Annotated in this window: 55 protein-coding genes (2 of these 55 cut by a window edge); 24 read left to right on the top strand and 31 right to left on the bottom strand. The window is 61.8% G+C overall.

Going from position 1 to position 56496, the window contains the following annotated elements; all coding sequences use genetic code 11:
* Together D4Q51_RS09235 and D4Q51_RS09230 are read left to right on the top strand one after the other, a co-directional pair.
* Positions 1-411, top strand: the final stretch of a protein-coding gene (locus D4Q51_RS09235) for a GumC family protein (RefSeq protein WP_162925271.1). The gene continues 1692 nt to the left of window position 1, outside the view; the window shows 411 of its 2103 coding nt (coding positions 1693-2103); its start codon lies beyond the left edge, outside the window; its stop codon occupies positions 409-411.
* Positions 412-473: 62 nt separating this feature from the next.
* Entirely contained in the window at positions 474-1667 is a 1194-nt protein-coding gene (locus tag D4Q51_RS09230) for a glycosyltransferase (RefSeq protein ID WP_162925269.1), read from the top strand.
* Between the two features lies 1 nt (position 1668).
* Here the strand turns inward: D4Q51_RS09230 and D4Q51_RS16040 are convergent, their stop codons facing one another.
* The 6 genes from D4Q51_RS16040 to D4Q51_RS09200 form a co-directional block, all read right to left on the bottom strand.
* On the bottom strand, positions 1669-2253 hold the full coding sequence (locus D4Q51_RS16040) for an acyltransferase (RefSeq protein WP_120077446.1): 585 nt from the start codon (positions 2251-2253) through the stop codon (positions 1669-1671).
* A complete protein-coding gene (locus D4Q51_RS09220; RefSeq protein WP_240624650.1) occupies positions 2253-3245 on the bottom strand; it encodes a glycosyltransferase family 2 protein in 993 nt (330 codons plus the stop codon). Before D4Q51_RS09220 ends, D4Q51_RS16040 begins: the two co-directional genes overlap by 1 nt.
* The gene (locus D4Q51_RS09215) at positions 3242-4588 is read right to left on the bottom strand and encodes an O-antigen ligase family protein (RefSeq protein ID WP_162925267.1); all 1347 of its coding nucleotides are present in this window, start codon (positions 4586-4588) and stop codon (positions 3242-3244) included. The genes D4Q51_RS09220 and D4Q51_RS09215 overlap by 4 nt, the downstream gene beginning before the upstream one ends.
* Before the next feature lie 94 nt (positions 4589-4682).
* A complete protein-coding gene (locus tag D4Q51_RS15715) occupies positions 4683-5687 on the bottom strand; it encodes a glycosyltransferase family A protein (protein WP_162925265.1) in 1005 nt (334 codons plus the stop codon).
* The gene (locus tag D4Q51_RS09205; RefSeq protein WP_120077443.1) at positions 5636-6496 is read right to left on the bottom strand and encodes a sulfotransferase family 2 domain-containing protein; all 861 of its coding nucleotides are present in this window, start codon (positions 6494-6496) and stop codon (positions 5636-5638) included. The genes D4Q51_RS15715 and D4Q51_RS09205 overlap by 52 nt, the downstream gene beginning before the upstream one ends.
* Positions 6493-7287: a glycosyltransferase family 25 protein gene (locus D4Q51_RS09200; protein ID WP_120077442.1), complete on the bottom strand. Its 795-nt coding sequence runs from the start codon at positions 7285-7287 to the stop codon at positions 6493-6495. Before D4Q51_RS09200 ends, D4Q51_RS09205 begins: the two co-directional genes overlap by 4 nt.
* A gap of 176 nt (positions 7288-7463) precedes the next feature.
* Here D4Q51_RS09200 and D4Q51_RS09195 point away from each other — a divergent pair, with 176 nt between their 5' ends.
* Positions 7464-8294: a sulfotransferase family protein gene (locus D4Q51_RS09195; protein WP_120077441.1), complete on the top strand. Its 831-nt coding sequence runs from the start codon at positions 7464-7466 to the stop codon at positions 8292-8294.
* A 14-nt stretch (positions 8295-8308) separates the two neighbouring features.
* Here D4Q51_RS09195 and D4Q51_RS09190 read toward each other — a convergent pair whose 3' ends face one another.
* From D4Q51_RS09190 to D4Q51_RS16035, 5 genes are all read right to left on the bottom strand, one after another.
* Positions 8309-9223 (bottom strand): hypothetical protein, encoded by a 915-nt coding sequence (locus D4Q51_RS09190; RefSeq protein ID WP_120077440.1) that lies wholly within the window; start codon positions 9221-9223, stop codon positions 8309-8311.
* Complete coding sequence (locus D4Q51_RS09185; protein WP_162925263.1) at positions 9220-10707, bottom strand: lipopolysaccharide biosynthesis protein; 1488 nt, start codon at positions 10705-10707, stop codon at positions 9220-9222. The genes D4Q51_RS09190 and D4Q51_RS09185 overlap by 4 nt, the downstream gene beginning before the upstream one ends.
* A 75-nt stretch (positions 10708-10782) precedes the next feature.
* On the bottom strand, positions 10783-11625 hold the full coding sequence (locus D4Q51_RS09180; protein WP_120077438.1) for a capsular polysaccharide synthesis protein: 843 nt from the start codon (positions 11623-11625) through the stop codon (positions 10783-10785).
* A 158-nt stretch (positions 11626-11783) separates the two neighbouring features.
* Positions 11784-12395 carry an SGNH/GDSL hydrolase family protein gene (locus D4Q51_RS09175; RefSeq protein WP_240624656.1) on the bottom strand — a complete coding sequence of 204 codons (612 nt, stop codon included), beginning with the start codon at positions 12393-12395 and terminating at the stop codon, positions 11784-11786.
* A 121-nt stretch (positions 12396-12516) separates the two neighbouring features.
* A complete protein-coding gene (locus D4Q51_RS16035; RefSeq protein ID WP_120077436.1) occupies positions 12517-12972 on the bottom strand; it encodes a DapH/DapD/GlmU-related protein in 456 nt (151 codons plus the stop codon).
* Positions 12973-13022: 50 nt separating this feature from the next.
* On the opposite strand from D4Q51_RS16035, the gene D4Q51_RS09165 reads away from it, so the two are divergent.
* The 3 genes from D4Q51_RS09165 (at position 13023) to D4Q51_RS09155 (ending at position 15866) form a co-directional block, all read left to right on the top strand.
* Positions 13023-13421: an acyltransferase gene (locus tag D4Q51_RS09165; protein WP_120077435.1), complete on the top strand. Its 399-nt coding sequence runs from the start codon at positions 13023-13025 to the stop codon at positions 13419-13421.
* A 94-nt stretch (positions 13422-13515) separates the two neighbouring features.
* Positions 13516-13785: a spike base protein, RCAP_Rcc01079 family gene (locus D4Q51_RS09160; protein WP_120077434.1), complete on the top strand. Its 270-nt coding sequence runs from the start codon at positions 13516-13518 to the stop codon at positions 13783-13785.
* Between the two features lie 86 nt (positions 13786-13871).
* On the top strand, positions 13872-15866 hold the full coding sequence (locus D4Q51_RS09155) for a hypothetical protein (RefSeq protein WP_162925259.1): 1995 nt from the start codon (positions 13872-13874) through the stop codon (positions 15864-15866).
* 39 nt (positions 15867-15905) lie between these two features.
* Here D4Q51_RS09155 and rfbB read toward each other — a convergent pair whose 3' ends face one another.
* From rfbB to rfbA, 4 genes are read right to left on the bottom strand one after another with little or no spacing between them, the layout of a single operon-like run.
* The gene (gene rfbB, locus D4Q51_RS09150; protein ID WP_120077432.1) at positions 15906-16961 is read right to left on the bottom strand and encodes a dTDP-glucose 4,6-dehydratase; all 1056 of its coding nucleotides are present in this window, start codon (positions 16959-16961) and stop codon (positions 15906-15908) included.
* Positions 16954-17802, bottom strand: coding sequence for a dTDP-4-dehydrorhamnose reductase (gene rfbD / locus D4Q51_RS09145; RefSeq protein WP_120077431.1), 849 nt, complete (start codon positions 17800-17802; stop codon positions 16954-16956). The genes rfbB and rfbD overlap by 8 nt, the downstream gene beginning before the upstream one ends.
* Complete coding sequence (rfbC, locus tag D4Q51_RS09140; protein ID WP_205689470.1) at positions 17799-18344, bottom strand: dTDP-4-dehydrorhamnose 3,5-epimerase; 546 nt, start codon at positions 18342-18344, stop codon at positions 17799-17801. Before rfbC ends, rfbD begins: the two co-directional genes overlap by 4 nt.
* Positions 18344-19225 (bottom strand): glucose-1-phosphate thymidylyltransferase RfbA, encoded by an 882-nt coding sequence (rfbA, locus tag D4Q51_RS09135; protein WP_120077429.1) that lies wholly within the window; start codon positions 19223-19225, stop codon positions 18344-18346. Before rfbA ends, rfbC begins: the two co-directional genes overlap by 1 nt.
* Positions 19226-19368: 143 nt before the next feature.
* Here rfbA and D4Q51_RS09130 point away from each other — a divergent pair, with 143 nt between their 5' ends.
* Positions 19369-20556: a nucleotidyltransferase family protein gene (locus D4Q51_RS09130; RefSeq protein ID WP_120077428.1), complete on the top strand. Its 1188-nt coding sequence runs from the start codon at positions 19369-19371 to the stop codon at positions 20554-20556.
* A gap of 9 nt (positions 20557-20565) precedes the next feature.
* Here the strand turns inward: D4Q51_RS09130 and D4Q51_RS09125 are convergent, their stop codons facing one another.
* The 5 genes from D4Q51_RS09125 to D4Q51_RS09105 all read right to left on the bottom strand — a co-directional run bounded on the left by D4Q51_RS09125 (position 20566) and on the right by D4Q51_RS09105 (position 25504).
* Entirely contained in the window at positions 20566-20847 is a 282-nt protein-coding gene (locus tag D4Q51_RS09125) for a PqqD family protein (protein ID WP_120077427.1), read from the bottom strand.
* Entirely contained in the window at positions 20834-21703 is an 870-nt protein-coding gene (locus D4Q51_RS09120) for a hypothetical protein (RefSeq protein ID WP_120077426.1), read from the bottom strand. The genes D4Q51_RS09125 and D4Q51_RS09120 overlap by 14 nt, the downstream gene beginning before the upstream one ends.
* Entirely contained in the window at positions 21700-22824 is a 1125-nt protein-coding gene (locus D4Q51_RS09115) for a 50S ribosomal protein L11 methyltransferase (protein WP_120077425.1), read from the bottom strand. The genes D4Q51_RS09120 and D4Q51_RS09115 overlap by 4 nt, the downstream gene beginning before the upstream one ends.
* A gap of 152 nt (positions 22825-22976) precedes the next feature.
* Entirely contained in the window at positions 22977-23105 is a 129-nt protein-coding gene (locus D4Q51_RS09110) for a lasso RiPP family leader peptide-containing protein (protein WP_120077424.1), read from the bottom strand.
* A gap of 449 nt (positions 23106-23554) precedes the next feature.
* The gene (locus tag D4Q51_RS09105) at positions 23555-25504 is read right to left on the bottom strand and encodes an asparagine synthetase B family protein (RefSeq protein WP_120077423.1); all 1950 of its coding nucleotides are present in this window, start codon (positions 25502-25504) and stop codon (positions 23555-23557) included.
* Between the two features lie 275 nt (positions 25505-25779).
* Between D4Q51_RS09105 and D4Q51_RS09100 the strand changes: the two genes are divergently transcribed.
* The 4 genes from D4Q51_RS09100 (at position 25780) to D4Q51_RS09085 (ending at position 28902) form a co-directional block, all read left to right on the top strand.
* Positions 25780-26277 carry a lasso peptide biosynthesis B2 protein gene (locus D4Q51_RS09100; protein ID WP_205689469.1) on the top strand — a complete coding sequence of 166 codons (498 nt, stop codon included), beginning with the start codon at positions 25780-25782 and terminating at the stop codon, positions 26275-26277.
* A gap of 166 nt (positions 26278-26443) precedes the next feature.
* Positions 26444-26716 carry a hypothetical protein gene (locus D4Q51_RS09095; protein ID WP_120077421.1) on the top strand — a complete coding sequence of 91 codons (273 nt, stop codon included), beginning with the start codon at positions 26444-26446 and terminating at the stop codon, positions 26714-26716.
* 75 nt (positions 26717-26791) lie between these two features.
* Complete coding sequence (locus D4Q51_RS09090) at positions 26792-28195, top strand: O-antigen ligase family protein (protein WP_120077420.1); 1404 nt, start codon at positions 26792-26794, stop codon at positions 28193-28195.
* 53 nt (positions 28196-28248) lie between these two features.
* The gene (locus D4Q51_RS09085) at positions 28249-28902 is read left to right on the top strand and encodes a hypothetical protein (RefSeq protein WP_162925257.1); all 654 of its coding nucleotides are present in this window, start codon (positions 28249-28251) and stop codon (positions 28900-28902) included.
* Positions 28903-28964: 62 nt separating this feature from the next.
* Here D4Q51_RS09085 and D4Q51_RS09080 read toward each other — a convergent pair whose 3' ends face one another.
* Genes D4Q51_RS09080 through D4Q51_RS09070 form a run of 3 tightly spaced genes read right to left on the bottom strand, consistent with a single transcriptional unit; the run spans position 28965 to position 30841 of the window.
* Positions 28965-29528: an LptA/OstA family protein gene (locus tag D4Q51_RS09080; protein WP_240624648.1), complete on the bottom strand. Its 564-nt coding sequence runs from the start codon at positions 29526-29528 to the stop codon at positions 28965-28967.
* 17 nt (positions 29529-29545) lie between these two features.
* Positions 29546-30199 (bottom strand): LPS export ABC transporter periplasmic protein LptC, encoded by a 654-nt coding sequence (locus D4Q51_RS09075; protein WP_120077417.1) that lies wholly within the window; start codon positions 30197-30199, stop codon positions 29546-29548.
* Between the two features lie 24 nt (positions 30200-30223).
* Positions 30224-30841 carry a ribonuclease D gene (locus D4Q51_RS09070; RefSeq protein WP_120077416.1) on the bottom strand — a complete coding sequence of 206 codons (618 nt, stop codon included), beginning with the start codon at positions 30839-30841 and terminating at the stop codon, positions 30224-30226.
* Between the two features lie 114 nt (positions 30842-30955).
* Here D4Q51_RS09070 and D4Q51_RS09065 point away from each other — a divergent pair, with 114 nt between their 5' ends.
* The 7 genes from D4Q51_RS09065 (at position 30956) to D4Q51_RS09040 (ending at position 36903) form a co-directional block, all read left to right on the top strand.
* Complete coding sequence (locus tag D4Q51_RS09065) at positions 30956-32668, top strand: ABC transporter ATP-binding protein (RefSeq protein ID WP_120077415.1); 1713 nt, start codon at positions 30956-30958, stop codon at positions 32666-32668.
* Positions 32665-33354, top strand: a complete 690-nt coding sequence (locus tag D4Q51_RS09060; RefSeq protein ID WP_120077414.1) for a uracil-DNA glycosylase — start codon at positions 32665-32667, stop codon at positions 33352-33354. Before D4Q51_RS09065 ends, D4Q51_RS09060 begins: the two co-directional genes overlap by 4 nt.
* 204 nt (positions 33355-33558) lie before the next feature.
* Positions 33559-34785 carry a UDP-N-acetyl-D-mannosamine dehydrogenase gene (gene wecC / locus D4Q51_RS09055; protein ID WP_240624655.1) on the top strand — a complete coding sequence of 409 codons (1227 nt, stop codon included), beginning with the start codon at positions 33559-33561 and terminating at the stop codon, positions 34783-34785.
* Positions 34782-35930 carry a non-hydrolyzing UDP-N-acetylglucosamine 2-epimerase gene (gene wecB / locus D4Q51_RS09050; protein WP_120077412.1) on the top strand — a complete coding sequence of 383 codons (1149 nt, stop codon included), beginning with the start codon at positions 34782-34784 and terminating at the stop codon, positions 35928-35930. Before wecC ends, wecB begins: the two co-directional genes overlap by 4 nt.
* Before the next feature lie 51 nt (positions 35931-35981).
* A complete protein-coding gene (locus D4Q51_RS15985; RefSeq protein WP_240624647.1) occupies positions 35982-36152 on the top strand; it encodes a hypothetical protein in 171 nt (56 codons plus the stop codon).
* A gap of 21 nt (positions 36153-36173) precedes the next feature.
* The gene (locus tag D4Q51_RS15980) at positions 36174-36311 is read left to right on the top strand and encodes a TraR/DksA C4-type zinc finger protein (protein WP_240624646.1); all 138 of its coding nucleotides are present in this window, start codon (positions 36174-36176) and stop codon (positions 36309-36311) included.
* Between the two features lie 49 nt (positions 36312-36360).
* Entirely contained in the window at positions 36361-36903 is a 543-nt protein-coding gene (locus D4Q51_RS09040; RefSeq protein WP_120077411.1) for an SGNH hydrolase domain-containing protein, read from the top strand.
* On the opposite strand, the gene D4Q51_RS09035 is transcribed toward D4Q51_RS09040, so the two are convergent.
* Entirely contained in the window at positions 36892-37143 is a 252-nt protein-coding gene (locus tag D4Q51_RS09035) for a DUF6894 family protein (RefSeq protein WP_120077410.1), read from the bottom strand. The genes D4Q51_RS09040 and D4Q51_RS09035 overlap by 12 nt on opposite strands.
* Before the next feature lie 112 nt (positions 37144-37255).
* Here D4Q51_RS09035 and D4Q51_RS15710 point away from each other — a divergent pair, with 112 nt between their 5' ends.
* Positions 37256-37432 carry a hypothetical protein gene (locus D4Q51_RS15710; protein ID WP_162925253.1) on the top strand — a complete coding sequence of 59 codons (177 nt, stop codon included), beginning with the start codon at positions 37256-37258 and terminating at the stop codon, positions 37430-37432.
* A 5-nt stretch (positions 37433-37437) separates the two neighbouring features.
* On the opposite strand, the gene D4Q51_RS09030 is transcribed toward D4Q51_RS15710, so the two are convergent.
* The 6 genes from D4Q51_RS09030 to D4Q51_RS09005 all read right to left on the bottom strand — a co-directional run bounded on the left by D4Q51_RS09030 (position 37438) and on the right by D4Q51_RS09005 (position 48776).
* Entirely contained in the window at positions 37438-38049 is a 612-nt protein-coding gene (locus D4Q51_RS09030) for a 2OG-Fe(II) oxygenase (protein WP_120077409.1), read from the bottom strand.
* 88 nt (positions 38050-38137) lie between these two features.
* Complete coding sequence (locus D4Q51_RS09025; protein ID WP_120077408.1) at positions 38138-39226, bottom strand: acyltransferase family protein; 1089 nt, start codon at positions 39224-39226, stop codon at positions 38138-38140.
* Positions 39227-39289: 63 nt separating this feature from the next.
* A complete protein-coding gene (locus tag D4Q51_RS09020; protein WP_120077407.1) occupies positions 39290-40726 on the bottom strand; it encodes a glutamate synthase subunit beta in 1437 nt (478 codons plus the stop codon).
* A 12-nt stretch (positions 40727-40738) separates the two neighbouring features.
* Complete coding sequence (gltB, locus tag D4Q51_RS09015; RefSeq protein ID WP_120077406.1) at positions 40739-45397, bottom strand: glutamate synthase large subunit; 4659 nt, start codon at positions 45395-45397, stop codon at positions 40739-40741.
* A 245-nt stretch (positions 45398-45642) separates the two neighbouring features.
* Positions 45643-47478 (bottom strand): hypothetical protein, encoded by a 1836-nt coding sequence (locus D4Q51_RS09010; protein ID WP_205689468.1) that lies wholly within the window; start codon positions 47476-47478, stop codon positions 45643-45645.
* Positions 47479-47546: 68 nt separating this feature from the next.
* Entirely contained in the window at positions 47547-48776 is a 1230-nt protein-coding gene (locus tag D4Q51_RS09005) for a TIGR04063 family PEP-CTERM/XrtA system glycosyltransferase (protein WP_120077404.1), read from the bottom strand.
* A gap of 88 nt (positions 48777-48864) precedes the next feature.
* On the opposite strand from D4Q51_RS09005, the gene D4Q51_RS15705 reads away from it, so the two are divergent.
* The 3 genes from D4Q51_RS15705 to D4Q51_RS08995 are packed head-to-tail and all read left to right on the top strand — an operon-like array spanning position 48865 to position 51483.
* Positions 48865-49020 (top strand): hypothetical protein, encoded by a 156-nt coding sequence (locus D4Q51_RS15705; RefSeq protein ID WP_162925249.1) that lies wholly within the window; start codon positions 48865-48867, stop codon positions 49018-49020.
* Positions 49013-50380, top strand: coding sequence for a putative O-glycosylation ligase, exosortase A system-associated (locus tag D4Q51_RS09000; RefSeq protein ID WP_120077403.1), 1368 nt, complete (start codon positions 49013-49015; stop codon positions 50378-50380). The genes D4Q51_RS15705 and D4Q51_RS09000 overlap by 8 nt, the downstream gene beginning before the upstream one ends.
* Positions 50377-51483, top strand: a complete 1107-nt coding sequence (locus D4Q51_RS08995; protein WP_240624645.1) for an acyltransferase family protein — start codon at positions 50377-50379, stop codon at positions 51481-51483. Before D4Q51_RS09000 ends, D4Q51_RS08995 begins: the two co-directional genes overlap by 4 nt.
* A 135-nt stretch (positions 51484-51618) precedes the next feature.
* Here D4Q51_RS08995 and D4Q51_RS08990 read toward each other — a convergent pair whose 3' ends face one another.
* Positions 51619-52848: a polyhydroxyalkanoate depolymerase gene (locus tag D4Q51_RS08990; protein WP_205689467.1), complete on the bottom strand. Its 1230-nt coding sequence runs from the start codon at positions 52846-52848 to the stop codon at positions 51619-51621.
* Between the two features lie 210 nt (positions 52849-53058).
* On the opposite strand from D4Q51_RS08990, the gene D4Q51_RS08985 reads away from it, so the two are divergent.
* Both D4Q51_RS08985 and D4Q51_RS08980 read left to right on the top strand, forming a co-directional pair.
* On the top strand, positions 53059-54867 hold the full coding sequence (locus D4Q51_RS08985; RefSeq protein WP_120077401.1) for an ABC transporter transmembrane domain-containing protein: 1809 nt from the start codon (positions 53059-53061) through the stop codon (positions 54865-54867).
* A gap of 156 nt (positions 54868-55023) precedes the next feature.
* A protein-coding gene (locus tag D4Q51_RS08980; RefSeq protein ID WP_120077495.1) for a M13 family metallopeptidase crosses the window boundary here: on the top strand, positions 55024-56496 show its 5' portion. It continues 657 nt past the right edge of the window; the window shows 1473 of its 2130 coding nt (coding positions 1-1473); the start codon lies at positions 55024-55026; its stop codon lies beyond the right edge, outside the window.

Genomic DNA, 56496 nt, shown 5'->3' with positions numbered 1-56496 from the left:
GACGTACTTTACGAGCGTGTCCCGCTGGAAAGGGCTGTCGCAAGGAACGAGGCCACCGGCGTTCACATTCTCGGTGTCTCGAAAATTCCTGAAAACCCGGTCGAGATCCTCTCGTCGGGCCTCGTGCGGGAATCCATCGCGCGCTGGCGTCAGGAATTTGACGTGATCTTGATCGACTGTTCGCCTGTGTTGGGTATTGCGGATGCTCCGCTTGTCAGCCGTTACTGCGATGCTACCGTCTTCGTTGTCGAAGCGAACCGCACGAGCGGTCGTCAGGCACGGCAGGCGATCCGCAGGATGCGCGAAATGGGCGGCAACGTCGTGGCCTCGATCCTTACCAAGTATCAGGCCATGAGCGCAGGCGAGAGCTACAATTATCAGTACCAGTACTACAGTTACGGCGACAAGTGATTCGTGTTCGCGCTCGCTAGCGCACGGCGCATTCAGCGGACTTCCGGGCAGGAGAAAGCGTCTTGCGAGTTCTGCACCTATCCGCTGACTTCCCCGACCCGGTAGAGGCTGCAAAAACCAAGGCTGTGAAAGCCTTGGTCGATCGGACAGCAGAGCAGTTCGACCATCGCGTCATCTCGCTGAACAGGCGTTTTCCCGGCGTTGCCTCGTTTGCATCAAAGATTCTGCGCAATCCAGGCCAGCCCCTGCCCGAAACTCAGTTCGGTGAGTTTCCGTATGGTACGACGGCAATCTATCCAGCGCCGCCGCGCGGCATATTGCACCGCACGATGCTGGAGCGACTGGCCGACGAAATCGCCCACACCGTTCTGCGGGAGGAGAAGCCTGATCTGATCGTCGGCCATAAACTGACGGTAGAGGGGTTCTGCGCCTATCGCATCGCACGCAGGCTGGGAGTTCCCTACGCGCTCGTGCTGCAGGGCGACACAGACCAGAAAATCCTTTCAGCCCGGCCCGACTTGCGCGCTCATCTTGGCAAGGTGTTCCACGAGGCGGCTTGGGTCTTCCCGTTTTCGCCCTGGTCGCTCATCAGCGTGGAATCGTATTTGGGTAAGCGTAGCGGTCCGACCACGATGCTGCCCTGCATCCCTGCGATCGAAGACATCACACCTCCGCAGGTGAACGATTCATACCTGCTAAGCGTCTTTCACCTCAAGAGTGCCAGCAGGAAGAACCTGAAAGCGATCATGGAGGCGCAGCGCATCAATCGGACAGAAGGCAGACACTATGACCTGCGCATCATCGGTGGAGGCTCAGAAGAAGACTGGGCCAATGCTCGCGCGCTGACCGCCTCGGACACGCACACCACCCTCGCGGGAGAGCGCGATGCAGCCGATGTGCGCAGCGAAATGGCTGGTGCCACGGGGTTCGTTCTTCCTTCGAAGCGCGAGACGTTTGGCATGGTGTTCATCGAGGCGCTGTTTTGCGGCCTACCGATAATCTATCCGTCGGGGACAGCTGTTGATGGTTTGTTCGATTACGCGCCCTTCGCGATAGGTGTCGATCCGGAGGATTACTCAGCGCTTGCAAAGGCCATGACCAAGCTTGTCGAAAACGAGGCTGAATTGAAAGCTACGCTCGCGGACTGGCAGCTCAGCGAGGATGCCTTGCGGTTCAACGGAACAGCCATCGGCGATGCTTTTGCTGAAGGCCTGAGGGGCGCAGTCGGACAGGGTGCGTCAGGCGCACTCAGCTAGGTCAGTTTCGGGAAGGTGGGTCCATGCTGCGCTGGCTGACGATCTTCGCCGGTGAACCTGCTACAATCGCTCCGGGCGGTACGTCGCCCTTCACCACTGCGCCTGCTGCCACGATCGCCCCATCGCCGATCGTAGAGCCAGGCAGGACAATGGCGCGCGTCGCGAGCCAGACGTCGTTACCGATAATCACGTCCGCTTCGTCCATGGTCTGATCGGTTACAGGCGATCCGTCGTTGTAGCGATAGCTGGCAGCGGTCAGCATTACTTCCGGCCCGAACAGCACATCGTTGCCGATGACAATGCGGCCGTTACTCGACCCCGGCCAGATATGGCAACGCGAGCCGATGCGGACACGGTCGCCAATTTCGATGCGTTCGGGATGATCGAAACAAACATCAGGACTGATGCTCGGCTGCGATCCGATCGCTATGGCTCGCAAGGGCCGGACGTGCGTGTAATTGTAGTAGTTCACCAACTTCAGCAGGTGGGCCCATGCGCGGGGGTCGAGAACTGAGCGCAGCAGGCGATTGCGCCGTGCCTTGCGGTCAAGCGAGCGCTTGCGAACGGGCATCGCTTCGTCTGCCATCAGTAGCTCTTCAGCCACTCGCGCCGGCGCTGCCACATGTTGCGCCACATATCGCGGGTCTCGCGGCTGGTACGACCCAGCTTCCACAGAGCGAGCGATCCGAGCCGCCTGTTGGCGACCCAAAGCCACATGAGGGCGATACCGAATGGCTGGGAAAACTTGCCCCAGTGATCACGGATCAGAGTTGCTCGCGAGCGCATCAATCGAACCAGCTTATCCTCGCGCACCTTCGACGCTGCGCCAACGAGGTGCATGATCTGCGCATCGGGTGTGATCATGGGAGAGTAACCGAGTCGCGCTGCGCGCAGACACATATCCGCCTCTTCCCCATACATGAAATACCGCGAATTGAAGCCGCCGAGCTCGTGCCAAAGGGCGGTTCTGATCATCAGGAAGCAGCCGACAACGATATCCACCTCGCGTACACTGTCGCGCTTCCATCCACCGATCCCTTCCGGATTGAAAAACTCGGAGTCCGGGAACGCGCGCGAAAGTCCTGTCGTGCTGCAAAACAGGCTCCAGATGCTCATCCGGTTCCAACAGGAAGCGCGGTTTAGCGATCCATCGGGAAAGACGGTACGCCCACCGACGATGCCGGCCTGCGGATTGGCCTGCGCGAATCTCAGAAGGTTCTCGATCGCATTCGGGTGAGTCTCCGTGTCGGGATTGAGGAGCAGCAGCCACTCGGTAGTCGCCGTCTTGGCCACTTCGTTGTTGGCCCTGGCGAAGCCGACGTTTTCCTCACACTCGATGAGTTCGACATCGGGAAACGCCTCGGCGATTGCCTGGGCAGAACCGTCGGCGGAATCGTTGTCCCATACGACAAGCCGGAAGCTTACATCTCCGGCGTTCTCGAAAAGGGTTTCGATCGCGCGAAGCGTCAATTCACGTGTGTTGTAACTCACCATGATGACGGTGACCTGCGGGCCACCGGCAACCGGCTGGAAAACTGCCTCATCTGCGTTCAACGGATCGGAGGAAATCTCGTTCAACGGCTCTGCCCCTTCCAGCCGTTGACCCATTTTTCGAACGGAACGGCAGAAGCGGAAACGCAGATGCCGAACAGCATGTGGAACCAGGTCTGCACGCCGCCGAAAAAGGCCACGGTCGCGCCGCACAGCAAGAATGTGAAGAAGCAGATATTGAGGCCGATTTGCAGCTGCCGGTCAGCCTTTGTCAGCAATGCGGCACGCCGTCCGCACCGGACCATGGTGAGAATTGCGGCAAACAGGATCGTGACGGGAACGAGGACGCCGGAGCGGATGCCCCAAAGGATCCAGTGGTTGTCGACGCTCGCGACCATCCAGCTGGGCCTCTCGAAATTCTCGAAGCCGATACCGAACACAGGATAATTCGCTATCGACGCCAAGCCGTATTCGATGATCCTGATGCGGTTGTATGCAGACCCGGAACTGATGCTAAAACGCGCTGACAATTCCAGCAGGTTCGCCTCGGTGATGACTTCCAGTACGACCAATCCAAGAATCGCGCCCCAGATGAACAGCGGCCAGCTCAGCGTTGCGAAGTAGCGGCGGAAATGCTCATAGCCGAGCAGCCCGATCACGATCATCAGCGCAAGAAATGAAGCCGAACTGAGCGAGAAGAACGCGCACAGACCCGCGACGATCGCGAGAAGACGGGGCCAGGACTTGATCTGAGATGGCCAGTACAGGGCGATCATGCCGCTGAGAAAGAGGCCCGCGAGGATCGGGTGAGGGAACGGCCCGTAGGCGCGCATGAGGCCAAGCCTGAACTCCTGCCTGATGGTATTGCGCACGCCGGTACTGGCACCTTCGTTATAGACACCCAGCGGTGAGAATATCTGCCCGGCGAAGGGTTTGACGAGGAAGCGCTGGCTCAGCGATTCCAGCGCCATTATGAAGCCTGAGAAAATTACGCCCGGTGCAATGAGAACGAGGAAGCGCCGCAAATCCTGCAGCGACTTGATCGACGCTCTGGCAATCAGGTACGGCAGCGCAAGGTCGAGCGATAGCGCCACACCGCGGCCGAAGCCTTCGGCGAAGCCATAGTATGCCGCGAATGAAACCGTGATCCACGCCGCGGCGAGCAGAATGAGCCAGTCGATCGCAGTCAGTACCAGCCTGCCCGTTACCAGGCGGCTTGTCAGCCAGGGAAGCAAGAGCAGCCCGATGATCCTGTAGGAGAACAGGTTCTGGCCCGCGATGTCGAGCCGGACTTCCTGCGGCGCCATTGCGGCATAGGCTAGCAGAACGGCTGGCAATATCGCCTTCACTTCGGGTGTGAGGAGCTTGCCTCGACTTTGGCCGACCATCTGTCTTCGAGGGAATGTCGTTGCCATCAGATAATCTGCCAAATGCTCTCAGGGCGCTGTCCCGCCGAAATCGCGCAGCCGGTAGACAGCACCGTCTCGCCATGAGGCGCGCGCACCTGGGACTTTAGCGGCAAAGTCATTTGATAACACCCCCGGTCCTGTCCACTCCCCTGTTCGACCTGTTGTAGCCGAGTGCGCTGCGGGCAATTTTCGCCGCGCCGACCATCTTGTTGGGGTGGATCGCCAGTGCCTTGAGCAGGATCATGGTCTTGCTTCCGGAAATTCGCCCGGCCTTGGCCAGTTGTGCGCGGTCCAGCTGGTTGTCGAGCAAGGCCTTGCGCGCAAGATCGTGCGAACCTGCAATATCCGGTCGCGCAAGGATGCCGCGAAACTGTCGCTCTTTCAGGGTGCAGGCTTGTGCCGGGTCCTTGCCGCGCAGCAGCGACAAGGCTTCTTCGTCACCCTCGGTACGGATTACCTCTGCCGCGATAGAGCCTCGTACGACAAAGGGACCGAGAGCGGCAATGCGATGCGCCAGTTCGGTGTCTTCGTCGATCTGGAAGCTTGTATCGAACCCACCGACCATGCGAAATGCATCGGCTCTGATGGCGGCCGTCTGCAAATAGAACGAATGCAGGAACCGTGTGAGCGGCTGCTCCACGGCCCGCACGGTGCCGGCGGCCAGTTCCAGCCCGATCGCGTCAAAGAAGGTGCGGGACGGATCCCTCAGGCCGCGGAAGCGCAGGTCGCTTACGTGAGCGACAACCTGCGCATCGGCCGCGGCGATGTCGCGGCGCAAGGTGGTCATGCGTTCAGGCAGCCAGATGTCGTCGCTGTCGAGAAACGTGATCCAGTCGCTGTTGGCTGAAAAACATCCTTCATTGCGCGCCGAAGCCACGCCGCCGTTGTCCTTGCGGATGACTGTAATGGCATCTGAGAATCCGGCAAGAACCGCTGGAGTGTCGTCTGTACTGCCATCGTCGACGACGATGATTTCCTCGGGCTTTTCGTCTTGCGCCAGCACGCTCTCGATCGCCGTGCCGACGGTTTCGGCACGGTTGAAAGTGGGGATGACGACGGCAAATGATGTCACTGGGCAGCGCTTTCGGCTTGCAAGGCGGGCGCGCTGACGGACTGCCACAACGCCATGTCCTTCGCGTAATGCCGGGCAAGGAACTGTTCGACCTGCATCTTGTCGAAAGTGGACGCCAGGGCGTCGCCCCGGTCTCGATAAAGCGCCCGCTTGAGACCCGGCTTCAAGCCCTCGGGAAGGCTGCGCTTGATGCCTTTCGCGAGGCCGCCATGCTTCGTGACCATATCCTGCAGCCAGCCGAACCTGTGAACCTTCGATGCATTGGCCCGCTTGCCGGAAAAGGATTCGAACGCGATCTCTTCGGGACCGAAGTGTTCTACCAGATCGGCCTCGAGAGCGGCCAGATCGTGCGTTGGATAGAGGTTCTGAACGATACGCTCGTCGCCCAGATCGATAAAGTCGACCTGCGGCTGGAAATGGATGTAATCGGGCGGGAGGTTCGGCGATCTCGCGAACAGAGCGTCGAGCTCGTCGAAAGCTTTCGACAGCGCATCGGCGAGCGCTTGCGGCGGCAGGTCCTGAACGGGAATGGCGTGAAATTGCTTCAGCCGCTGGGTCACGGCGGAAACGAGGCGCCCGGCGGGATCGCGGACCAGCGCAAATGCTGAATAGGCGCGGATTTTCGCCATCACTTCGGGGAAAAACTGCTGCAACTGGCCGAGAGTGATGTGGTGGATATCGATGTACGTCTCGCCGCCATCGGGCGAATAGGTCAGCTCCAGCACCGGATGCGGCGTCATACCGGCAACCAGATCCGCTTCGTGATCGTCGTGCTGCTCCAGCGCCAACCGAACCGTGGTGCCCGCGCATTTGGGAATGTGGATGAAAGCTGTTCGCGTGGCGTCGTTTATGATCATGACGCCGATCCCCGGGACCTGAACCGGCGGTCGATAAATGACTTCGCCTTCTCGCGCAGATACATCGCGCGTATCTTGCTTTCTTCGTCCCTGCGGAAACGGTTCACGCCGGCCATCCCCGACTTGCTCGCATAACGGTCGTCGCCGATCTGGGACGGCAGGGTCTGCTCGATCAGCGGTGCGGGGAAAATCGTCATGTTCGGCAGGCCATGGACCCACGACCGGTCCATCTGGTCGTCGATGGGCATCTGCAACCGTGCGCAGGCTTCGTGCAGTATCTCGGCACCGCGCCGGGTGACGATGTAGCCTTGTGTTCCCTTGGACCAGCCGAATAGCTCCACAAGCTGGTGGCGGTCGGAAACGAAGTCGCGCTGCCTCACCATGTGACGCACGGGATACTTGTAGAACAAACGCAAGTAGTGAAGCCCGCGTGTTCCCAGGTCCGTCGCGCAAAGGGCGTCAACCATCGCCCAGTCGACAAGCACGTCATCTTCGAGGATCAGGTACTGATCCGCATCGCTTCGCAGCAATTCCTCCCACAGGGCGTAATGGCTGGAATAGCAGCCGATCTCGCCCTTCGAGAGTTCGCGCCCGTAAGTGCTCCGCACCTCGGCTGCGTCATAGCGCAGTGTCGAATGCAGCGACGTGCATGCATCGAAGAAGGACCAGCTGGCGGAAATACCTTCGGTTCGCTGTGCGAATGCCTCCCGACGTTCCGCGGCATCGGACATGCTGATCACGCGGATTCCCGTAGTCGGCCGAGATGCTGCTGCGGGAGTTTCTGAACTCATGGGTGCAAAATGCCTCGAGGTGTTCAGTGCTGGTTGCCCGTCCGCAAAAACCGGCGGCGTCGGTGCCAATCGTATTGACCGGGCTGGTATATATTGCAATGCACAATTTTCAACGAAAATGGATCGATCCAGTGTGAGAACGCGTAGCTCACGCGCTATCGGGGGACGAAAACCAGATGACAAATTCTCTCCTGCCCCGATTGCTCCGTCGCTTCTCTCCCAATCCTGCCGCCGGCCAGGATCTGGTAGCCGAAAAAGACTTGCCGTTGATCCGGGTTTCGCCGCAACGGCCTCAGTTCAAACACTATGTCTTCATTTGTGGTTTGCATCGCAGCGGTACGACGCTGTTGGAGCGGCATATCCGGGCGCAATTTGCTGTCAGCGCGCTAGAGGCGCCGGTCTATGAAAGCGAAGGCCAGCATCTGCAGGATGTCTATCCGGCGGGGCTGAAGCATGGCGGTGCAGGCCGCTTCGCGTTCGCGCCGGAAATGTACCCGGACATTCCCGATGAACAGACCGCCACTGCCAGCAGGGAGCGACTTCTCGACTGCTGGGGGAGCTGGCTGACCGAACCGTCCGATACGCTGCTGGAGAAGAGCCCGCCGAACCTGACCAAGGTCCCATGGTTGCGCCGCGTGTTTCCGGGCGCGCGCTTCATTGTCATGACCCGGGACCCAAGGGCGGTGGCGGCAGCGACGGAAAAGTGGTCTGGCACTTCGTTCGAGGAACTCGTCTTCCATTGGCACGTCGCACATTCCGCCGCGCTCGCCGACGAAGCTGAGGATTGCGTCCGCATTCGCTATGAAGACTTTTGTGACGATCCGGTCGGCGAAATCAAGCGCGTAGCGAGCTCCGCAGGACTGAAACGCAAGCCGGCCGAGACTGTGGAGGATGAACGCTTCACGAAGCTGGCGAACAGCAATGCCAAGTATCTCGACACTCTCGCCGCGCGACGTTTTGGCAAAGGGGCTTGGACCGAATATGGATACGATCTCGAAGGTGCTTGAGAAAGCTCTCGCAGTCAGGCCTTGCCCGGTCTGAGCATCATGACTGACTGCATTTCTGCAATCTCGTCCAAGTCCGCTTCATAGGCCTCGTGCATGGCGCGGCGCTGGGCATCAGACCATGGCGAAAATTTGTCCGCCTTGCTCTGCGGCGGGTAACGCTGTTCGAGGGCGGCTGCCAGCAGCACGCGTTCGACACGCGAGAACGATGCGCCCTGCTTGCAGATTTCCCTTACGGCCCGGTCGGAAGCGCTGGGACGCGTCGGACCTCCCTGCGGGTCGGCTAAAGCGATGTCTTCGATTCCTGCGAGACCTTTGAGGATATCCCTGCCCAGGCCTGCGAAATCCTCGTATCTCCAGATCACCAATCGACATCGGGGCAGGGAGTGCCGGATGGATGCGACAAGCTCTATCCAGCCGCCTTGCGGTTCCGCATTGGCTTCGAGAAATTCGCCGATTTCCATATGCGAGCCGTGGCGCAGCGATTCTGCGAATACGGATGACAGAAAATCAGGGTAGTTGCGCAGGCATAGCCACACTTCGACGGGCCTTTGTCCGAAAGCGGGTGCTAGCGCATCGAGCCGTCGTGATGCGTGAGGGTAGATTTCTCCGCCGATGCAATCGGCTGGATTGCCGATGATGTTCTCCTCGGAAAGGACCACCGGCATCTGCGGTTCCAACAGCGAAGCGACCTTTCCCGCACCACCGTAGAAAGGGCCGCGCCTGAACTTGCGCAATCGTTCGAGCAAGCTGGCCTGCCGGCTCTGTTCAGCGATTGCCTGGGCGATCTGCGGGCGGCACTGTTCCAGTGTCCAGTACGCCCGCCCGCCGCTGTAGATTGCGCCCTGATTGTGCGCCAGCGTGTGCTGGATGAACGTGGTCGCGCTCTTGTGGACGCCCAGATGCAGTATCAGCGGCTCGTGGTTGTTCATTTTTCCGCGTTCACCTGTGGCTGGGGCCTGATTCCGATCATGGCGCCTATCCGCCTGAGCGCTCCTGAAGCGAGGGCGAGTATCTCGACCTCTGCCCCGTTCGGACGCTTGCCAATGTGCCAGAGCCCGAAGAGCGTGGCCGGGTAGATTGCGCCACCGACTGCGCAAAGGAAGAGCAGTTCGACGATCCTGAGCAAGAGAGTGTCCATTTCCGGCAGCAGCAGCCCCGTTCCGATGACAGCTGCGCTCATTACAAGACAGGCGAGGATGCTTCGCCAGTTCGCCTTGAAATGGTCCACGAGTCCGAACCCGATCAGGCGGGAGACTACATTCGTATCGAGAGCGATGCCAAGCACGGAGACTATCGAGAGAGACCACAACAGTCCTTCAAGACCGCCCAGGGCCAGACCAGCGATCACCAGTGGCAGGCGGTAGACCAAAGCCTGCAGGCTGCGGTTGAAAAGCAGCCGCGTGTCACCGGTGGCAAGAGCAAGGGCCTGTGAAGGCGCGGCGATCGAGCGAGCGGCGGCGATGACGGCCAGCACCTGAACGAGCGGGGTTGCTGCGTACCATGCTTCTCCCAGTGCAACCTCGATCAGGGGGCGGGCGACCAGAGACAGCAGTACGCCAGCGGGCAGCGCCAGCGTGAAGAGCAGGGTCTGCGCGCGGTAATAGGCTTGGGTCAGCCGTTTCTTGTCGTGCGTCAGCTTGCTGAATGCCGGGAAAAGCGATGTCGTCAGCGGAACGGTAAGTTCGCGAGTCGGGATTTTGGACAGGTTCAGGGAAACCGTGAACAAGCCGAGCTGAGAGGATCCCACGAACCGCCCGACGATCAGCGGGTCCATCCTGAAATTGATGGTCCGGACGATCTGGTCCAGCGAGAGCCAGCCCGAGAAGCTGAGGAATTCGCGAAACTCCTTCAGGCGCAGCCTCGGCCGGTACGGCGCGCAGGCGTAGGAGGCTATGAGCCCTACGACTTCCGCGGCTACCATCCCGCCCAGCAATGCCCAGTAGGAATCGTAGATGATGGCAAGGACGATTGATGATACGACCATCGTCAGCTTGGCGCCAACGAGCAGCACGAATTCCTGCCAGAACTGCAAATCCCGCTTCAACAGGTTCAGCTTCGGGTTCTGGAGGCCCGCAAGAAATACGCAGATGCCGACGATCCACACGACTTCCGTCAGCCGATCATCGCCGTAGAATGCCGAGACAAGGGGCGCTCCGAAAAAGAAGATCAGTCCAACGACGAAGCTTCTTATGAGGTTCAGCGTAAAAACGGTGTCGACGTGTCTCCGCTCCGGGTCGGCATGCTGGATCAGGGCCTGGCCGAGCGAAAGCTCGGTCAGCGACTTCGAAAGGATAGCCAGCGTGGTGCCGATTGCCACGAGACCGAAATCTTCGGGCATCAACAGGCGAGCGAGGACGAACAGCGACACCACGCCCAGCGCGTTCACCAGCAGGCGCGATCCCCCGATCCACATCGAGGCCGTTCCGACGCTTGAGCGCAGCCCGGGCATGTCAGCGCCGGCCACGTTTCGGAGGAGGAAACGGTGCGCTCAATCCGTTTGCCTCAGGGCATCGTTCATGAGAGTTTCGACCTGCTCGAATGGCGCTGCCATCTTCCAGCTCAATTTCTGGAGCGGATAGGCGCCGCTGCAGATAGCCTTCTTTGCAGCCTCCAGATCGCCTCCGCGTTCGAGGGCATACCACAACATGTGCGGGCCTGCCGCGCCAAGCTTCGGCATACGCTCCCAGGTCAATGCGGCATCCCGGTCTTTCCGTATGGCATATTCTACCGCATCGGCGTGCCAGTGATAGACGTCGGTTGCGACCCTGCCTTGCCAGTAGTCCAGCGTTATCCTGTCCCAGGCATCGATCATGGCGTTGCCCGGTGCGGCTGCGATGAACCAGTTTGCCAGGGAACGTTGCGGCGCGAGGGCAATCATTCCCCTGTCGCTTCGCGTCCAGCAAAACACGAAGAACCCCGCCTGACCCACTACCGGCAACCATTCGCTCAGCGGCCTGAGGCACCAGGCCGTTGCGTCGGCCCAGACTCCGCCGTGTTCGTTCAGCAACCGCGTTCGCAGCACGTCGGCCCGGTGTGCTTTCGAAATGGTATCGGGCAGGGGCGGGAGCGAAACGTGGGCGCCTACATTGCCCGCGTCGAGCAATTCGACCGTCCACTCGGGATTACAGTCCTGCCAGCTTCTCACGCAGCGCTTCACGAGCGCCGGTGCGGCATCGAAGCCCTGATCCCAGTAAATCCAGATCCGTTTCGGGATAGCCTCGGGCATAGGCGGCTCGAACTTTGACGGCCTTTTGAATGGGCGCGCTGCCTTGCGGACGATCCGGTCCTTCAGAAATCGCAACCGGTTTATCTGGACGAAGGACGAGAACATAGAACTGCCGGTCAAATCAGAAGAACGGGGCGGCCATCGGGAGGCGCGGTTCGATGTCGCATCTGCCTGGCGTCATTGCGTCCGATGTAAGGACGAGATAGGTACTGTTTGCAAGAACGTTTTGCATTGCACAATGAAATTGCCACGCAAGCCAAGTTCTACCGATCCACGATCGAAAGATGTTCGGAGAGGAGCAGAGCCAGCTGGCGTTGCCCTGAATTCGTCAGGTGAATCCCGTCATACGTCAGCGGCACATTCGTCTCGCCCTCGAAGGCCGTAACGGGATCGAGGAAGCGCGCCCCGCTCCGCTGTGCAGCCTCGCGGGCCTTCTCCCGATAGGGCGCGATCCTCTCGTCCATTGCACGGGAGCCAGCGGGTAGCGGCGCCAGGATCAGCACTTCGGCCCCGCGCGCCAGATAGTGCTCTGCCAGCGACGCGAGATCGTCAGCGTACCGTTGCGGATCCACTGCCGTCTTGTCGGAAAGCCAGGCACGCGGCGCGGCATCGTTCGTGCCGAACATGACGATAACAAGATCGCCGCTACGGGCCTCGATCCACGGGCGGGACAGAGTGCCGCTCACTGTTTCTCCGCCTGTGCTTGCATTCCTGACTGGCGACATTCCGACGAGTTTGCCTAGGATAGCTGGATAGGCAGCCTGCGGTCCTCCTGACAGGGATCCGCGGGTATTGCTATCGCCAACGGCGATAATCTGCTGCGCGGCGTCCAGTACCACCGGGAACTCCCCGAGCGGGCGCAGCGGCTCGTGCATCACGGTGTCTGAGCCGCCCGGGCGCCATTTCGGCACTTCACCACTCACCCATGCCAGAAGGGCCAGCCCGACAAGGACCGCCGCTGAAGCTTGCAGCGCTCGTTGCCGCCCGGGACGCCGATTAGATTTCATTCTTGCGCTGGTTTTCATCCGCGTAGGATAGTCGACCGTAGGGACCGACTTCGATATCGCGCTTCAGGATACGCGCGGGATTGCCGCCCACGGCGCAGCGGGCAGGCACATCCTGCGTCACGACGCTGCCTGCACCGACGATGACCTCGTCTGCGATGGTCACACCGGGAAGGATGATCGCACCGCCGCCGATGAAGCAGCGCTTGCCGATCCTGATCGGACGCAGGCCTTCGATCGGATCTATCGCAAGCAGCAGGCTCTTGAAAGCCACGAGGGTGTATTCGCCGATCTCGATAGCGCCGGGAGCTCCTCCGACGATGGTGGCCGAAAGAGACACCGTACTGGTGGGATGGATGTGTGCCCCGGTGCGGTGTTCCAGCCACCGACGGCGAGCGCCGAGCACGACCTGCCTGATCTTGCGAAATTTGTTGAGGTCCCTGCTCATGCCTGCAAATTGGATTGTCGCATAACCACTGGCGGTTATACAGTTCGCCCATGTCCATGCCTACCGAATTATCCGTGCCCAAGCGCGGCTTGCGCCAACGCCTGCGGTACGCTTTCCAGAAGCGATTCTGGGGCCTCGACATCGACCCCAGCGCCTACATTGCGCTGGATGCCTATATCGACAGGACGAACCCGCGGGGCATTCACATCGCGAGCGACTGTTACATCGCTATGGGCGCGATCGTACTTTCACACGACATGACGCGCGGCATTCGCCCGCATACGCGAATTGGCAAGGGCGCTGTCATTGGTGCGCGGGCCGTTATCATGCCGGGCGTGACCGTCGGCGAATATGCTCACGTGATGCCTGGCGCGGTGGTACTGCGGGATGTGCCTGAGGGGGGGCGCGTGGCCGGCAATCCCGCGAAAATCCTTGCCGAAGACAGCTAGGCGCCGAGCTCTGACCTCAGAGGCGAAAAAACTTTCCTACAGAAAATCAGTTACCTAGCGCGGCGTTCCTTCTACAACCAAGAGGAGAGTGCCGATGACTTTTGACCGTTTCGAGAATTCAGGTTCGAGCCTGATTGCGCCGTCCGATCGTTGCCACGCGATTACTCCCGACGACTCCGGTGAATTGGCGCAGGTTACCAAGGCCATCTACGTCGGTTTCGGTGGCGATCTTGTAGTGCGACCGATCAGATCGGAGCAGGACGTTACTTTTCAGAACCTGCCATCGGGTTGCATCCTCGACATTCGCGTGGAAGCAGTGCGGGCAACAGGTACGACGGCATCCGGCCTGGTGGCGCTGGCCTGATGCCCGGTTACGGATTTGGACCATCGCGCGTGGCAGGGGGGCGCCGCCTCAATGCGATCGCCATAAGGGGTGCAGGAACCGGAAGATTGGAAATTCGCCCATCAGATGCCTGGACAGGTGTCACCGGCAGCGGCTTTTCGCAACTGCCCGTCGACCCTGTTCGCCAGACTGCCAAGCCGGCAATGCGATTGCTTGTGCCCGACAGGCAGGCATTTACCGATGAGCTCACTATCGGCGTGGATGCCTGGGCCAACGACAATGGCAGCCTGCTCAACACCTGCGGGCTGCAGAAGGTTGTGTGCCATTACGAGGGTGCGAGTGAAGAAATTACCGCGCCGAACTTTCACAGCTTCAACGATGCGAATGGCAACCCTGTAACCTACTTCGGATGGTGGATCACACTGAAGCGCACCGGCGTTGGTGCCGGGCACGTCTATTTCGAGGCGGTGCCGCGTGATCCGACAATGCAAAGCCGGGTGATTGGGCCCTGTCACGTTTTCCCGTCGGACAGCTTGCATGACATCGAATTGACCATCGATCCCGATGCACCGGCACAGCATCTTGCAAACTATCAGACGCTGCAAGCTGCACTGACAGCCATCAGGGACCGTGCCGCCGTCACGGCCCGCATTCGGATCATGAAAGCAGGGACCTATTCCTGCGAAACGCTCTCCGGTCCGACGCGTGCAGGTGACGGTCTTGGTTACATCACGGTGGAGGCAGCGGTGCCCGGTGTGGTGATCGGCCGGCCCACGCTCGATTTCTCGCAGCAGCAGATGCGCCCGAAAGTGAACGGACTGCACTTCAAGGGCGAGAACATCACGCTCGATTTCGCCAACTTCACCGAACTCTACAAGGAAAGCGGCGCGCCCAATCACTGGCTCGACGGATGCCAGATAGCGAACAGCCGGGGTGGCCGCGACGCCAAGTGGCGTTTGTCAGCCTATCCCGGCGGCTGGCGCGTGAGGGGCAAGCCGTGGTTCACAGAATGTGCGATAACGGGCGTTGCCAATGCATGCAGCAACGCCTCCCTTGTGCGCGGAGTGAATGCGAGCGGCGGCGTCGGAGACACTGTGAAAAATGCCGATGCCGTGATCGACAGCCAGTTTAGCGACTGGGACAGCCGCGCTTTCAGGCAGCAGGTGGACGCGCTGACTGTCGAATACACGGGTGCGGGAAATTCCGCCTCCATCTCGGTCTCCGGCAACGAGACGGAGAATCGCACGATAACAGCCAAGGTGGATGGCATTCCGGTGAGCCGGTACACCATAACCTCCTACTGGTCGGATGCGCTGGCAGACCGGAAGTTCTACATCCGCAATGTGGCTGACTGGCTCAATGGCGTAACGCCGGATGATAGCGGCTCGATCCTGTCCGATTTCAGTGCGGTGGTCCTTGACGACGAGACTTGGCGGGCGACCCAGCTCTACAAGCGCGGCGATGTAGGCGGCGATGTGGTCGATGTGGATGTTACTGTGCCATACACCTTCATCACGGCATCGGATCAGCACGCGGATTTCGTGCAATACATTGGCGCGCAGGAGAACATGATCGTGCGCGGGAACACGGTGTTCGGCTTCTACGGCCAGTTGTTCTTCATAACCTCTTCGGGAACGGGCGGCGTTCTGGCAGACATCATGGTGCTGAACAACGCCGCGACAGACATAGCTTCAGAGAACAACCAGTCGCAGATGGCGCAGCCCCATCGCCACGTCGTCGTGGCGCATAACTCGCTGGCGCGGCAGCGCTTCAGCTTCCGTACCGACAATTCATACAGCGGCGATGACTATTGCCTGTTTGCGAACAACGTGGCGCCCGGCATCGTGTTCAATGCAGGCATTTCGCCCGGCATCCCGGTTGTCAGCAACCACGTGCAGACGGGTGCCGCGATGATAGAAGCTCTGGGCGCGGTCGATACGACCCAAGGCGGAACTGACGAGAGCCTGTTTGCCGACAGCGTGAATGGCGATTTCCGGCCGCAGGGCGCATTGCTTGCAAACCCGGCAGCTGCAGTCGTGTCCTTTGGTCAGGCTAATGCGGCACGTGGCCAGGTTGCTGCGAAAGGCGCGATAGCCGGCTGACGCCGCGTCAGGCGGGTCGTGCCGCTGGCGAGGCCTGTGTCAGGATTTCGCCAGCGGCAGCCACCACTCTTCGTTTCCGAGATACCAGCGCAGGGTGTTCGCCAGCCCGGTCTCGAAACTGTGGGCGGGCGCGTAACCCAGTTCGCTGCGCGCCTTGGTTTCGTCGATGGCATACCGCCGGTCGTGGCCCTTGCGGTCGGTCACGAAAGTCTTGAGCTCGCTGGTAGGCTTGCCCTTGGCCGCCGGTGCGTCGGGATAGCGTTCGGCGAGGCCGTCTATCTCTGCAAAGGCGTTGTCCACTTCGGCGCAGATGCGGTCGATCACGGCCATGTTGGGCAGTTCCGCCCCGCCGCCGATATTGTAGGTTTCGCCCGGGGTGCCCTTGGCAAGGCAGGCTTCGACGCCGCGGCAATGGTCTTCCACGTGCAGCCAGTCGCGCACGTTCATGCCGTCGCCGTAGATCGGCAGGTCCCGTCCATATAGCGAGTTCAGGAGGAACAGTGGAATCAGCTTTTCGGGATACTGGTACGGCCCGTAGTTGTTCGAACAGTTGCTGGTCGTCACTTCCAGCCCGAAGGTGTGGTGATAAGCACGCACGAGATGATCGGACGATGCCTTGGATGCCGAGTAGGGCGAGTTCGGCTGGTACTGCGTCGTCTCGCTGAAAGCAGGATCTTCCGGACCGAGCGAGCCATAGACCTCGTCGGTCGAAATGTGATGGAACCTGTGCGGCTTGCCGGCGCCCTCATCAAGCCAGACGGTGCGGGCAGCTTTCAGCAGCGAATTGGTGCCAAGAATGTTGGTCTCTATGAATGCATCGGGACCGCTGATGGAACGATCGACGTGACTTTCGGCTGCAAAGTGCACGATCGTGGAAATATCGCATTCGCGCAGCAGCTTCTCGACCAGACCACTGTCCAGAATATTGCCAACCACCAGTTCGGCCTGCTCGACGCCGGCAATGGTCGACTCGTTGCCGGCATAGGTGAGGCAGTCGAGCACGATCATCGTGTCGTCCGGATGCTTGTCCGCCCAGTAATGGACGAAATTGCCGCCGATGAAGCCGGCACCGCCGGTGATGAGAAGGTTAGCCAAGAGCAGCTTCCTCTTTCAGCATTGTGCGCAGGTTCACGCGCCAGTGGGTGTGACCGTCGCCAAGCAATTCGCGCGTCTTGCTGCAATCGAGCAGGGAGAATGCCGGACGCACTGCCGGGGTGGGGTAGGCGCTGGCTGGAATGGGAGTGACCGGAATTGCCTTGTCGAGCAGGCCGAGAGCCAACGCCTCTTCCTGAATGGCGACAGCGAAATCGTACCAGCTGGCAACGCCTGCATCGCTGTGATGGAAAGTGCCGCTGGCGTCCTTGGCGACGAGGCCCCAGATGGTCGCCGCGAGACCGGGCGCCCATGTGGGTGCGCCAATCTGGTCTACCACGACATTCAGTGCGGGCTTTTCTGCCATCAGACGCAGCATCGTGCGCACGAAATTGACGCCGCCGGCGGTGTAGACCCACGCGGTGCGAACCAGAAGATCGGCTTCGCGCAGCGCATCTTCGCCTGCTGCCTTGGTGCGGCCATAAGCAGATAGCGGATTGCGGGGATCATCGGGACGGTAAGCCCGGCTGGAAGTCCCATCGAAGACGAAATCCGTTGAGACGTGCACAACCTTGCCGGGATGGGCTCTGACTAGCGCTTCCACTGCGCCAGAGTTGATGACGCGCGCCGTTACCTCATCGCTTTCAGCCTTGTCGACTGCGGTATAGGCCGCGGCATTTAGGACAAGATCGGGCGACACATCGCGCACCAGCGCAGCAATGGCATCAGCATCTGACAGGTCACAATCATCGATGTCGACCGGGTGCAGTTCGGTCCCTTCCGGAGCGGTCGAAATCAATCCGCGTCCCAGCTGACCCTTGGCACCGGTTATAAGGACTTTCATGCGAAGGCTTCCACCTCGCCCAGCAGCTTGCCTTCACGATCCTTGGCGGAAAGCTGCACTTCCAGTCCCTCTGTCGGCCATTCGATCCCGACATCGGGATCGTACCAAGCAAGCGAATGTTCGTTCGAAGGCGCATAGGGCGCATCGCACTTGTAGAGGAAGTCGGTGCCGTCCTCGAGAGTGAGGAAGCCGTGTGCGAACCCCTGCGGAACCCAGAACATACGCTTGTTCTCGGCCGAAAGCTCGACGCCGACCCACTTGCCGAAAGTGGGCGAGGAACGCCGCAGATCGACGGCCACGTCGAACACCGCACCGCTGACCACGCGCACCAGCTTGCCTTGCGGACCCGGGTTCTGGAAATGCATCCCGCGAAGTACGCCTTTCTGGGAGCGGGAATGGTTATCCTGCGCGAAAGCGATATCTAGGCCCGCCTCTGCGAACTTCTGTGCGTTCCAGCTTTCCATGAAGAAGCCGCGCTCGTCTCCGAAAACCTGCGGCTCCAGAATCACGGGGCCATCAATCGCGCATTCGATGATCTTCATCAGTCGGCGCCTTCGGCCAGCAGCGCCATCAGGTAATCGCCATAGCCGGATTTCTTCAGCGGCGAGGCGATTGCTTCAAGTTTTGCATCGTCGATGAAGCCCTGTCGCCAGGCGATCTCTTCGGGACAGCAGATCTTCAGGCCTTGACGCTCTTCGGTGATGCGCACGTAGCTGGCGGCATCGAGCAGTGAACCATGCGTACCGGTGTCGAGCCAGGCATAGCCGCGTCCCATGATCTCGACCGAGAGCTCGCCATCATCGAGATACAGCTGGTTCAGATCGGTAATCTCAAGCTCGCCGCGCGGCGAAGGTTTCACGTCCCGTGCGCGATCCACCACCGTCTTGTCGTAGAAATAGAGGCCGGTAACGGCATAGTTCGATTTAGGCTTCGCAGGTTTCTCTTCCAGCGAGGAGGCCACGCCCCTCGCATCGAAATCCACGACGCCGTAGGCTTTCGGATTGTTCACACGGTAGGCGAAAACACTTGCTCCGTTTTCGCGGCTCGCCGCGCTGCCAAGCAGTTCGGGGAGGCCGTGACCGTAGAAGATGTTGTCCCCCAGCACGAGAGCGCTGGAATCGCCGCCGATGAAATCCGCCCCGATATGGAATGCCTGGGCGAGCCCATCGGGGCTGGGCTGGACGGCATAGCTGAGTGCAATGCCAAGGTCCGAACCGTCCCCCAGAACGCGCTGGAACTGAGCTTGGTCTTCGGGAGTGGTGATGATAAGGATATCGCGAATGCCAGCCATCATCAGCGTCGAAAGCGGATAATAGATCATCGGCTTGTCGAAGACGGGCATCAGCTGTTTCGAAACGCCGCTGGTGAGCGGATACAGCCTGGTTCCGGACCCTCCGGCAAGGATGATTCCCTTGCGTGCCATGAGATCGTGTTATCTCTCGCTACCGACTGAATAAACGGAAATGCTGCTTTGCAGCATGAGCTTTCGGCGTCAAACAGAATCGGACAATCTCAGCATCTGCGACTGTCGTTTGACTTTTGCGTGCGGCAGCGCAACATCGTTTGATGCCGGCTCGCCCTTCTCACCAGTCAGCCGTTTCCCAAAACGGGTCCGACGTCGAGCTCAGGCTGCTCCCCTTCCTTCTAAGGACGCTCAAAGGCGGGCAGGAAACCTGGCCGTTCAGCCTGGAAGAGGAAATCTCGTTCGATGCCTTGTGGCCGGTCATATCCTATCACGGCATCTGCCTCTCTCTGGCGGACGCGGACAGCTTTGAAAGCTGGCCTGCCGAACTTGCCGAGCGTGTGCGCGAGGAAGCGAGATTGCAGGTGCTCTGGGAGGCGTCGCATCGCGACCTACTGGCAAGAACGCTCGAACTGTTCGCCACGGCCGGCGTCGACGTGCTTGTCACGAAGGGGACCGCGCTTGCCTATACCGTCTATCCGGATCCGGCAGATCGCAGGCGTGGTGATACCGATCTCCTGATCCGTCCCGAACAACGGCAGGCCGCGCGCCACCTCCTTGCAGCTGCCGGCTTCACGCGCGCGCAATCCAGCGCGATGCAGGAGGACTGGATTTTCGACACGAAGAGCGGTTTCGTTCACTCGATCGACCTTCACTGGCAGCCAACTTCGTCCAACGCCTTGCGCCAGATATTCAGCGTCGAGGAGGCTTTCGTGCGCAGCGTGCCTCTGGATCGCCTCGCAAAAGGGGCGAAGGCGCTCGATCCAGTGCTGTTATTCTTCAACGACATCCTGAATCACCAGTTGCACCGCATCTCGGGTTACATCGTCGATGACGATTACATGATCGCCGACGACAGGCTCGTGTGGGTCTATGGCACCAACCTCCAGGCGCGGGGCTTCTCGGCACAGGAGTGGGAAGACCTTACGACACTGGCCAGCACCAGAGGCATGTCGGAACTTTCTCTGCGGGCGCTGGAGCGGGCGCAGGCGCTTTTTGACACACCGGTCCCTTCGGAGGTCATGGCGACCCTCGCGAAACAAGGTGGGCAGGGTGCAATCGACCGTTTCTTGTTCCACGATGACACGTTCGAGCGTTTCAAGAGCAGCTGGGAACGCGCTTATAACTGGCGGGCCCGGGCCACGATGCTGCGGGAGAATCTTTTCCCGTCAGCAGAGTTCATGCATCGAAGATACCCTGAGGCACAAGGCAAACCACTGTCGCTGTTTTACGCCCGTCGGCTGGCGAATGGCGTGATCAAGCTGTGTCAGCGAAGGCTGCGGGGCGATTAGCGCCGCGTTTCAGCCGTCTTTCTGAACTGCCAAACCATTTGCGATCAGGTCTTTCATGAGTGCGGCAACATCGCTTTCGACTGCTTCTGCAGGGGCATCATACTCGGCCAGAACATGGGAGCAGATGTCGGAGAACTTGCGCGGCTCGTCGCCCAGATACTGCCAGATCAGGCCGCCCGTTTCGTTCAGCCCGAAGTAGGTGCCTGCCTGCAAGTCGAGAAGCACGGTCTCACCGCCAACTTCGCGGGCGACGACTTCGTCGGACCTGATGAAACTGTCATTTGCTTCCATTTGTACGGTTTCCTCGTTCCGCGACATCGTCGACAATCGCCTGGACGACACCTGACAACTCGGAAAAGAGACGCGGATAGTCAAGCATTACGAAAGGGATATTGAGCGCAAGGTCGGAAAGCCGCTCGAAATGCGCTTGCAGCCGCGGCTTGTCTTCGACGTCGAGCACGAATGCGTGCTGCATGACTTCGGGAAGCGCATGCTGCGGGTCGATCGGCACGAAAGAAGGTGCAGGCGCATTGCCGGGGCCCAGAACATAGATCACCCTCAGCGGCGAGACCGTGTCGGCAAACGGCAGATGCTCGGAAGCCGCGAGTGAAGTCTTGATTGTCTCCGCCCCGGGTTCGACTGATTCATTTCTCAAATATGCCGCGCTATCGCCGAAAAGGCGCAAGCAGGGCCGTACCGGAACGACGTCGTAAGCGAGCGCATTCGGCCCGAGACGGATGACGTCTTCTGTAAGAAAAGGATAGCCCGCGCGGGCGCATGCACCTGCCAGCGTGGTCTTGCCGCGCCGCGACTGCCCGATGAAGGCTGCGGCGCCGCCTGGCAGAGCGCAGGCGCTGCCATGGAGGTTCAATTGCCCGCTGTGATTGCCGATCACGGGCAAGACCGAGTTGACGAACAGCGTCTCGATCACGTCCCTTTCCGCACCCGGAACGGGTTGGCACCTGACAGCAAGGCTCTCGCCATCAATGCGGAAATCCGCATCGCCGGGAAAGCGTATGCGGTAGCCTTCGGGCTCGCGGTGGAATTCCGCCGCGACCTCGCCAGCCGGGGTGATCCACTTGTCGTAGGGCTTGCCCGGCAGTTCGGCCTGCTCCTGGGCTTTCCAGATTTCGAGTTGATCGATCATGAGGCGTTGCGCGCCAGTTCCTCGCGCACGAAGCGGCGCAGGGCGGCACGGGACGGAAACAGAGGCGGGCTGATGGCGGCGAGCGCTTCTTCGATCTGGGAAACGGTGCGCTTGCCATCGATCAGCGGCAGAAGTGCGAGGCGCGCATTCCCCGTGGCGTTGCGAGCCGGTGGTAGCCCGGTTTCCTGCGCAAGATCGGCCTGGGACATGATCGTGCTGTGCCAGGTCGACATGCTCAGCTTCTCTTCTCCACCGGGCGGAGTGACAGTCCAGGAGATGAGCACGGGGTCGTGACGGATGGTGAGGCTGACGCGCACGCGATCACCGGCTTGCACTGGGAATGGCTGCCTGCAGGGAAGAAATGCGCGGGCGCGCTGCACGCAGTCAGGCGATAGCGGGGAATTGGTCAATTCGACCCCTTCTGCCAGCCGGGCCGAGAAGCAGCCCATGAGACCGTCAAAGATACCCTTGCGAGAGATTTCCAGTTCTGCCTCGAACTTCAGGACTTCGGGCGCGTCCTCCGCTAAATCGATGTGGGCGACGGTGTACAAATCGGTGAGCAAGTCTTCGGCGTCGAAATAATGCTCGATCTTGGTGTTCCTGCCATAGCTGTCGAGCCAGCGGAATTCCTCGGGAATGGCTTCTTGCGTCCAGCAAGCCGCTTTCGCCCGCGCATCTTCGGATTCCACACCGGCCAGCAGGAACGATATGGCGGAGGGGACCAGTCTCCCGTCCGGCTTCAGCATCCTATCGCGCGCGTCCTGCATCATGGCGATGATGCCGTAGTCGAAACCGAAGTAGCCGATGTGGTCGCAAACCAGCAGGTCAGCCTTCTCGGGAAGGGCGGTGCGGAATGTGGAGCTGCGAATCGGGCTATATCGATCTGCCAGACCCGCGCGCCTGGTTGCCTCGCGCGCGATCTCGATCGCATCCGAGTGGTCTATTCCATAGCACCGGGCTGCGCCTGCCTGCAGGGCCATGATCCCCAACACGCCAAATCCACAGCCAAGGTCCGCAACGACATCCCCTTCACGCACTGTCGCCTCGAGCGCCTTGCGAAAGGCGCGATTGCGATTGTCGCGCGACAGGTAGCAATAATGTTCGTCGAGTATTACGTTCATCTACCAATCGCCGGGAAGCCGGTGCCTTGCTGCAGAGCTACATGCGCCGAACCCTCTAACGCCACCTGCAGACAAGAGAAAAGCGTCCGGTCAGGGACGCTTCTCTGGCTACTCACGTAGCGTTCTAGATCACTGAAGCTGAGCGATACCGCTCAGAACTTCATGATGCCAGCGTCACCGTTGGCCGGACCAGCACTGCCGCCCGTAAGGTTGCGCACGCTGCCAAAGACTTTCAGCTTCGGGCTTTCGTATTTCTTCGTCTTCTGATCCTGCATCGTCATTAACCCTTGTGTTTCCCGGTCTGCGCCAAGCACGCCCGCAATGCTGCACTTGCGAGCAAACCTTTAATCTCCGATTGTGCGCCGTGTCAAACGATTCCGTTGCTTGGACAACCCCAGCAGCGGAACGAGATTTTGTCCGGTTACTTCAAATCGTAAAGCATCAGCTGTTCGACACTGTTGAAAGTATTGCAAAGTCTCGCTGCATGTAGGCGTACGAAGAGTGGCATGGACCAGTTCTGTTCGCGATCGGCAGTGCTCCAGCCACGCATCATTGCCAAAAGGAAAAGCGCCGGTCCGACAGCGCTTTTTTAACTACTTAAGTCGAAAACCGTTTGAGGCTATCATGAGGGCAAGTTTAGAACTTCATGATGCCGGCGTCACCATTGTGAGGGCCGGCGCTGCCGCCCGTCAAATTGTGAACGCTGCCGAACGCACGCAGTTTCGGGCTTTCATACTTCTTCGCCTTCTTGGTCTCCTGACCCTTCATTGTTGCCTCTCCCTCGGTTTGATCGGTCCAATCCAGGCGCATCAAAAAATGCTGCGCCAGCGAATAGACCCCATAATTCCCATATTGGCACAACTTCGCTCCCGCCCCTTTGATCGGAAACAAATATCAAGGGCAGGTGGCTGTCCACAACGTAGTCCGCGAAAGGAGAATTCGCAATTTCCTGGCGGCAATACTCATTTATTTCATCGTAAAGGCAGTAGAATGGGCTGTTGAAGGTCGCATCGTCAGGCCGTGTTCTTACTTTTTCCGGCAGGATATCTTTCATTGCGAGGCGATGTACATGGCGCCGAGTCGTGCCGCGCCTGCGAATATGTTCCGGAGTTCCCGTGCTGAATTCAACGAAGCGGCGGGAGAGCATGGGGTGGCGGTATTCCAATTGCCGGTGTGCCGCCTGCAAGTTCATCATTTCATTTACGAGACCTGTGAACGGTGCGTCCCACTTTCCCAGCTTGTAACGGCTTTCCGGAGGAACAGCGGTCAGTCGGGATTCGTAGGCGCGCCGCTTTTCCTTCAGGACCTCGCGCAATTCCGGAGCGATCCACTCGTTCTTCTCATACCAATGCGCCTTTCTCGGACGAATGGTACGGAATGACCTCTTGATGGATGGAGGAATGAAGGACTTCAAACCGTAGCGCCAGAAATGGCGAGCGGCCGAGATGGCGCCCGCATCCCGCCGATGTGCGGCCAGCGAGTTCGCCAGTGCCGGCCAGTCACGCGCAGCCAGCGACTCGCGATAATGCTGGTAAACTCCATCGAGCCACTGGTCGCCGCCCTGTCCGGTAAGGCTGATGCGGCATCCGGCAGCGGAAACCTTTTCCTGCAGCGTCGCCAGCATCACCGTATTGGGAGGGAAAGGCAGAGTGGCATCTCGAATGCCCTGCTCAATATACCAGTCGATGTCGGGTTCAAACAGAGGCACTTCGGCGATGTCGCGACCCGTGTGCTTCGCCACGGCGCGGATATAGGCGATCTCGTCGGACTCGTCTCCGGGGTGGCCGCGCAGGCCGAATCCCTTGATGTCCGGCGCGTCCAGTCTGCCTGCCTTCAGCGCCCTGTCTGCCAAGCAGAAGACCGAGGAGGAATCGAGCCCTCCGCTTACTTCGAAGCCGACCGGACTATGGCTGCGGGCAGCGCGCGTGACCGCCCAGTCGAACATTTCGAGGTAATGCTCCGCATACTCTTCATCACTGTTGTAGCGGATCGTGACCTCCTGCGGCACGGTCCAGTATTGAGAAATGCGCGGTTCTGCCTGTCCGCGCTCCAGTTCGAGGATATGCGCGCCGGGTAGCTTCATCACCCCGTGCCACGGCGTCTCGTCATGGGTGTACCATTCATTGGCCAGGTGTTCGGCAATGTATTCCGCATTAGGCGCGGGGCGTTCGCCAAGTCCCGCGATCACACCGGCAATGTCTGAAGCGACGAGCAGCCTTTTGCCATCCCAGTGCCACGTCAGCGGACGCATGCCGAAATGATCGCGTATGCAGGTGATCCGGTGCTCGCGCGCATCCCAAACGGCAAAGGCGAATTCACCTTCCAACTGCCGGGCACAATCCTTTCCCTGCAGGGCAAACAGTTCCAGAACCAACTCTGCATTGGTGCCCTGTCGCAGTTGCAATCCGCGCTGGCCAAGGTCTGTTCTGAGCTCTTTGTCGTTCAGAAGATAGCCATCGAATGAAATCGTGAAGCGACCGTCATGGCTGATGAGAGGCTGAGAGCCGCCTTGATCATCTGCGTTCGAATGCAAGGCCAAGTGCGCCAGCCCGATTTCACCGGCAACCCACGTGTCGATCCCGTCGGCTCCGCGATAGGCCATCGCCTGCGCCATCGAATCAAGAACTGCGGATTTCGCCGGAGCACCGTCCGCCTGGAATGTCGCCGCGATGCCACTCATGATGGGTGCCTCAACTGGCGGAACGGATAGCCGACTCGCGTCGATCGGGATGTGCGGGCCGGTAGGCAATCTGGTCAATGCGGCGATAGAGCATTGTCATCGGCAGTATTCGATCCGGATGCGGAGGGCTTGGAATAGCGTTACCGTAATGCTTGGTATCCAGACCGTAAAGGAGGAGCAACCCGCAATTTGTCGCCGCTAATCAGTGAACCTGAGCGGGCCTTAGGCCTGGTGTTTTTCCACTTGCTCTTGCGCGATGTCGCCAAATGATGGGCTTGGCTACCGCTGCCTGGCGTGCGAGCACACCTGATATGACGATTCGAGGTCGCTCCCTGCTTCCCGGCACCGAAAAGCGGTCTTTACCGGTGAGGGTCTTGTTGACGACTGCCGCTTGCCTGCACGCCGTAAAGGCGCTTGCGACCGGGCGGATCGACTTTGCTCGCCAGGCTCCTGCTGATATTCTGGCCAACAACCGCCGTATTGCCGGCCATGCGCGCTCTGCGAGCCATGCCAGACAGGAAGATCCGGTGCGAGTGGCGCAGGTCAAATATGCCGTAATGCGCATGGCTCGCTTCGTGCCGTGGAGATCGGATTGTCTCGTCCAGGCGCTCGCGGCCCAGAAATGGCTCGAATCATATGGCATTGCAGCAAATCTGGTAATCGGCGTCGATCCGTTGCGTCCGCAGGGGTTTCACGCCCATGCATGGCTGACTTATGGCGAAGAACTTGTTACAGGCAGCAATAACGAAGGCTACGAGCCGCTAAGCTCGTGAATACTGGGGAAATGCGAGCTTTTCACATCGACGGCTCTATTTGCTGGGGCGGGAACTCAATCGGCGATTAAGAATTTCCACGTATCAAGCGTTGCATGGATTTGTGCAGTGCGGTATAGCCCAGTCGAAACCACGGTAATCAGGCCACCATTTAGGAGCCCACACCATGATGAAGAATATCCTCGCCGCAACCGCAGCCGCCTCGCTCACGCTGGCGCCCGTTGCTGCCCAGGCAAACACTCGTGCGGCTGACGCTGGCGTATCGATCGACATTTCGGATCGCCTTGGCGCTCCGGTCGGTGAAGCTGAAGAAGCTGGCTTGAAGGTTCCGCTGGCTCTGATCATCCTGCTCTTCGGTGCCGGTGCAGCCGCGATCATCGCGTTGATCGAATCGAACGGTGGTGAAGTGGTTGGCCCGCCGGCGTCGCCCGGCGTCTGATCATCAGCCGATACCTCGAAATTTGAAGTGATCCGCCCGCATCTTGCGGGCGGTTTGCTTTCTGGAAGGTTTTAGGTGGACCCCGCGAGCGAAAATCGATCGGCACAGGCACAGGCACAGGCTAAAGGCCCGAAGGCCGATCGCAAGTTCGTCGCTATTCTTGCATCCCCCGTTCTCCACCTCCAGTTGCTGATCGTTCTCGCCATCTGGCTCGGCGGCGGGGGCGTAGCCTATGGTTTTCGCAATCTCGCCATACAGCTGACCGCACTGGCAGTCCTGGCCCTGAATGCGCCGCTAGTGATGCGCTTCCTGCGGGAAGGCCCGCGTCCGCTGCAGCTTCTGGCAGGGCTGACGCTCCTCCTTCCGCTGATGCAGCTCGTCCCTCTGCCTCCGCAAGTGTGGCAGGGCCTCCCCGGACGCGAACTGCTGGGAGAAAGCTATGCCATCGCCGGTATCGCCGGCGAGCGGTGGGTGCCCGTCAGCGTAAATCCGATGCGCACGCTCGTAGCATTTTGCGCGAGCCTTGTGCCCGCTACCGTCATCGCTGTCGGTTCTCTTCTGCGAATCGAACAGAAGCTTCTCCTCGTATGGGCTCTAATTGCCGCCACCTTCGCCGCCCTTTGTCTCGGCGTCGCGCAAGTTGGCTCTGCCAACAGCTTTGGCCTCCTGTTCGAAGAGCGGACCGTTTCGGATGTCCTTTACGCCACTTTCGCGAATCGCAATTCGACGGCACTTCTTTTCGTTATCACGCTCTGCCTCATGGCCGGTTTCTCGATGCCCCGTCAGCAAGCCGTGATGTTCGCGCTCGTTCCAGTGTCCATTCTCCTGTTCATCGGAACGATCCTCACACAGTCGCGCACCGGCATGGTGCTGCTCGTCCTGCCAGTTGGAATCCTGGCCCTTCGCGGCGTCGGTGCACTGCTCGGTCGCAGGCCCGGGCCCCGTGGAAGGGTCGGGCAGCCGGCGATCTGGCTGAGCGCTGCGGCGGTTACTCTCGTCGTTGTCGCGGTGGGCGCCTCTGCCACGATGGGTGGACGAGCGGCTGACAGCTTCGCCCGCTTCAACGATACGCAGACCGACCGTCCCGAAATGTGGGAAGACGGGCTTTATGCCGCCGGTCAATACTGGCCGCTCGGGTCTGGCACCGGTTCCTTTGACGATGTCTTCCAGCTTCACGAATCGCTGGAGTATGTCTCTCCTCGCCGGGCCGGCCGTGCCCACAATGATTACGTGGAACTCTCTATCGAGAGCGGACTGATTGGTATTGCTCTGGCAGCAGCCTGGCTGGCGTGGTGCGGATTTGCAGCCTTGCGCCCCGCCCCCGATTCTACACGCTGGTTGCGGCTTGGCGCTGGTGCCGGAGTGGCAGCCATCGCCCTCCAATCGTTGCTCGACTACCCGTTGCGCAGTCAGACGCTGCTTTGCGTCGCCGGAGTGCTCGTCATTCTACTGGTCCGGACGCGGGAGTACGCCAGATGATGAGCCGGTTGGTGATTGGAATCGTGGCGCTGGCTCTCGGGGGGGTGGCAACCATGGCTCAGCTTGACCAGCAATCCCGCCTCTCCCCGGGTTACGCTCTGCTCGTTCCCGACGCATTCAGCGGGAATGCCGCGCGCGAACGAAGCAAGCTGGCACTGCAACTGGGCCAGCCGGAGGTGGCGTTGGCCGAGGCGCGCGAACAGATCGCTTTGCGTCCCATGCCTGCGGAGAGCCTTTCCCTGTTGGCCTTGGCTGCTATCGAAACCGGCAACTCCGATATTGCCCAAGAAGCGCTCGGTGCCGCCAGCCGACGGGGATGGCGCGAGCCCCTTGCGCAGTACGCCAGTGGAGAAGCTGCTTTGAACCAGGGCCTCGAAGCTGTGGCGGCTCAACGTATCGCCGCGCTATTTGCGACCGGCAACCTGAGGAAACCGGCCTATACCTTGCTGGCAAGGCTTGTCGAAACGAGTGAAGGGCGCGAAGCCTTCGCGGAACGGCTCGCGGCATTTGGCAGATGGCAGTCACAAATTGTATTAGGCGCAGCGGACTATGCGACTGCCGAGAACTGGTCTTCCACTATCGCTATGGCCCTTGATCAAGGTGCGAAATTGAACTGCGACCAAGTTCACCGCCTGGCTGAACGGTATCGCCGAGCGAACAGGCTTGATGCCGTTGCACGCCTGCAAACGGGCGCATGCAGATCCTGAAGGCGAGCAAGTCAGAAAACTTTGCGAATCAATGTGAAAGCTAATGTGCACTAGGCTTGAGTCTAGTCAGTCTCGGGCACCGCGAAAGTCCCCGATACGCGCCCCGATTCCCCGCTTGACTGCGCGCCCGCGCCGTCGACGCTCGAAAGACCCGAATTCAGGTCGATCACCAGACGCCCGCCGTTCAACGTATCGCTCCCCCGGCGCAGGGCCACATTGCCCGACATGACGATGACCCGGCGATTGAAATCATAGACAGCAGCACTACCGCTGGCGCGTTCATTGCCGCGGGTGACGGTCACCCCGCCCGTGGCATCGATGCGCTGGATTCGCAGGCTGCCGGAATCGGTATAGGCTACCGTCGTCCGCGCCGCGGTCAGTTGCAGGTCGCCCTGCCGGATCTGGACATCGCCAGACAGGACAACCCGGTTCTGCCGATCCTGCAACTCGATACGATCGGCAGCATAGTTGACCGGCTGGTTCGAGTTGAACCCGGCAATCGTCTGCGCTCCGGCAACCGAACCGAACGACAGCGCCGCGATCCCGCCAGCGAAGAGACCGCCAGCCAGACCCCGCAGAACAAGGTAACGAAGCGAAGGACGCGAGGATGGGGTTTTGGTATTCACGCTGTCAGGCTCCATCATCACATTTCCTCGGGCAGTCGCAATCGGCCGGGCACCATGCGCAGCCTGGCATTACCGTTGAGAGAGAAAGTACGCTCTTCCATGTCCGCGCGCATGGCATCGGCCGAGAAGGTACCAGCCGGGATCGCCCCGCTTACCTGCCCATCGCCGATAAGGGTGCGGGAGGGAAGGTCGATCGTCACGTTGCGAGCGATGAAATTGTAACCGTCGGCAGCGTCGAAGCGAACCGTGCCGGGAATGCGCACCTGCTCATCGTCGATGTCATAGACGCCGCGCGGGGCGGTAAGGATAGCCGGACCTTCGGCGAGCGCGAGCCGCGCTGTCATATCCTGCATCTCTACTAGCGGTACGGAATTGCTTCGCTGGACCGCTTCGCCCGCGACGAGGCTGAACGGACGCGCCCTGTTATCCTGACCGCGGTACATCGCGTTGTCGACGCGTAGCCGGTCGTCTGCAATGGCGACCTTGTTGCGGTCAAGCAGGAAGCTGATCTCCCCGCGCGGCGACAGCGGCGTAATCAGCATCATCGCCGCGACCACGCCCACCAGGGCGGGAAGCGCCACGGCCAGCACGCGCACGATCCGATCGAGCGAACCGCCCGGTGTCGCGAACTGCTGGCGCCTGTTGCGCATCCTGTCTGCGGCTCTGGTCATGCCATGCTCTAACGCCCGAGATCATTACTCGTGGCTGAAAATATCCTTGTCCGCCCAGCCTGCGATATCGAGCCGAGCGCGTGCAGGAAGGAAATCGTAGCAGGCTTGCGCGAGTTCAAGGCGGTCTTCCCGCGCGAGACGCTCGATCAGGATGTCGCGAAGACGGTGGAGATAGCGCACGTCCGAAGCGGCATATTCGCGCTGTGCATCATTCAGTTCAGGCGCGCCCCAATCGCTCGACTGCTGCTGCTTGGAGATATTCTCGCCCAGCAGCTCCTCGATCAGGTTTTTCAGCCCGTGGCGATCGGTATAGGTGCGCGTCATCTTGCTGGCGATCTTCGTGCAGAACACCGGAGCGGCCACTACACCTAGGTAATACTCGATGGCAGCGAGATCGAACCGGGCGAAGTGGTAAATTTTCACGCGGCTGGGATCAGCAAGGACCGCCTTCAGATTGGGCGCGTCGTAGTTACTGCCCTTGGCAAACCGAACAAGGTGCTCGTCACCATTGCCATCGCTGATCTGGACAACGCAAAGGCGGTCGCGCGGGGTGATGAGGCCCATGGTTTCGGTATCGACGGCAACCGGGCCATCGGCGAGAACGTCGGCGGGCAGATCTTCTTCATGGAAATGTATTGTCATGGCGGCTGTCCTTAGAGCGATAAGCACCGCTGGGGAAGGGCGGATACCCGATTTCGAATGTCGGCTGCGGGTACTTGCGCGGCGCCGTTTTCGCAGCCACACCGCCCCCAGCCCATGACCCTTCGTAACCTCATCAAGCGGGCGGCGCGCTACCGTGGCCAGCTTTTCGCGATCAGCGTGCTCGCGCTGCTGAGTTCGGTCAGCATGCTCGCCATTCCCGCCCTTGCCGGGATGCTGCTGGGCGATGCCATCACCGGCTCTGCCATGCAGGGCGGAGTGATCGCTGTCTTGCTGGTGGGTGCATTGCTACTGACGACCATATTTACGCTGGCGTCGAACGTGGTGACGGCAACGGCCTCCGCCCGGATCCTCGCCGATTTCCGCTGCGAGGTGTTCGATCATCTTTCGCACCTGCCGCTGGAATTCCATGATAACAGCCGACAGGGTGACCTGATTGCGCTGGCGACCTACGAGGCAAGCCGCCTGAGCGGCTTCCTTACAACTACGCTCGCCAATGTGCCGGCCATGCTGGCCACATCGCTCGGCGCAACCATCGCGCTGTTCCTTATCGATCCGATGCTGGCTTTCGTCGTGCCGGTGCTGGTGCCCGTCTTCTATCTGGCCCTGAAACTGCTTTCCCGCCGTCTTCGCAAGCTTGCCATGCGCGCACGTGCGGCAGAGGCGGAGGTCTATGCGGTGGCCGAAAGCCACCTGCAGATGCTGATGGCGACCAAGACCTTCGCCACCGAGCAAGAACAGGGCGCGCGATACTCCGAGGTGGTGGAGGAATCGCGCAGACGCGCGCTGGCCGCGCAGCATGCCAGTGCGGCTATCGGTCCCATTTCGGGGTTTATTGCAGGCTGCGCCGCAATCTTCATTATTGCCGCCGCCGGCACCCAGCTTTCGGGCGCGCAGGGAAATCCCGCAGAACTGTTCGCCTTCCTCTTCTACGCCGCATTGCTGACCCGTCCCATCGGTTCGTTATCCAGTGTCTATGGCCAGTGGCAGGTCGCGAAGGGCACCTTAACCCGGCTGGAGCAGGTCCTGCAGTTGCCGGAGGAGCCGGGCTATGGCGAAAGCGGCATGATTACCGAGCCGCGCGGGGCAATAGCGTTCGAGAACGTGCGCTTTTCGTATCCGGGCCGCAACGGCCCTATCCGCGATGCCAGCCTTACCATCGCGCCGGGCGAGGTGGTGGCCCTGATCGGGGAAAACGGCTGCGGCAAAACCACCCTGCTCAAGCTGATGCTGCGCCTGTACGATATCGAAAGCGGTCGCATCACTTTCGACGGGCGCGATATCACCACGCTCGACGTACGTAGCCTGCGTAGACAGGTGGGATATGTTCCGCAACTTGCGCTCCTGTTCAACGGCACGGTGCGCGAGAACCTGGCCTTTGGCTATCACGGCAGCGAAGCGCCCGATTTCGAACGGGCCCTGTTGCTGGCGCAGGCGAGCGCCTTCGTTTCCGCCCTTCCGGACGGGCTCGAGACCGTGATCGGAGACAACGGCGTGCGCCTTTCCGGCGGACAACGCCAGCGCATCGCACTGGCGCGGGCGATCATCGCCGATCCGCCAGTGCTGGTGTTCGACGAGGCAACATCAATGTGGGATCTGGAAGGCGAAGCGGCCTTCGTGGAATCGTGCCGCGAGGCTCTCGTGGGGCGGACGGTCCTGCTCATCACCCACCGGCCCGCCAGTCTTGCTCTGGCGGACCGTATCGTGACGATCGAGGGCGGGGAGTGCCGTGAGATCGAACCGGGACCGGAACTGGACGAACTTCTGGCCAAGCGTTCCGGGCCGCCGGGCGGGATCGCTTTACGATGACCGGGCCTGCGGACCTGCCGCCCAGTTGGGCACCTGTCCTCGCTCCCGTGCTCGCAAGCGACCAAGCGCGCAGCCTTGGGGGCTGGTTGCAGGCTGAAGAGGAGGCCGGAAAGGTCGTATATCCGCCACGTGGCTGTCGTCTGCGAGCGCTGGAGCTCACCCCGCTCGATACAGTGCGCGTGGTGATCCTGGGGCAGGACCCCTATCACGGGCCGGGCCAGGCGCATGGTCTGTGCTTTTCCGTGCCGCAGGGCGTGCCGCCGCCGCCGTCGCTGAAGAATATCTTCAAGGAAATGGAAAGCGATCTCGGTCTTCCCCGCCCCGATCATGGATCGCTGGAGAAATGGGCGCAGCAGGGCGTGCTGCTGCTCAACAACACGTTGACCGTGCAGCAGGGTATGGCAGGCAGCCACGCCGGGAAGGGCTGGGAGGCGATCACCGACGCCTGCGTCGCCGCTGTTGCCGAACGCGCCGAACCCACGGTCTTCATTCTCTGGGGTAGCCACGCGCAGGGTAAGGCGTCTCGCATCGCGGCGCTGCGCGATAGCGACCGGCATCTTTCCCTCAAGAGCCCGCATCCAAGCCCGCTTTCGGCGCATCGGGGGTTCTTCGGCTCGAGGCCGTTCTCGCAAACCAATGCGTTTCTTGAGAAAAACGGACGCGGTAGCATCGAATGGCGTCTTTGAACGTCGTTTTGCGACCAGTCTCTCCAAAGGAACGCTTCCTAAACGATTGCCCGCTTATGGTTGCCGCGAAATTAGGCAACCTGCGCCGTGCCTCAACGCCGGCGCGCATTGGGGTAATCGATGTACATCAACCAGTCGCAACTGACCGACGAGAAACAGCTTTGCGAGGCCAGCAAAGAGCAGGTCGAGCGTTTCGATGTCGCCATGATCGGGCTCGGCTATATCGGGTTGCCGACTGCAGCGGTCATCGCACGTGCCGGTCTCTCGGTGCGCGGCGTAGATATCTCCCAGCGGATCGTCGACCTCGTCAATCAGGGCAAGGTGCATATCCAGGAAACGGACCTCGACGCGCTGGTGAAGAATGTTGTTACCGACGGGATGCTGACGGCCTCGACAGAACCGCCCGTGGCCGACATCTACCTTATCGCCGTTCCGACGCCTTTTGGCGATGACAAGCAGCCGGACATTTCCATGGTGCTGGACGCCGCTCGCCTGATCGCACCTGTCCTGCCGGTGGGCGGTTGCGTGATCCTCGAAAGCACCTCGCCTGTCGGCACGACGCAGCAGGTGGCAAGCGTTCTGGCCGAGATGCGCCCCGATCTTGCCATTCCCGGCCACTGCGGCGGCCGGTCGCCCGACGTGCACATTGCTTACTGCCCCGAACGCGTGCTGCCCGGCAAGATCATCGAGGAACTGGTCGCGAACGATCGTGTCGTGGGTGGCATGACCAAGGCGTGCGCCTACCATGCGAAGGACTTCTACAACCGATTTGTTCGTGGCGACTGTATCGAGACGAGCGCCGGTGTGGCAGAGATGGTGAAGCTGACGGAGAACAGCTTTCGCGACGTCAACATCGCTTTCGCCAACGAACTTTCGCTGGTGGCAGAACACATGGACATCGACGTATGGGAAGTGATCCGCCTTGCCAACCGCCATCCACGCGTGAATGTCCTGCAACCCGGCCCAGGCGTTGGCGGACATTGCATAGCCGTGGATCCATGGTTCCTCGTATCCAGCGCGCCTGAACAGGCCCGCCTGATCCGCACCGCGCGCGAGGTGAACGATGCCAAGCCCGAACACGTGATTGGCAGGCTGAATGCCATGCTGGCTGCAAGCCCCGACTCAAGAATTGCGCTGCTTGGCCTCGCCTTCAAACCGAACATCGACGACTTTCGCGAAAGCCCCGCACTCGAAATCGCCCAGCGAATTGCCAGCGAGCATGGCGACCGCGTGCTGGTGGTGGAGCCCTTCACCGACGAACTGCCCGCCGCCATGGCAGGCGCTGGCGCTGTGCTGACCACTTACGACCGGGCGATGGCCGAAGCCGACCTCGTCGCCGTGCTCGTGGACCACGATGCCTTCCGCTCTGCCCCGCGATACCTTAGTGCTGGCAAGATCGTGTACGACACCAGGGGCATGTGGGCGCAATGAGCGGAGCAGCGGGAAAGGAACCCCGCATCCTAGTTTGCTTTGGCACCCGGCCAGAGGCAATCAAGATGTTCCCGGTGGTCCACGCCCTGCGAAATCGCGGCGGAATGGACGTGCGCGTCGCCGTAACCGCACAGCACCGCGACCTCCTCGACCAAGTGCTGGAGATCGGCGAGATTGTCCCGGACGTCGACCTCGACCTGATGCGGGCCGGGCAGACGCTGGACGAACTGTCTGCGCGCATCCTCACCAGCTTCGGTAAGGTGCTGGACGATCTGCAGCCCGACCGCGTGCTGGTCCACGGCGACACGCTGACCACGATGATGGTCACGCTCTCCAGCTATTTCCGCAAGATACCTGTCGGGCACGTGGAGGCTGGCCTGCGCAGCGGCAACATCTATTCACCATGGCCGGAGGAAGTGAACCGTAAGGTAGCAGGGTCGGTCTCCGACCTACATTTCGCGCCGACACAAGGCGCGGCAGATGCTCTGCTGGCGGAGAATGTGCCGTCCTCTGCGATATACGTTACCGGCAACACGGTGATCGACGCGCTGTTCGCCACTCGCGCCAAGGTTGAGGCGAACCCGGAACTTGCCTCCGGGCTGGACGAGGTTGCGGTCCGTTTCGCGGACAAGGGCCTCATCGCTGTCACCGCGCATCGCCGAGAGAACTTCGGCGAAGGGATGCAGGCCATCGCCGATGCCATCGCCACCTTGGCAAACCGGCAGGACGTGGCAGTGATCTTCCCCGTCCATCCCAATCCCAACGTGCGCCCGGTAATGGAGGCGACCATGGGCGGTCTCGGCAACGTGGCTTTACTGGAACCGCTTGATTACCCCCATTTCGTTCGCTTGATGGCAATGGCCGACCTGCTGCTGACCGACAGCGGAGGTGTGCAGGAGGAAGGGCCGAGTTTCGGCAAGCCGGTCCTCGTGATGCGCGACACGACGGAACGGCCCGAGGGGATCGAGGCAGGCACGGCCAAGCTCGTCGGCACCGACCGCGATCTGATCGTGCGCGAGGCAACGCGCCTTCTCGATGATGCACAGGCATACGAAGCCATGGCACGCGCGCACAATCCCTATGGCGATGGCAAAGCATCCGCCCGCATTGCCGATGCCGTAGCCGAGGCACACGGCGTCGCCTGACCTTTCTCAAGCCTTTGACGAGTCCCCCGCATATGGGCCAGCGTGCCTGTGATGACCGACAATGAAGCCCGTACTGCCCTGACCGAGCGCCTTGCCGAACTGGATCGGCTCGACGCACTGAGCGAGGAAGGCCGCGCGCCAGTGACCTTGCAGCAGGACAGCGTAGGTCGCCTCTCACGCATGGACGCGATGCAGCAGCAGGCGATGGCGCTGGCCGAGTAGCGCCGCCGCCAGGGCGAGCGTGTGCGGCTCAAGTCGGCACTGGAACGCCTGGATGATGACGAGTGGGGCTGGTGCGTGCAGTGCGGTGGAAAGATCGCCGGGGGAAGGCTGCGCAACGATCCCAGCGTCGCGCTGTGCGTCGGGTGCGCCGCCAAGTGACAGCCGCGGCGGGCGCAGGCATCCGGCGCAATTCAACCAAAACATCCAGATGCTGCGCGTGATGCGCTTGCGGCGCAATGCCCGCAGTGTCACCAGCGAAATAGAACGCATCATCAGGGCCGTGCGAGCGGCGGGCGCGACGCGCGTCTACATCGCCTATCGCTGGTACGAGGAAGATACAGACGGCGTCGCGGCACTGGTAAACCATTTGCAGCAGGCCGACTTCGCCGAGGCCGTGTTGGTAAGAGACATACCTGCCTACAACCTCGGCCTTGTCGGCTGCTGGGTGCAGCAGAACGCGATGCTGGTAAGCGGACTGTGCAACCACGACCTGCGCGAACCGTTGCCGGGCTCGCTGATCCAGAATGCCGACAAAGGTGAATGGCTCCAGGTTTCAGTCTCGAACCTGCCCGTAATCGATACACATGCCGCGCTGTGCGAGAACGGCATCTGTCCCGTGCTGCACGGCGACGTGCTGATCTACCAAGACGGCACTCACCTGCACGGCAATCTGCCGTGCGAAGCGCAGCTGTGGCTTTATGAAAGGCTGTTTGCGTCGGACAGGGATAAAGCCGAGGTGTCAGGCCCTTAGCGTGTCGGCTTCGATATGCAGGAAATCGGCCAGCGGATAGCGGGCCACCACGGTGTCGTCATTATCGAGGACCATTACGTCCTGTGCCAGGTGCAGGCTGCCCCGGCCGAGTTCTTCCGCCGCGAGACCGCGCGCAACGTGCTTTGCTACCTTGTCCACCGCCCAGACATCCGGAAGGTCGAACGCGATTTCCCGGCTGCGCGAGTTTTCACGTTCGAGACAGAATCGGTAGTCCGGCATAATCCCCTTCGCACCAAACTCACAGCATGGAGATTACACCTTGATGACAGTTGCCTGAGGCTAACCCGTACGCGCCACTGGCGTACCGGAAGTTACCTGCTAGGGAGCGCGCATGGCCGCCTTGGGGTGCATTCTGTTGCTGGTCTTGCCGATCGCAGGATTGACGATTGGTGGCTGGCTCGCTGGCTCTGCAGGAATGATCTGGGGAGCCGGTATTGGCTTTACAATCGCGCTCGCGATATGCGGCGTTGCCGGCGGCGCGCTTGTGAAAGCGGGCAAACGGAACTGATCCCGTCAACTCTGGTCTTCGGAACCGCTATCTTCGGAACCGCTATCTTCGGAACCGCTATCTTCGGAACCCTTGTCGATAAGGAATATCGCAATGGTCAGTCTGAAGGCCTGAGCCGCCTGTGACTGCGGACGCAGCGCATGGGGTACTCCGCGTTCGAAATAGGCGACCCGTCCTGGTGTGTAGGGCAAGGCCAGCTCGATTTCACTGGCTTGATCGTCATAGAACATAGTCTCGCCAAACCAGTGCAGCTCCCACTTCAGGTTTACGTAGTAGAGCAGCACATCAGCAGTGTTGTGCGAATGCGGGAAATGCACGTCGGTCGGATGCGAGAGGTTGATGACTGCCTTCTTTATGTCTTTCCCCTCGAACACCTCGTGCAGCGGCGAGGCCATGAGGTTGAACAGTAGCGGCGACCGGTTGAGGTCATCATCCGGCATGGCATGGTAGAGATAACGATAATTGCTGAGTTCAAGGATCGGGGTGTCGCTCCAGCCGATCTTGTAAGGGGCTGCGACAGCTTTCTCGTAAATCTCCGCGCGGTCTGCGTAGCTGAAAAGGTCGTCGACGACCCTGATCATCTTCCCGTTCTTCAACGTATATTCGGTTTGCTTCATTCCGCCCTCGTGCCCGCTGGGTTGACCGATATTGTAGCAGCATGCCGATGAAAGGCAGTGAAAAACTGCAAACCTTGTTATCCGCGCCTCATACACCGGTTTCCTGCAGCAGCCTGTCTCTGCGCCATTTGCCGGTCAGTCGTTGGTTGAGCCAGCGCGTCATCGGACGTTCGACGCGGTGGAATGCGAGCAGACTGGCGGCATAGACCAGGATCAGTACCCCGATCAGGAATGGCCAGGCACCGAAACGCAGCGGCAGCAGCGAGATCGCAGCCATCCCCACCGGCACGTGCAGCAGGTATAACGCGTAGCTTGAATCGCCCAGCAGGTTGGCGAGGTTCGCGAAGGGAATCTTCAGCGGACCGCCAAGCACAGCGACAGCCAGCAGCACGGCCGGCATTCCCGCCCAGACTGTATAGGTAATATCCAGCGGAGCCGTCGCCCCCGCGAGAGAGACAGTAAAGAAGCTGAGGATAGAGAGCGCAAGTGCCGCCCATCGGATTACCGGAGACAGTACATTGCCTTGTTGGCGAAAGGCCGCCAGCGCCATTCCGAACAGGAAAACCAGCAGTATCGGACGGGTAAGGCTGCTGAAGAAAGCCTTTTCCGGCGACAGAAAAATGCCTGCCAGCACCAGTGCAACGATACCAACGCTGGCGACGGCAATCGCCGGAGCGCGCCCCCAGCGAAGTCCGAGGCCGAAAAGCAGGTAGAACACCATCTCGTAAAATAATGTCCACCCTGGCCAGAGCAGGAATTCTGGCCTGCCGTAGAAGGCGACCGTATCGGTGGGCAAGAGGATCATCGAACTGGCAAGCCAACTGCCGTTCACTTCGCGCCCGAGGTACAGCGAGACAGTCACCAGTAAAATTGTCGCAAGCCAATAGGGAGGCAGGATGCGGATGCAGCGGCGTGTCCAGAAGACGCGCGTCGCCCCGGCAGAAGCGAACAGCTTCTGTGAGGAGACGACCATGATGTAGCCGGAGATCACGAAGAACAGGGCGACCGCTGACTGCGCAAGGTGTCCGTCCCCGCGTGGCAATCCCAGGCCCGGTCCGATATGATCAGCATAGGCAAAGGCAAGGTGGAGGATTGCCACTACACCTGCCGCCAGCGCGCGCAGAAGCTGCACGGCAGCGACCTTGCCGTCCTGTCGTTCCCCCGTGGATCGATCCATGAAGTGACTATCCGTTCGCGGCGATCCCGCGGCAAGGATTTTCGCCAATTCCTTGAGACGGCGTCAGCGCGGCAGTTCGGTAACGCCCATCAGCGCCTCGTCCACGCTGGCTGCGCACTGGCGACCTTCGCGGATGGCCCAGACGACCAGCGACTGGCCGCGGCGCATGTCGCCGCAGGCGTAGATCGCGGGGTCCGAGGTGCGATAGTCCTTCACGTTCGCCTCCACGTTGCCACGGTCGGTAAGGGTGACGGCGCTCTGCTCGATCATGCCCTGCTGGCGCGGGCCGAGGAAGCCCATGGCAAGGAGGATGAGATCGGCGGGCAGGGTGAACTCGCTGTCGGGCACTTCCTTCAACTGCCCCTCGGACCAGTCGGCGCGCACGCATTTCAGGCCGGTAACCTTGCCGTCCTCGCCCACCACTTCCTTGGTCAGCACGGACCAGTCGCGCTCCACGCCCTCTTCGTGGCTGCTGGAGGTGCGCAGCTTCATCGGCCAGTCTGGCCAGGTCAGCAGCTTGTTTTCCTTCTCGGGCGGCTGCGGCATGATCTCGATCTGGGTAACGCTCTTGGCGCCCTGGCGGTTGCTGGTGCCCACGCAGTCCGAACCGGTGTCGCCGCCGCCGATCACGATCACGTGCTTGCCCGTGGCCGTCAGCGTGCCGCGCGGTGCGGCGCGTGTCTCGTCGTCGCCCGCGTTGCGCTTGTTCTGCTGGGTGAGAAATTCCATCGCGAGGCGAACGCCCGACATTTCCGCACCGGGGATTTCCAGCATGCGCGGATGCTCCGCCCCGCCTGCCAGCACGACCGCGTCGAAATTCTCCTTGAGGTTCTTCATGGAAATATCGACGCCGACTTCGGTGGAGGTTTTGAAGACAACGCCTTCTGCCTCCATCTGCACCGCGCGGCGATTGATCTGGGTCTTTTCCATCTTGAAGTCGGGAATGCCGTAGCGCAGCAGGCCGCCCACGCGGTCAGACTTCTCGAACACGGTGACGGAATGCCCGGCGCGCGCCAGCTGCTGGGCGCAGGCCATGCCGGCGGGACCGGAGCCGACCACGGCTACGCTCTTGCCGGTCTTTGTCTCCGGCACCTGCGGCTTCACCCAGCCTTCCTTCCAGCCGCGATCGATGATCGCGCACTCGATGGACTTGATGGTGACCGGCTCGTCCGTGATGTTCAGCGTACAGCTGGCCTCGCACGGGGCGGGGCACACGCGGCCGGTGAATTCGGGGAAGTTGTTGGTGGAGTGCAAGATCTCCAGCGCGTTCTTCCAGTCGCCCTCATAGACGAGGTGATTCCAGTCCGGGATGATGTTGTTCACCGGACAGCCGTTGTGACAATAGGGAATGCCGCAATTCATGCAGCGGGCGGCCTGGTTCTTCAGGCCTTCCTCGCTGTGCGGAATCATGAATTCCTTGTAGTGCTTCAGCCGCTCTTCAGGCGCATCGTAGGTGCGATCCTTGCGCTCGATTTCGAGGAAGCCGGTTTCCTTGCCCATGATCTTTTATCCTTACTCGGCCGCGACGCTGGCGGCTTCTTCGCGCTCTGCCTCAAGCTGCTTGAGGGCGCGTGCATAATCCTTCGGCATGACCTTCACGAAGGCCTTCACCGCGTTGTCCCAGTCGGCCAGCAGGTCGCTGGCGCGCTTCGAGCCAGTGTGCAGCTTGTGCCGTTCCAGCAGGATCTTAAGGCGCGCGGCATCGTGGTACATCGGGTCGCCCATGCCAAGGTCGTCGACCGTGGAGGGGCGCTGCTGCGGCAGGCCCGTACCTTCGGGATCCCTCGCAGCCGTGTCGATGCCCAGCAGGTCCACCTGCGCCATGTTGCAGCGGCTGGAGAAGGTGCCATCCGGATCATAGACGTAGGCGATGCCGCCGCTCATGCCGGCTGCGAAGTTGCGGCCGGTGGGTCCGAGCACGGCAACGGTGCCGCCGGTCATGTATTCGCAGCCATGGTCGCCCGTGCCCTCGACCACCGCGATGGCGCCCGAGTTTCGCACGGCGAAACGCTCCCCCGCAACGCCGCAGAAATAGGCTTCGCCAGAAATCGCGCCGTAGAGGCAGGTGTTGCCGACAATGATGTTGTTCACCGGATCGCGCGAGACGCCGTCCGGTGCGCGCACGATAACGCGGCCACCCGACAAGCCCTTGCCGACGTAGTCGTTGGCATCGCCCACAAGGTCCAGCGTGACGCCGTGCGCCAACCACGCGGCAAAGCTCTGCCCCGCTGTACCGGTGAAGTTGATGCGAACCGTGTCGACCGGCAGGCCCTTGTGGCCATGCGCCTCCGCAATGCGGCCCGAAAGCATCGTGCCGACAGTGCGGTTGAGGTTGCGGATCAGGTATTCCAGCTGCACCGGAGCGCCGCTTTCGATGGCCTCCTGGCAATCGGCGATCAGCTGGTTGTCGAGCGCGTTCTGCAGGCCGTGGTCCTGTTCCTCGGTGTGGAACAGCTTCTTGCCTTGGGGCAGCTCGACAGTGTGCAGCAGCTTCGACAGGTCCACCCCGTCCGCCTTCCAGTGCCGGATGGCGCGGTTCATGTCGATGCGGTCCACCCGGCCGATCATTTCCTCCACGGTGCGGAAGCCCATTTCGGCCATGATGGCGCGCAGTTCCTCGGCCACGAAGAAGAAGTAGTTGATGACGTGTTCCGGCTGCCCGACGAAGCGCTTGCGCAGTTCGGGGTTCTGAGTCGCCACGCCCACCGGACAGGTGTTGAGGTGGCATTTGCGCATCATGATGCAGCCAGCGGCGATCAGCGGGGCGGTGGCAAAGCCGAACTCGTCCGCGCCCAGCAATGCGCCGATGGCAACGTCGCGCCCGGTGCGAAGGCCGCCGTCCACCTGCACCGCGATGCGGCTGCGCAGATCGTTCAGCAACAGCGTCTGCTGCGTTTCGGCAAGGCCGATTTCCCATGGGGAACCGGCGTGGGTCAGGCTGGTGAGGGGCGATGCACCCGTGCCGCCTTCGTAACCGGAGATGGTCACGTGATCGGCGCGCGCCTTGGATACGCCTGCGGCCACGGTGCCCACGCCCACTTCGGAGACGAGCTTCACCGAAATGCGCGATTTGGGCTGCACGTTCTTCAGATCGTGGATCAGCTGGGCCAGATCCTCGATCGAGTAGATATCGTGGTGCGGCGGCGGCGAAATCAGTCCCACGCCGGGAGTGGAGTGGCGCACCTTGCCGATGCGCTTGTCCACCTTGTGGCCGGGCAGCTGGCCGCCTTCGCCGGGCTTTGCGCCCTGCGCCATCTTGATCTGGATATCGTCCGAATTGGCGAGATACTCGGTCGTCACGCCGAACCGGCCAGAGGCGACCTGCTTGATCCGGCTGCGCATCGAATCGCCGTTTTCCAGCGGCACGAAGCGTTCCGGCTCCTCCCCGCCTTCGCCGGTGTTGGAACGCCCGCCGATGCGGTTCATGGCAATCGCCAGCGTCGAGTGCGCCTCGTGACTGATCGAGCCGAAGCTCATCGCGCCGGTGCTGAAGCGCTTGACGATTTCTTCCGCCGGTTCGACTTCGGAAATGTCGATGGCCTTGTCTGCCTTCTTCAGTTCCATCAGGCCGCGGATCGTCAGCAGGCGTTCGGCCTGCTCGTTCACCGATGCAGCAAAGGCATTGTACTGCTCCTGCGCATTGGCATCGCGATTTTCCGCGCGCACGGCGTGTTGCAGGTTGGCGATGTTGGTGGGCGTCCAGGCATGTTCCTCGCCGCGCAGGCGATACTGGTAGATGCCGCCCACATCCAGCATGGAGCGATAGATGGGGTTGTCGCCGTAGGCCGCCGCGTGACGGCGCACGGTTTCCTGCGCCACTTCCTTCAGGCCAATGCCCTCGATCGTGGTGGCGGTGCGGGTGAAGAACTTCTCCACGAACTCGGTGGAAAGGCCCACCGCGTCGAAGATCTGCGCGCCACAGTAGGATTGATAGGTGCTGATGCCCATCTTGGACATCACCTTGCGGATGCCCTTGCCCACCGCCTTGATGTAGTTCTGCTCCACCTTGGCCGCATCAAGCTCGGGGAATTTGCGCGCGCGGATATCTTCCAGCGTCTCGAACGCGAGGTAGGGATTGATTGCTTCCGCGCCGTAGCCTGCCAGCACGCAGAAGTGATGCACCTCGCGCGCTTCGCCGGTTTCCACGACGATGCCGGTCTGCATTCGCAGGCCCTGGCGCACCAGCTGGTGATGCACGGCAGCCGTTGCCAGCAGGGCGGGCATCGGAATGCGATCCGGCCCCTGCTTGCGGTCGGACAGGATAAGGATGTTCTTGTCCTGCAGCACGGCCTCTGTCGCGGCCCAGCACATTTCCTTGATCGCCATTTCCAGGCCATCGGCCCCGGCCTCGGCGTCCCAGGTGATGTCGATGGTGGCCGTGCGGAATGCGCCGTCCAGGCTCGCTTCGACAGAGCGGATCTTTTCCATGCCGCGGTTGGTGAGGATCGGCTGGCTGATTTCCAGGCGCTTGTGCGTGCCGGCCTCGCGGCCCAGCAGGTTCGGGCGCGGGCCGACCATGGTGAGCAGGCTCATCACCAGCTCCTCGCGGATCGGGTCGATCGGCGGGTTGGTGACCTGGGCGAAGTTCTGCTTGAAATAGTCGTAAAGCAGGCGGCTGCGGTTCGACAGCACGGCAATCGGCGTATCGGTGCCCATGGAGCCGATGGGATCGTCGCCGTTCGCGGCCATCGGCTCGAGGAACTTGGCGATGTCTTCCTGCGTGTAGCCGAAGGCCTGCTGGCGATCGAGCAGGCTCACCTCGTGCTCCTGCACGGCGTCCTGGTCGGTCTCGATCGCTTCGAGATCCTTCAGCTTGTACTGCGCCTTTTCCAGCCACTCCTCGTAAGGATGGGCATTGGCGAGTTCGGCCTTCAGTTCCTCGTCCTCGACGATGCGGCCCTGTTCGAGATCGATCAGCAGCATGCGGCCCGGCTGCAGGCGCCACTTGCGGGTGATCTCTTCCTCGGTGAAGGGCAGCACGCCGCTTTCGGAGGCGAGGCAGACGAGATCGTCCTTGGTCACGCAATAGCGTGCAGGGCGCAGGCCGTTGCGGTCCAGCGTGGCGGCGATCTGGCGGCCATCGGTAAAGGCGACGGCGGCGGGACCGTCCCACGGCTCCATCAGCGCGGCGTGGTATTCGTAAAAGGCACGGCGCTTGGGATCCATCAGGTCGTTGCCGTTCCACGCTTCGGGGATCAGCATCATCATGGCATGGGCCAGCGAGTATCCGCCCAGCAGTAGCAGCTCGAGCGCGTTGTCGAGGCAGGCCGTGTCGGACTGGCCGTGCGGCACGATCGGCCACAGCTTGTCGAGGTCCGCGCCCAGCAGGTCGCTTTCCATCGTGCGGCGGCGCGCGTTCATCCAGTTCACGTTGCCGCGCACCGTGTTGATCTCGCCGTTGTGACAGGCGAGGCGGAACGGCTGGGCAAGGCGCCAGGAGGGGAAGGTGTTGGTAGAGAAGCGCTGGTGCACGAGGCCCAGCGCGCTCTCGCAATCGGGATCGCGCAGGTCGTCGTAGAAGCTGCCCACCTGGTTTGCCAGCAGCAGCCCCTTGTAGACGACGGTGCGGCTGGAGAAGCTGGGCATGTACAGCTTCTCGAGGCCCGGCATCGCGTGCTTCTTCGCCAGTTCCTTGAGCGGGTTCTGGGTCTGCTTGCGGATCACGATCAGCTTGCGCTCGAACGCGTCCTGATCGGCGCAGTTGTCGCCCTTGGCGATGAAGCACTGGCGGATCACCGGCATCGAATCGAGCACGGCCTTGCCCAGGCCATCGGTGGTGGTCGGCACGTCGCGCCAGCCGATCAGGTGCTGGCCTTCCTTGGCGATGAACTTCTCGAACTGGGCGGTAATGAATTCGCGCGCCTCGTCCTGCTGCGGCATGAAACACATGGCAACGGCGTATTCGCCCGCCGGGGGCAGGGTCAGGCCCTCGCCGGTGGCCCAGCGGCGATAGAGCTTGTCCGGAATCTGGATGAGGATACCCGCACCGTCGCCCAGCAGCGGATCCGCGCCCACCGCGCCGCGGTGATCGAGGTTCGCCAGAATTTCCAGGCCCTGGGTAATGATATCGTGCGAGGCGGTGCCTTTGATATGGGCAACAAAGCCCATGCCGCAGTTGTCGTGCTCGTTTACGGAATCATACAGACCCTGGGGGGCGGGATACTCGGTCAATCTTCAACTTCCTGTTTCGCGTGCATATTCCGGGCGGAGGATTAGCACGCTTCGAAACCAGTTACACTGGTAACGAAACGCGAATCAACAGCCCGGCAAGGCACGAAAATTTCGCGAAGCGCCCTCATGGCGACAGGAAGCAATTTTTGCAAGGTTTGGTGCACCGCAAAATAGCTTTGCAGTGGCAAATTCCAGCTTGGCAGGCGGTTCGTTGCCTCGGCTGTCGGTCGACTCTGGTCCGCTACTTAATTGTTCATGCGTTGCAGGTTCATCAGCGCCTCGCGCAAGGCCCGTTCGTTATCGTCATTCGAGGGGCGCGGATGGTGCGAACGCGGCGAGATGTTGGCATCCTGGCCTGCGGGAGGATCGAAGGCGCGCGACAGGGCCGGAGAGTCGACCGCGGCGGGTTTGCGTGCCTGCTGGTTGGGGAACAGCACGGCAGGCTGAGCCTCGCCATCCTCGGGCTCGGGTTCTTCCACCCGCACGAATTCGTCCGCATTGCGCTTGAAGGGATTGGGCGAGATGGCCACCGATCCTTCGAAAGGTTCGTCCTCCTCCTCGGTATCGGCAGTCGCTGTCGCCTCGTGTGCGTGGACAGATGGCGGCGCCTGATCGAAAGCCGGACGCGGCATTGACGCGGATCGTTCCTCTTTCAGTATCGGCAGGGTGAAGGACGCGGCGAGTTCGGAAAGGTCCTCGTCTGCGTCGTCCTCGTCCACATCGAAAGCGGCCATCGTGCCGCGGAAGGCTTCGTATCGCGAGCGCGCCAGTTCGCTCTCGCCCCGCTCGCTCCCCCTGGCAGGCTCCTGCTCTTCAGAGACCTGCGCTTCGGCGCGTGCCGAAGCAGCGGCAGCGCCGAAATAGGCAGCCATGGCCTGCGACACGTCCTCTGCCTTTGCGGGATCGAATTCGTCGGGGATCGGAGCCTCGATGACCGGTGCGTCGGCGAACGGGGCCTCTGCCGCGCCGTTGATCGGTTCACCGGCGTTCGCTTCTGCTGCACGAGCCTCAGCGGCCACGCGCGCGGCATTCGCCGCCGCCCATTCACGATGCTTTTCGAGCGTGGAGCCGAGCCGCTGTACCAACTGCACCAGGCCTTCGCACTCCTCTTCGTTCTCGGAGACGGCCTCTCCTTCCATCACCACGTCCGGCTCTGGATCGGCAAAGGCCGCAGCATCATCCGTGTCGAAACAGGGTGTATGGGCTGTCTGGAAAATCTGTTCTTCTGACACGGTGTCCTCGCTCTCAGGCGCAATATCGGCTTCGGCTTCGGCTTCGGCTTCGGCTTCGGCTTCCGGGCCGGATGCCGGCGCGGCGGCTTTTTCGCGCTCGCCCTGTCCTGTGTTCTGGTCGTCGTGCACATGCGCAATGGAGGGCGGCGAGAACGGCAGGGCCTCTGCGGGTTCGGAGTATCCGACTGCAATCACGGGGTCGCTGGCCTGCGTTTCCGGGACGAAGTCCTGGCGCTCGTCTTCGGAAACGTCATCCGGCAGGGCGGCTAGCTCTTCCAGTTCGAAAGGCTCCTCTTCCCCTGCAATGTCGGCAGGTGCGGTCTCCCGTTCACTATGACGCACGGCCAGAATGGGGCCTCGCACCTGATAATCGACGCCCGGAAGGGGAGCTATGTCCAGGAAATCGCTTGAGCCGTCTTCTTCCTCGATCGCCAGCGCACGGCGGCGGCTGGCGCTCTTGGGATCGGGCAGGTCGTCGTGCTCGTCGTCCTCGCCGTCGTTAGAACTCCTTGCACCGATCAACGGCTTGCGGATCTTCTCGGCCCCGGTCCGCTTACCCTTAGGTGCCGCGATACGGCGCGCGAGGAACAGGCCCAGCGAACCGCCCGCCAGCATGCCAGCGAGCGCCAACAGTGCCTTGGCTGTGAAACCCAGCGGCGGTGCCGCCGTCGGCAACACGGCGGAAACGCCCGTGGCAATCACGATGCTTTCCAAAACGGACGAGGGAAGTATCAGACAGCCGATTCCGAGCAGGGCGGCGAACCACAACGCCACGATCCACGGGAACGCGGGGCTGGCGGTAATCGGTGGCTTGCCTGCCTTGCGGGCAGCATTCACCGTTTTATCCATGTGCATGGGGCTGCTCGCCACGTGCCAATCCTGTTTCTTCGCCGGTTTACAACCCGCTGCCGCACAGATCAGGCAACGTGGGGGATACGGCCGTCGTGGATCGCGCCTAACAGGCCAAGGTAAACGACCCGATAACGCTGTGCATTGGTAGCCCAGTCATGCCGATTACGGACATGTTCACGAGCGGCCTGGCGGATGTCGGGCCACTCGCCGCGCCTGTCCACCAGGTCGGCCAGCGCAGCGGCGCAGGCGGCGGGATCGTCGGGTGCGAACAGCACGCCTGTCTCACCGTCGCGGATCAGTTCGCGGTGGCCGCCCACGTCGCTGGCGGCGACCAGTTGCATCTGCGCGTTCGCTTCCAGCGGCTTCAATGGCGTGACGAGATCGGTGAGGCGGCTCTTCTTGCGCGGGTAGGCCATGATGTCGGTAAGGGCGTAATACCGTTCCACCTCGGCGTGCGGCACGCGGCCTGTGAAGTGGATGCGATCGGCAACCGGTGAGGCCGCTGCCTGCGCGCGCAGGGCTTCGTCCATCGGTCCCCCACCCACCAGCAGCAGGTGCGCGCCCGGATGCCGTTCGATCAGCATGGGCATGGCGGCGATGAGATCGTCCAGCCCCTCGTAATTGTAGAAGCTGCCGATGAAGCCGATGACGGGGCCTTCCCCGATACCGAGCCGAGCCGCGAGCGCATTGTCGCGCTCGGCAGGTTCGCCGAAGGTCGTCAGATCCACGCCGTTGGGCATTATGCCGATCTTCTCGGCCGGGAATCCGCGCGCGACGAGGTCCGCCTTCAGTCCCTTGCAAATGGTCATCACGGCGTCTGCCCCGCGCACGGCGGAGTTTTCCAGTTCGCGCGTAAGGCGGTATTTCAGCGAACCTTCGCGCCCTGTCAGGTTGCCGACGGCGGCATCTTCCCAGAAAGCGCGGATTTCGTAGACCACCGGGATGCCCAGCTTGCGCCCGGCCCTGATCGCGGCAAGGCCGTTCAGCGCAGGCGAGTGGGCGTGCAGAATGTCGGGCCGCCATTCGTCGGCCAACGCCACGATGGACCTGGCCAACGCATCGATCTCGCGCCATTCCCTGATGCCGACGGGGCCGGCAGGCTTGCCGGACGTGCGGTGGAACGTGAGACCATCGACCTGCTCCACCGGCGGACCGGCGTGGACATGCCGCTGCCCGGTGATTCCGCGCACCTCCAGCCCCAAGCCTTGCTGCGCGCGCAGGATGGCGCGCGTGCGGAAGGTATAGCCGCTGTGCATCGGCAGCGAATGGTCGAGAACGTGCAGGATCCGTGTCATCGCCGCTCTCCCTGCCAGAACACACTTAACGGCGCGTCAATAGCTTGGCCCTAAACGCGGAGGCTGAACCGCAGGGACCCTTCGACCGGTGATCGACTATTTTTCCATCGCGCTTACGCACGGGCTGATCCTGTTCGCGTGCTGGCGCCTGCTGTTTCGGGATGATCTCGACAGCGAGAGCGGTTTGTCGGGCAAGGAGTCGAGGCCGTGGCTGAGGCAGCAGGACGACAGCGCCGATGCGTGATCTCGTCCTCCTTGCCTTCATCGCCGCGATCGTGGCGATGGGGGTGCGGCGCCCGTTCCTGTGGGTGCTTTTGTATATTTACGTCGATATCGTTGCCCCGCAGAAGGTGGGCTACGGCATCATCACCAGCATCTCGCTGTCGCTCCTGTGTTTTGTAGCGGCGTTTGCCGGGTATATCCTGCTCGACAACAAGCAGGGCAGCCGGTTCACCCTTCGACAGGGACTGATCCTTGCGCTGCTGGCCTGGTGCGGGGTGACGACGCTGATGGCGGACTTCCCCGCATCGGCGCTGGTGAAGTGGGACTGGGTCTGGAAGAGCCTCGTCTTCGCCGCATTCCTGCCGCTCACCTTGCGCACCAAGCTGAGGCTGGAGGCCGCTGCGCTGATCATGGTGCTCTCGGCCGCCAGCATCATCATATCGGCGGGCATCAAGACGGTGCTCTCGGGCGGCGGCTACGGCACGCTCGTCTCGCTGGTGCAGGACAATGCCGGACTCTACGAGGGCTCCACTCTCTCGACCGTCGCTATCGCCATGATTCCGTTGATAATCTGGGTGGCGCGCCACGGCACGATCATTCCCGAGCGAAAGCCCGCCATGCTGTTCGCCGCCGCGCTGGTGTTTGCCGCGCTGCTGGTGCCTATCGGCACGCAGACGCGTACGGGCCTCATCTGCATCGCCGTGCTGGGCGTACTGGTGCTGCGCACGGTGAAGTACCGCTTCGTCTACGCCGGGCTGGCGGGCCTCGCCATGCTCGTCGCGCTGCCGTTCCTGCCCGCCAGCTATACAGAGCGCATGTCCACCATCACCGAATACAGGGCGGACGAGAGCGCCTCTACCCGCGTAGCGGTGTGGGGTTGGACGCTGGATTACGTGAAGGAGAACCCGCTGGGCGGCGGTTTCGATTCCTTCCTGGGCAACAGCTTCAGCTACAGGACCCGCCAGACCGTGGAGCTGGGGAATACCGAGACCGTGGTTTACGCCGAAGTGACGGACGAGGGGCGCGCGTTCCATTCCGCATACTTCGAGGTGCTGGGCGAACAGGGCTATCCCGGATTCGCCATCTGGCTGGCGCTCCACGCCCTTGGCCTGTGGCATATGCAGCGCATCCGCCGCCGATACCGCGATGCCGCGGACGATGACGGCAGGCGCTGGTATTCACTGGCGACGGCGCTGCAGAACGGACAAGTGGTCTACCTTGTCGGCGCGGCTTTCGTCGGCATCGGCTACCAGCCCTTCATGTTCATGCTGCTGGGGCTGCAGATTGCCTTCTACAGCCTGATGAAGCGCGAGTGGGAAGGCGATGCCAAGCCGGTGCGCCCGTGGCTGCGGGAGGAAACCCCGGACGGAGCGCCCGCGTGATCGCTCCGCCGATCCCGCCGCAGAGGTCGGGCATACCGCACCTCGCCGCGCTGACGGGGCTGCGCGGGATCGCGGCATGGTGGGTGGTTTTCTACCACGCACGCCTGTCTCTGACGGACTGGATGCCCGAGGCGGGAATCGCGGTCGCCGCCAAGGGCTACCTGGCTGTCGATCTGTTCTTCATGCTCTCGGGCATCGTCATGTGGCTCAATTATGGTGGGCGGCTGCGGCGCGAGGGCGCCGCGGGCGCGCCTGCCTTCTGGTGGCGGCGATTTGCCCGTATCTGGCCGCTCCACGCCGCCGTGCTGGGCGCAATGGTCGCCTTCGCGCTGGTGCTGCTGGCGACCGGGCGCGATATGGCGAACTACCCGCTGGCAGAGCTGCCTCTGCACGTGTTGCTGGTGCAGAACTGGGGGCTGACGCCGGACCTGACGTGGAACCACCCGGCCTGGTCGATCAGTACGGAGGTGGGCGCCTACCTGATATTCCCGCTGGCCGTGGCGGCCTTGCGCTGGGAAGCGATGCGGCCCTGGGCGCTGGTGGCGGGTGTGATCGTGGCCGCGCTTGCGCTGCACGGCGTGTTCACGCTGGCAGGCGCACAGACGCTGGGCGAGCAGATCACCAGGCTGGGGCTGGTGCGTTGCATCATCGAGTTCGGCATCGGCATGATGCTCGCGAACCTGTGGGCGGCATGGCGGGGGCGTGGCGCGACGGGACTGGTGTGCGCCGCGGTGTGCGCGCTGTGCCTCGCCGCGCTATGGTTGCTCGATGGGATGGAGACGCTGCTGGTGCCGCTGGCGTTCGCTGCGCTGCTGTTGGCGCTGGCGCTGGACGAAGGCCCCGTGTCGCGCCTGTTCTCGGCGCGCCCGCTGGTATGGCTGGGGGACACAAGTTACGCGACCTACCTCGTCCATTTCCCGCTGCTGATCGCGCTGAAGCTGGTGGCGGTGGACGAGAGCCGTCAGATCGGCCAGGCGGCGTTTGCCGCTTACCTGATTGTCCTGCCGGCGCTCTCGGGCGGGCTATACCGCTGGCTGGAGAAACCCGCGCAAAAGTGGCTGAGCGCACGCCAGCCAGGCACGAGGAAAACCGCCTCGGCCTGAAAATTTCTTATGCCGGAAACTCGCTATGGTTAGGCGCGGCCTGTGCTCAGCAGGTCGCAAGGGCGAACGCCCGCCCGCAGCGGGCGCGTAGCGAAGCGGAGCGCGTCTAGCGAGGACGAACCTGCGGAGGCAGGTTCATGAGACCGACGGATTCTTCCGCATCCATTCTTCCACCACCGGGGCGATGCGGCCCCGCCACTTGCTGCCGTTGAAGATGCCGTAGTGCCCCACGTCGGGCGCCATGTGGTATTTCTTCTTAGCGGCGGGCAGGTGCTGGGCAAGGTCCAGCGCGGCGCGGGTCTGGCCGATGCCGGAAATGTCGTCGTGCTCGCCCTCGATCGCCAACAGAGCGGTATCGCGGATCGCATCGGGGTTGATCGCCTTGCCGCGGTGGACGAATTCGCCCTTGGGCAGCGAGTGTTCCTGGAAAACGTGCTCGATCGTCTGCAGGTAGAATTCCGCCGTCATGTCGCAGACCGAGAGGTATTCGTCATAGAAGCCCTTCGTCCGGTCGGCGCTGTCCTGGTCGCCCACGGTCATGTGTTTGAACATTTCGTAGTGGCTCATCATGTGATCGGAGAGGTTCATCGACAGGAAGCCCGCCAGCTGCAGGAAGCCGGGATAGACGCGGCGACCGGCGCCCGCGTAATTGAGCGGCACCGTGGCGATAACGTTGTTCTCGAACCAGCTCAGCGGCTTGTCCATCGCAAGGTCGTTCACGCTGGTGGGGCTGGCGCGGGTGTCGATCGGGCCGCCCATCATGGTGAGCGAGGCCGGGCGGCATTCGTCCTCGGCCTCCGCCATGATCGCCGTGGCGGCAAAGGCGGGCACCGAGGGCTGGCACACGGCGAGGACGTGGGTGTCCGGGCCGAGGAACTGCAGGAATTCGATAAGGTAATCGATGTAGTCGTCGAGATCGAACTGACCTTCGGACACCGGCACCAGCCGCGCGTCGGCCCAGTCGGTGATCCACACCTGCTGGTTTTCCACCATTCGCTGCACCGTGCCGCGCAGAAGGGTGGCGTAGTGCCCGCTCATCGGGGCGACGATCAGCAGCTTGGGCGCATCTTCCGGCAGGCCGTCTCGGGTGAAGCGCCGCAGGTTGCCGAACGGCTTTTCCATCACCACGCTCTCGCTGACGTAATGGGTCTCGCCATCCTTCTCCACCGGCTGGATGTCGAAATCGGGCTTGCCACGCTCCTCATACAGGTGCGCGAAGACTTTCAGCGCGGAGGCCATCGCCGGGCCCATGCCCATGTAGCCCATCGGCAAGGCCGGGTTGTCCAGCAGCCGCGCGCCCACACTGGCCCAGTTGCTGGCCGTGCCGAGCAGCGCGCGCTGCATTTCGTAAGCGGAATAAAGCAAGTCTAGCGTCCCCTGCAGACGAATGGGTGGCAGGCTGCGTTTGCCGCATGTCCCGCGCGGATACCTTTTGAACATGGTCCCTTTGCCGCCATTGTGCAATGCGGCATGGAAGAAAAGTGGTTTTTTGCAACCCAAGGGCGGCGCGGTGACCGGACAGGGCACAAAGGGTGCTTCAAAGCCGCAGGACTTTGGGCTAGTGCCCCAGCCGACATGGCAATCCCCGACGTTCCGAACCCGCCGGAAAAGGCGAAAAGCCTCGGCCCGCTCGCGATGATCTTCCGCGAGGCGAAGAAGTACCCGATGCAGGTGCTGTTCGCGGCGCTCGCCCTGCTGGTGACGGCCACGATCACCTCGCTTGCGCTGCCCAGTGCGCTGCGCCTGATCATCGACCGGGGTTTTACCGGCGATGGCGAGATCGGCCGCTGGTTCCGCTACCTGCTGATCCTCGTCAGTGTTCTGGGGCTGGCAACGGCGCTGCGGTTCTACTTCGTCAGCTGGCTGGGCGAACGGGTGGTCGCCGATATCCGGCGCAAGGTCTACGACAACCTGCTGCGTCTCTCGCCCTCGTTCTTCGAGGAAAACAGCCCCAAGGAAATCAGCAGCCGCATGGTGTCGGACACCGCGATCATCGAGCAGGTGGTGGGCACCACCGTTTCGGTCGCGCTGCGAAACATCATCATGGCCATCCTCGCCACCGGCTACCTGTTCTGGCTGGCCCCGCAACTGGCCGTGTGGCTGCTGGTGGGTCTCCCCACCGTCATTATCCCGATCACCGTGTTCGGCAGGCGCCTGCGCAATGTCAGCCGCGAGAGCCAGGACCGGGTGGCGGACGTGGGCGGCATGGTGACGGAAACGCTGTCTGCGATGAAGATCGTACAGGGGTTCAACCAGGAAAAGCGCGAGGGTGAGCGCTTCGGCGTTTCGGTGGAGCGCACCTTCGCCGTTGCGAAAACGCGCATCCTGATCCGCTCCGTCATGACGGCGATGGTCATCACGCTGGTGTTCGGCGGGATTACCGGCCTGCTGTGGCGCGGGGCGGTGCTTGTTACCACCGGAGAGATCACCGGGGGCACTATCGGCGCCTTCGTGTTCGCCAGCGCGATTGCCGCCTCCTCCTTCGGCGCGCTGACCGAAGTTCTGGGAGACCTGCTGCGCGGGGCAGGCGCGGCCAGCCGCCTGAGCGAACTGATGGAAGAACAGCCCGTGATTGAGGCGCCCGCGCGCCCGCAGGCCCTGCCGCAGCCGCCGCGCGGCAGCCTCGCTTTTCAGAACGTCAGCTTCAGCTATCCCACGCGGCCCGGCGAACAGGCGATCGTCGATTTCTCGCTGACGGTCGAGCCGGGCGAGACCGTGGCCATCGTCGGCCCCTCCGGCGCGGGCAAGAGCACGATCTTCCAGCTTGCCGAGCGGTTCTACGATCCGCAGGTCGGCACCGTGCGGATGGACGGCGTGCCGCTGACCCAGGCCGACCCAGCCGAGGTACGCCGCCGCATGGCGCTGGTGCCGCAGGAGGGCGTACTGTTCGCCGCCAATGCCCGTGACAACCTGCGCTACGGCGCGTGGGAAGCGGACGAGGAAGCCATCTGGGAAGCCGCCCGCGCCGCCAATGCCGAACAGTTCCTGCGCGATCTGCCCGAGGGGCTCGACACCTTCCTTGGCGAAGGCGGCGCGCGCCTTTCGGGCGGCCAGCGCCAGCGCCTTGCCATTGCCCGCGCCCTGCTGCGGGATGCGCCAATCCTGCTGCTGGACGAGGCGACGAGCGCCCTCGATGCCGAAAGCGAGCGGCTGGTGCAGGACGCGCTCGATCACCTGATGGCAAACCGAACCACGCTGGTGATCGCCCATCGGCTCGCCACAGTGCGCGCGGCGGACCGGATTATCGTGATGGAAGACGGGCGCATCGTCGAGCAGGGCGATCATGCCAGCCTGACCGCGCAAGGCGGCCTCTATGCCCGCCTCGCGGCGCTGCAATTCGACGATCCAGCTCACAGTCGGTCGCTTGCCCAACCTCTGGCCTAGACTTTAGGCTAGTGCCCTGTTCCGCAAGGCGTTCATGTCTTGCGTCGAGTGGAATCACCCCTACATCGAATTCGTAACGACAGAAACCGGATGTCCATTTTGGAGGAAGCCGGTCTTGAATCCAAGAATTCCGCCCAGAAGAGGACTGCTTACCCAATGATCCGCAAGTTGCTTGTCACTTCGGCATCCGTCATCGGACTTGCCGTGGCCGCCCCTGCCTTCGCGCAGGATGATACTCCCGCCGCCTCCACCGCGCCCACCATGGATTTCGGTACCTGGGGTGTCGATCTGAACCAGCTCGACGACAGCGTCGATCCGGGTGACGATTTCAACGCCTACACCAACGCCAAGTGGATCAATGCCAACGAGATCCCGGCGGACCGCCAGCGTTACGGCGCGTTCGACATGCTGCGCGAGGAATCGATCCACGACGTGGAAGTCCTGGTGCGCGACCTTGTTGCATCCAACCCCGCGCCCGGCACCACCGCGCGCCGCATCGTCGATGCCTACAACGCCTACGTCGACATGGACGCGATCGACGCCAGCGGCCTTGCCCCGGCGCAGCCCTACCTGCAGGAAATCTACAACGCGCCCGATCTCGAAGCGCTGACCCGCCTGTTCATGGAAGCGGGCTATCCCGCCCTCGTCACTGCGGGCGTCGGTATCGATGCGCGCAACCCCACCGACTACGTCGTCAGCCTCGGCTTCGATGGCATGGGCCTGCCGGACCGCGACTATTACCTCGTCGATTCCGAGAGCAACCTGGAAATCCGCGAAGCCTACAAGGATTATCTCACCTTCGTGCTCGGCAAGGCCGGATACCAGGATGCCCGCGGCGCTGCCGAAGCGGTCTACGCGTTCGAGACCAAGGTCGCCCGGCTGGAATGGGCGCGGCAGATGTTCCGCCTGCCGCAGCTGACCTACAACGAGCTGACCCCTGCCGAACTGACCGAAATGGCCGGCGATTTCCCCATCGCAACGTTGCTGGAAGCGGGCCAGTTCTCCGACCAGACCCGCTTCCTCGCGCCGCAGATCCCGCCGACCGCCGAAGAGGTGGAAGCGCTGGGCCTGACGGCAGAGCAGCAGGCGATGATCGGCGAAGGCCTGCCCGGCATGATGAAGCTGGTCACCGAAACGCCGCTTGCGACGATGAAGGCCTTCATGGCCGCGCAGTTCCTGTCGAACAACGCCGCCGTGCTTTCCAGCGAGCTGGATGATGCGCGCTTCGAGTTCTACGGGCGCACCATCAGCGGCCAGGAAGCGCAGCAGGAGCGCTGGAAGCGCGCCATCGGCGCTGTCGAAGGCACGCTGGGCGAGCAGCTGGGCGCGCTCTATGTCGAGCGGTACTTCCCGCCCGAAAGCAAGGCCCGCATGGACGAGCTGGTGGCGAACCTGCAGCGTGCGATGTCCGCCGCGCTCGACGAGAACGAGTGGATGACCGCCGACACGCTGACCGAAGCGCGCACCAAGCTGGAAGGCTTCGTGCCGATGATCGGCTATCCGGACGAGTTCGAAACCTACGACGGTCTCGAAATCACCCCGGACGATCCGCTGGCCAACCGCATGAGCGCGATCCGCTGGAACCAGCAGGACAACCTCTCGCGCCTCGGCACCAAGGTCGATCCCAGC

The organism is Aurantiacibacter odishensis (assembly GCF_003605195.1).
Taxonomy (GTDB): domain Bacteria; phylum Pseudomonadota; class Alphaproteobacteria; order Sphingomonadales; family Sphingomonadaceae; genus Alteraurantiacibacter; species Alteraurantiacibacter odishensis.
The sequence above is the reverse complement of the archived record's forward strand: the minus strand, read 5'-3'. Positions and strand labels throughout refer to the sequence as shown.

Bases quoted from the DNA above. Each gene is read 5' to 3' on its own strand.
- D4Q51_RS16040 (WP_120077446.1), bottom strand. From the start codon at position 2,253: ATGGCAGACGAAGCGATGCCCGTTCGCAAGCGCTCGCTTGACCGCAAG.
- D4Q51_RS09205 (WP_120077443.1), bottom strand. From the start codon at position 6,496: ATGATCATAAACGACGCCACGCGAACAGCTTTCATCCACATTCCCAAA.
- D4Q51_RS09200 (WP_120077442.1), bottom strand. From the start codon at position 7,287: ATGAGTTCAGAAACTCCCGCAGCAGCATCTCGGCCGACTACGGGAATC.
- D4Q51_RS09195 (WP_120077441.1), top strand. From the start codon at position 7,464: ATGACAAATTCTCTCCTGCCCCGATTGCTCCGTCGCTTCTCTCCCAAT.
- D4Q51_RS09190 (WP_120077440.1), bottom strand. From the start codon at position 9,223: ATGAACAACCACGAGCCGCTGATACTGCATCTGGGCGTCCACAAGAGC.
- D4Q51_RS09185 (WP_162925263.1), bottom strand. From the start codon at position 10,707: ATGTGGATCGGGGGATCGCGCCTGCTGGTGAACGCGCTGGGCGTGGTG.
- D4Q51_RS09180 (WP_120077438.1), bottom strand. From the start codon at position 11,625: ATGTTCTCGTCCTTCGTCCAGATAAACCGGTTGCGATTTCTGAAGGAC.
- D4Q51_RS09175 (WP_240624656.1), bottom strand. From the start codon at position 12,395: ATGCACGAGCCGCTGCGCCCGCTCGGGGAGTTCCCGGTGGTACTGGAC.
- D4Q51_RS16035 (WP_120077436.1), bottom strand. From the start codon at position 12,972: ATGAGCAGGGACCTCAACAAATTTCGCAAGATCAGGCAGGTCGTGCTC.
- D4Q51_RS09165 (WP_120077435.1), top strand. From the start codon at position 13,023: ATGTCCATGCCTACCGAATTATCCGTGCCCAAGCGCGGCTTGCGCCAA.
- D4Q51_RS09160 (WP_120077434.1), top strand. From the start codon at position 13,516: ATGACTTTTGACCGTTTCGAGAATTCAGGTTCGAGCCTGATTGCGCCG.
- rfbD (WP_120077431.1), bottom strand. From the start codon at position 17,802: ATGAAAGTCCTTATAACCGGTGCCAAGGGTCAGCTGGGACGCGGATTG.
- rfbC (WP_205689470.1), bottom strand. From the start codon at position 18,344: ATGAAGATCATCGAATGCGCGATTGATGGCCCCGTGATTCTGGAGCCG.
- rfbA (WP_120077429.1), bottom strand. From the start codon at position 19,225: ATGGCACGCAAGGGAATCATCCTTGCCGGAGGGTCCGGAACCAGGCTG.
- D4Q51_RS09130 (WP_120077428.1), top strand. From the start codon at position 19,369: ATGCCGGCTCGCCCTTCTCACCAGTCAGCCGTTTCCCAAAACGGGTCC.
- D4Q51_RS09125 (WP_120077427.1), bottom strand. From the start codon at position 20,847: ATGGAAGCAAATGACAGTTTCATCAGGTCCGACGAAGTCGTCGCCCGC.
- D4Q51_RS09120 (WP_120077426.1), bottom strand. From the start codon at position 21,703: ATGATCGATCAACTCGAAATCTGGAAAGCCCAGGAGCAGGCCGAACTG.
- D4Q51_RS09115 (WP_120077425.1), bottom strand. From the start codon at position 22,824: ATGAACGTAATACTCGACGAACATTATTGCTACCTGTCGCGCGACAAT.
- D4Q51_RS09110 (WP_120077424.1), bottom strand. From the start codon at position 23,105: ATGACGATGCAGGATCAGAAGACGAAGAAATACGAAAGCCCGAAGCTG.
- D4Q51_RS09105 (WP_120077423.1), bottom strand. From the start codon at position 25,504: ATGAGTGGCATCGCGGCGACATTCCAGGCGGACGGTGCTCCGGCGAAA.
- D4Q51_RS09095 (WP_120077421.1), top strand. From the start codon at position 26,444: ATGATGAAGAATATCCTCGCCGCAACCGCAGCCGCCTCGCTCACGCTG.
- D4Q51_RS09085 (WP_162925257.1), top strand. From the start codon at position 28,249: ATGGCTCAGCTTGACCAGCAATCCCGCCTCTCCCCGGGTTACGCTCTG.
- D4Q51_RS09075 (WP_120077417.1), bottom strand. From the start codon at position 30,199: ATGACCAGAGCCGCAGACAGGATGCGCAACAGGCGCCAGCAGTTCGCG.
- D4Q51_RS09070 (WP_120077416.1), bottom strand. From the start codon at position 30,841: ATGACAATACATTTCCATGAAGAAGATCTGCCCGCCGACGTTCTCGCC.
- D4Q51_RS09065 (WP_120077415.1), top strand. From the start codon at position 30,956: ATGACCCTTCGTAACCTCATCAAGCGGGCGGCGCGCTACCGTGGCCAG.
- D4Q51_RS09060 (WP_120077414.1), top strand. From the start codon at position 32,665: ATGACCGGGCCTGCGGACCTGCCGCCCAGTTGGGCACCTGTCCTCGCT.
- wecC (WP_240624655.1), top strand. From the start codon at position 33,559: ATGATCGGGCTCGGCTATATCGGGTTGCCGACTGCAGCGGTCATCGCA.
- wecB (WP_120077412.1), top strand. From the start codon at position 34,782: ATGAGCGGAGCAGCGGGAAAGGAACCCCGCATCCTAGTTTGCTTTGGC.
- D4Q51_RS15985 (WP_240624647.1), top strand. From the start codon at position 35,982: ATGACCGACAATGAAGCCCGTACTGCCCTGACCGAGCGCCTTGCCGAA.
- D4Q51_RS09040 (WP_120077411.1), top strand. From the start codon at position 36,361: ATGCTGCGCGTGATGCGCTTGCGGCGCAATGCCCGCAGTGTCACCAGC.
- D4Q51_RS09035 (WP_120077410.1), bottom strand. From the start codon at position 37,143: ATGCCGGACTACCGATTCTGTCTCGAACGTGAAAACTCGCGCAGCCGG.
- D4Q51_RS15710 (WP_162925253.1), top strand. From the start codon at position 37,256: ATGGCCGCCTTGGGGTGCATTCTGTTGCTGGTCTTGCCGATCGCAGGA.
- D4Q51_RS09030 (WP_120077409.1), bottom strand. From the start codon at position 38,049: ATGAAGCAAACCGAATATACGTTGAAGAACGGGAAGATGATCAGGGTC.
- D4Q51_RS09025 (WP_120077408.1), bottom strand. From the start codon at position 39,226: ATGGATCGATCCACGGGGGAACGACAGGACGGCAAGGTCGCTGCCGTG.
- D4Q51_RS09020 (WP_120077407.1), bottom strand. From the start codon at position 40,726: ATGGGCAAGGAAACCGGCTTCCTCGAAATCGAGCGCAAGGATCGCACC.
- D4Q51_RS09010 (WP_205689468.1), bottom strand. From the start codon at position 47,478: ATGGATAAAACGGTGAATGCTGCCCGCAAGGCAGGCAAGCCACCGATT.
- D4Q51_RS09005 (WP_120077404.1), bottom strand. From the start codon at position 48,776: ATGACACGGATCCTGCACGTTCTCGACCATTCGCTGCCGATGCACAGC.
- D4Q51_RS09000 (WP_120077403.1), top strand. From the start codon at position 49,013: ATGCGTGATCTCGTCCTCCTTGCCTTCATCGCCGCGATCGTGGCGATG.
- D4Q51_RS08985 (WP_120077401.1), top strand. From the start codon at position 53,059: ATGGCAATCCCCGACGTTCCGAACCCGCCGGAAAAGGCGAAAAGCCTC.